Origin of the sequence: Cupriavidus gilardii, from assembly GCF_013314895.1 — a bacterium.
Classification (GTDB): Bacteria; Pseudomonadota; Gammaproteobacteria; order Burkholderiales; family Burkholderiaceae; genus Cupriavidus; species Cupriavidus gilardii_C.
The window spans coordinates 57672-102568 of the sequence record NZ_JABTYE010000020.1; the positions used below are offsets into that span (position 1 = coordinate 57672).

Below are 44897 nucleotides of genomic sequence, written 5' to 3' on the forward strand. Positions count from 1 at the left end.
GGTGTGGTCGGTGCAGCAGCTGCAGGAGAAGCTGTACGGCTGGGACGACGAGGTCGGCAGCAACACGGTCGAGGTCTACATCCACGCGCTGCGCAAGAAATTTGGCCAGGGTTTGATCCGCAATATCCGTGGCGTCGGTTATGTCTGTCCGAAGCTCGAGGAAGGCGCGCAGCAGGGCGACAAGGGCGGCGGCAAGGACGCCGGCAAGGACGGCGGCGAAGAGCACGAAGCCGCCGGAGGAGCGCGCTGATGCGATCGATCCAGCGAACCCTGCTGTGGTGGCTGGCGCTCGGCCTGCTGGCCGGCATCGCCGCCGCCACCGCGCTGATCTACGGGCAGGCCCGGCAGGAGGCCAACGCGCTGTTCGACTACCAGATGCGCCAGGTCGCGCTCGCGCTGCCGAGCCAGTTCAGCGGTCCGGCGATGCCATCGCTGTCGCCGCCGCTGCCGCCCGGCACCGACAATCTGTTCCGCTCCGACGAGGATGTGGTCATCCATATCTGGGACGGCACCGGCCGCAGCCTCTATCTGTCGCATTCGCGGCCGTTGCTGCCGCCGCGCGCCGAGCTCGGCTTCTCCAATGTGCGCACCGACGATGGCGAGTTCCGCATCTACAGCGTGCAGCTCGGGCCGGCGGTGGTGCAGATCGCGCAGCCGATGAGCGCGCGCCGCGAAGTGGCCGCGCGAATGGCGCTGCGCACCGTGGCGCCGCTGCTGTTGCTGCTGCCGCTGCTCGGCTGGATGGTCTGGCTGGCGGTCGGCCGCGGGCTGCGGCCGGTGCGCGAGATCGCGCGGCAGGTCGGCAAGCGCGATGCCAACGCGCTGTCGCCGCTGGCGGTCGCCGAGATGCCGGCCGAGATCGCGCCGCTGACCGAGGCGCTCAACCTGTTGCTGGCGCGGCTGTCCGACGCGATCGACACGCAGCGCGCGTTTATCGCCGATGCCGCGCACGCGCTGCGCACGCCGCTGACCGCGCTGCAGCTGCAGGCGCAACTGGTCGAACGCGCCGACAGCGAGCCGGCGCGCCGCGAGGCGGTCGGCAATCTGCGGGACGGACTCGAGCGGCTGACGCATCTGGTGACGCAATTGCTTACGCTGGCGCGCCATGAGCCTGGCGCGGTCGTCGCGGGCCAGCAGCCGGTCGCGTTGCGCGAGCTGGCCGCGACGGTGGTCGGCGAGATGACGCAGGCCGCGCTGGATCGGAATATCGACCTGGGGCTCGACGCCAGCGGCGGCGACAACGGCGACGATGGTGGCAATGATGGCAATGGTGGCAATGGTGGCGATGGTCGCAAGGCTGGCGATGCTGGCGATGCAGACGCGGCCGGGCTGACCGTGCAGGGCGATCCCGACGCGCTGCGCATCCTGCTGACCAATCTGATCGACAACGCGCTGCGCTATGTGCCCGCAGGCGGCAAGGTCGACGTGCGCGTGCAGCGTGCGGACGCGGGCCGCGTTGCGCTGATCGTCGCCGACAACGGTCCCGGCATCCCGCCCGAGCAGCGCGCCCGCGTGCTGGATCGCTTCTACCGCTTGCCCGATGCGCCGAGCGGCGGCAGCGGCCTGGGCCTGGCCATCGTCGACGAGATCGCCCAGGTGCATCGCGCCACGGTGTCGCTGGAAGATAACGCGCCGGGGCTGCGCGTGCGGGTCGTGATTCCGGAAGCCGGCAACGCGCAGGGCGCGCGCCGCAATTAGGCCACTGCCTCGACGCGCTGCCGCGCTCCTGTCGAAAAGCGTACCCGTTTCTGCGTACGCGTGTGACCGACTTTTTCCCGGCCCCTTCCGACCGCTTCGCTCGTTTCACACTGCTTCAGGAGGTACTCATGCAGATCGATCTCACCGGCAAGACCGCGCTGGTCACTGCCTCGACCGCCGGCATCGGGCTGGCCATCGCCATTGGCCTCGCGCGCAGCGGCGCCACGGTCATCGTCAACGGCCGCGAGCAGGACACCGTCGAGGGCGCCATCGCGGACGTGGTGCGCGAAGTGCCGGGCGCCTCGGTGCGCGGCGTCGCGGCCGATGTCGGCAGCGCCGAGGGTTGCGACGCCATCGTGGCCGCGGAGCCGGCGGTGGACATTCTGGTCAACAACGCCGGCATCTACGGTCCGCGCGACTTCTACGAACTGAGCGACGAGGACTGGACCCGCATCTTCGATGTCAACGTGATGTCGGGCGTGCGGCTGGCGCGGGCGTATACCGCCGCAATGGCGGCAAGCGGCTGGGGCCGCGTGGTCTTCATCTCGTCGGAGTCGGCGCTGAACACGCCGGAGGACATGATCCACTACGGCTTTTCGAAGACCGCGCAGCTGGCGGTATCGCGCGGACTTGCCAAACGGCTCAGCGGTACCGGTGTCACAGTCAATGCCGTCTTGCCGGGGCCGACGCTGTCGGACGGCCTGCGCGAGATGCTGCGCGAGGACGCGGACAAGGCGGGGCTGTCGATCGAAGAGGCGGCCGCCGAGTTCGTCAAGGCGCATCGGCCCAGTTCGATCATCCAGCGCGCGGCCACGGTGGAGGAGGTCGCGCACATGGTGGTCTACGTCTGTTCGCCGCAGGCATCGGCGACTACCGGCGCCGCGTTGCGGGTCGATGGCGGCGTGGTGGACACCATCGCTTGATGCCGGGGCGCGAGCGCGCTGCATCCGCGCGGCGATGACGAGACGTCGAGGCATCGAAGAGCCTTGATTCGACTGATATTGTGTACGCAGAAACGGGTACGCTCGGCACGCCACGCGGCCTCGGACCGAGTTCGCACGACGCAGAAACGGGTACGGTGCGCGCCGCGCATGGCAGGCGGCCGCTGCGGATTGCCCGCCCGATTCGTGCCATGCCCGGACTGTCTTTGGCCCGCCAGGGGCACTTTGTGCGGGCCATGAGGCTGTCGATGCGGCTGCCCATGCGGCCCGCAGAAACGGGTACGCTTGCCGAAAGCCGTGCGCAGAAACGGGTACGCTTTGGCGCCCATGGATGCGCCGGCAGCGATGAAACGAAAACACCGGCGCGCATGGCGATGCCATGCCGCGCCGGTGTCGTTGTTTCAGATCTGTATCAGACTCGTATCAAACTTCGGCCGGCTCCGATGCGGCGGTGCGCGCAGCCACCACCGGCGCGAGCGGGCGCGCCATCCGCGGCGCCTGCGGCAGCGGACCGCAGAAGCCGAAGTCCACTTCCGGCACGCGGCCGCTGATCAGTTCGGCGATTGCCCGTCCCGAGCCGCAGCCGTGGGTCCAGCCCAGCGTGCCGTGGCCCGTGTTCAGGTACAGCCCCTGCACCGCGCTCGCGCCGATATACGGCACGTTGCCCGGCGTCGCGGGACGCAGGCCGGTCCAGTAGCGCGCCAGTTCCGGACGGCTGACACCGGGGAAGATCTCCAGCGTGCGCCGTACGATGGCCTCGCAGCGTACCGGGTTCAACTCCATCGAATAGCCGTTGAGCTCGGCGGTACCGGCGATGCGCAGCCTGTCGCCCAGCCGCGAGAACACCAGCTTGTACTCGTCGTCGGTCAGGCTGACTGTCGGCGCGCGCTCGGGATCGAGCACCGGCAGCGTCGCCGAATAACCCTTGGCCGGATAGATGTCGAGCTTGATGCCGAGCGGGCGCGCGAGCATCGGGCTGAAGCTGCCGAGCGCGAGCACATAGGCATCGGCCTGCTCGACGGTGTAGGCGCCGGTCTCGTCGGCGATCTCGACGCCGCGCATGCGGCCGCCTTCGGCCAGCAGCCGCTGCACGCGCACGCCATAGCGGAAACGCACGCCGCGCGCCTCGCACAGCGCGGCCAGGCCGGTGGTGAACCGGTGTACGTCGCCGGACTCGTCCTCGCTGGTGTAGGTGGCGCCCGCCAGCCGCGGTTTGATCGCGGCCAACGCCGGTTCAAGCTGCACCACCTCGTCGGGACCGATCACGCGGCGTTCGCAGCCGAGCTCGCGCATGATGCGCGCCGGCTCGATGGCCGCGTCGAATTCCTTCTGGCTGGTGTAGAAGTGCAGGATGCCGCGGCTCAGGTGATCGTATTCGATGCCGGTCTCGGCGCGCAGCGCCTGCAGGCTGGCGCGGCTGTAGGTGCCGAGGTTGAGCAGCTGGATCATGTTGCGGGTGGAACGCCGGGCCGGACATTCGCGCAGGAATTTCAGGCCCCACGCCCATTGCGCCGGGTCGGCACGCAGGCGGAACAGCAGCGGCGCGTCCTCGCGTCCCAGCCAGCTCAGGAGTTTGAGCGGTGCGGAGGGATTGGCCCAGGGTTCCGCATGGCTGACCGAGATCTGGCCACCATTGCCGAAGCTGGTTTCGCGTGCCGCGCCGGCATTGCGCTCGAGCACCACGACCTCGTGGCCGGCCTTGGACAGATACCACGCCGAGGCCACGCCGATCACGCCGGCCCCCATTACGATGACTTTCATTTCAGGCTCCAGGATGCAAAAAGGGGCAGCCGGCCGGCATCGTCGATGCCAACGCGGCTGCCCCCACTGTCCTTTTGCCTGAGAGATTCACCGTGTCCACCCGGACCCGGCTTGCCCCTTCGGCGGCCGTCATCGTCGATAGCGGATGGCAGCGCTCTCCAGTTCGTTGTCCTCTCCAGTCTTCGGTACCTGAGCGTTTCGGGGGTACGCCTTCGGCAGCGCTGCCGCCGCGCTGTCGCGCCGCAGGCTCGCGTTCTCCTGGATGGGCGGACAGTAACACGGCGCGGCGCCGGCCGCAACGCGAGTTACCTGCGACCGGATGGCGCCCCGCCTTGCCTGCGTGCCTGCTTGTTGGCGTACATCGCCTGATCGGCCTGCGCCAGCAGGTCGGCGATGCCGGCATGCCGGGCCGGATCGAAAGCGACCGCGCCGGCGCTGAAATCGAGCTGGTAGCCGCGCTGGCTCTGCGCGTTGTACGCGTCCACGCGTTGCCGAAAGCGGGCCAGCATCTCGTCGCACTGGTCGGTAGAGGCATCGACCAGCAGCACGACGAACTCGTCGCCGCCCAGCCGTCCGATCAGATCGGAGTCGCGAAAGGCCTGGCGCAACTGGTCGGCAAAGGCCGACAGCGCCAGATCGCCCTCGGCATGGCCGAAGCGGTCGTTGATGGCCTTGAAGCCGTCCATATCGAAGAACAGCAGCGTGACCGGCATCGCCTGGCGCTGGCAGACCGCCAGCGCATGCTGCGCCAGCGCCGAGAAGCCGCGCCGGTTCGACAGCATGGTCAGGTCGTCGATCGAGGCCAGCTGGGCCGACTCCAGTTCCTGCTCGGCCAGGCGTCCCAGATCGTGCAGCAGGGCCTGGTCGTCGTTATCGAACTCGCGTGGCTCGGTGTCGATCAGGCACAGCGTGCCGACCTTGGCGCCGCCGCGCACGGCGAGCGGGCAGCCCGCGTAGAAGCGCACGCCCGGTGCGCCGGTGACCAGCGGATTGTCGTGAAAGCGCTGGTCCTGCAGTGCGTCGGGCACGATCAGCAGATCGTCGCGCAGGATCGCGTGGCCGCAGAACGACTGCTCGCGCGGCGTCTCGCGCACGGCCAGGCCGAACGAGGACTTGAACCACTGGCGCTTGGCGTCGACCAGGCTGACCAGCGCGATCGGCACGTCGAACAGCCGCCTGGCCAGCCGCGTCAGCCGATCGAAGCGTTCTTCGGCGGCGGTATCCAGGATGTTCAGCGAGTACAGCGCGTCGAGGCGCCGCGGGTCATCGGCGGGAATGGGAGCAGGAATCATCTCGTCAATGCGATCGTCGTTACCCCGATCGTCGTCGGCCCGTCTGACGCGGGTTTGTCGCCGGCCGCTGCGGCGTCGCGCGGCCGGTCGATAAGGTCGTTCAATGGCAGGCCGGCGCTACACCTCGCGCGTCATCCCCTTCAGATCGATCCACTGTTCGAACTGCTCGGCGGTGACATGGCCCGAGGCGATCGCCGCCTCGCGCAGCGACAGATTGCGCGCAACGGCGAGCTTGGCGATCTCGGCCGCCTTGTCGTAGCCGATATGCGGGTTCAGCGCGGTGACCGGCATCAGCGACCGTTCGAGCAGCTCGGCGATGCGCGCGCGGTCCGCTTCGGCGCCGGCCACCATATGCTCGGCGAAGCTGGCCGCCGCGTCGGCCAGCAGTGTAACCGACTGCAGCAGGCTGTAAACGATGACCGGCTTGTAGGCGTTCAACTCCAGCGTGCCGAGGCCGTTGGCCAGCGTGATGGTGGTGTGGTTGCCGATCACGCGGCAACAGACCATCGCCAGCGCCTCGGCCTGGGTCGGATTGACCTTGCCCGGCATGATCGACGAGCCGGGCTCGTTGGCCGGCAGCTGCAGCTCGGCGAAGCCGGCGCGCGGGCCCGAGCCAAGCAGCATGAAATCGCGCGCGATCTTCAGGAAGGACGACGCCGTGGTGTTCAGCGCGCCCGACAGATCGGCCAGCGCGTCGTGCGCGGCCTGCAGCGCGTAACGGTTGGCAGCCGGTTCGAACGGCAGGCCGGTGTAGTCCGCCAGTGCGCGTGCGAACGCGGCGGCAAATCCCGGCGGCGCATTGAGTCCGGTGCCGACCGCGGTACCGCCCTGCGGCACCGGCATCGCGCGCAGCACGGCCTGGTGCAGCCGCGCCTGGGCGTCGGCGACCTGCGCCTGGTAGCCCGAGAACTCCTGGCCCAGCGTCAGCGGCACAGCGTCCTGCAGATGGGTGCGGCCGACCTTGACGATATCGGCGAAAGCCTCGACCTTGCTGCCCAGCGTCTTCTGCAGCGTCTCCAGCGCCGGCAGCAGCTGGCGCTGCACTGCGCGCGCCGCGGCGATGTGCATCGCGGTCGGGAAGCTGTCGTTGGACGACTGGCTCGCGTTGACGTGGTCGTTGGGATGAACGGGACGTTTGCTGCCGACCTCGCCGCCGAGCAGCTGGATCGCCCGGTTGGCGATCACCTCGTTCAGATTCATGTTGGTCTGCGTGCCGGAGCCGGTCTGCCAGACGGACAGCGGAAACTCGTCGGGCCACTGGCCGGCGATGATCTCCTCGGCGGCCTGTTCGATCGCCTGCGCCAGCCCCGCGTCCAGCACGTTCAGCTCACGGTTCGCGCGCGCCGCGCACAGCTTCAGGATCGCAAAGGCCTCGATCAGCGCCGGCGGCATCTTTTCGTTGCCGATGCGGAAGTTCTGGCGCGAGCGCTCGGTCTGCGCACCCCACAGGTGCTCGGCGGGGACGGGTACCTGGCCCAGGCTGTCCTGTTCGATGCGGGTCGCGGGGGGCTGCTGGTCTGACATGACTGGCTCCTGTGGACGAACGGGTCGGATCGATTTTTCAGGCTTTCTAGGATACGCCGCCGGGGCGGCCGACGCAGAGTGCGGCGCCGGAGGCGAAGGTGGCGCTAGAAGCGGGCTTCCCGGGACCGGCTCGCCAGCTCCGGCGGCCCGATCTCGAAGCGTCCGCGGCCAGCGTCCTTGGCGCGGTACAGCAGCGCATCGGCCTCCTTGGCCAGCTGCTGCCACGTGATCGGGCCGCCCTGGTACAGCGCGATGCCGATGCTGACATTGACGTCGACAAAGGCGCCTTCGATGAAGAAGCGGCGGCCGACCGAATGCAGGATCGCGCCGGCGACGCGCACCGCGACATCGGGCCGGTCGATGTCCTCCATCACGATGGCGAACTCGTCTCCGCCCAGGCGCGCCACCGCGTCGCGCTCGCGCACGCAGCGCTGCACCCGCTTGGCAAAGCTCTGCAGCAGCTGGTCGCCGGCCGCGTGGCCGTAGACGTCGTTGACCGCCTTGAAGCGGTCCATGTCGAGGTACAGCAGTGCCATCAGGCGATCCTGCGAGCGGCTGCGAGCCATCGCCTCGGCGAGCCGCGTCTCGAAGGCGCTGCGGTTCAGCAGCTGCGTCAGGTGATCGAGGCGCGAGATCTGCGCCAGCCGCAGCGTCTCGAGCTTGCGCGCGGTGATGTCCTGCACATGGACATGGACGCCCTCGACGCGGCTGCCGTCGGCGCTCCATTCGGGACGGAAATTGGTCTCGGTGCAGTGATAGTCCGGATCGTGAAACTCGGTCTCGAAGGTGACCGCGGTCCCGGCCAGTGCCTGCTGCAGGTAGGGCTGGATGCGGGCGTAGCGCGCCTCGCCCAGCAGTTCGCGCAGCGTCATGCCGCGCAGCTGGTCCAGCGGGATGCCGAAGGTGCGCTCGTAGGCGAGGTTGTTGAAGACGTAGCGCTCGTCGGTGTCGATGAAGGCGAGCAGCGAGGGCAGGGTGTCGGTGACCGCGCGCAGGCGCGCCTCGCTGCGGTGCAGCTGCTCGCGCCGCTCGCGCACGTCGCGCATCAGCCGGGCGAAGGCGCGCGCCAGCACGCCGATCTCGTCGTGGCGATGGGTCGACAGCCGCTCATAGGCCGACAGGTCCCGCGCGCTGTCGCGCACCACGCGCCGCAATTGCGCCAGCGGCGCGAACATCCAGTGGACCGCGAACCAGTTCAGCATCGCCACCATCGCGACCGCGACCGCGGACCACAGCAGGAAGCGCTGCTGCATCGCGTGCAGGGGCTGGAAGGCCTCCTTGGCCGGCAGCACCGCGACCAGTTCCCAGCCGGTCGTCGCCATCAAATAGCGTGCGATCACCGGCTCGCGCGGCGTCAGGAATTCGAAGGTGGCCGGATGCGCCTGCACGCCGCAGGTCTCGCCCTGCGCGCGCGCCGGCCGTCCCACCTGCTGCTGCAGCCGGTGCTGGACGTAGACCGGCTGTGGCCCGGCAGAGACCAGGCAATAGAAACCGGTGCTGCCGATCGGGCTGTGCGGCACCTCCACCAGGAAGTTCGAGCGCGCCATGTCGATCCATCCGCCCACCAGTCCGAGGAAGGTCTTGTCGTCCGAGACGATCGGCACGGCCAGCAGCACGCCGACCGAACCGTCGGCCCGCGCCCGGATCGGCGGGCTGATCACCGGCGCCAGCGTGCGCGCGGCCTCGCGAAAGTAAGTGCGATCCGCGACCGACACCACGGTGCCGTCGCGGGCCAGCAGCATGCCTTTGGCGTCGACCACGACGGCGCTGTTGAAGGTGCCGGGAATCGGCAGCGCACGGCTGAGCATGGCCTGCAGCTCGGCTCGCGGCGCATCCATCTTCGTGCTGAATTGCGGGGCCAGGTGTTCGAGCAGGACCAGGCGGTCGGTGACCGCCGAGTCGAGCTGCTCCGCCGTCAGCTTGACCACCGAATCCTGCTGGGCCTGCAGTGCGTCACGCAGGTCGGCATGGGCCGATTGCAGCGAGCCGACCACAATGGCGGCACCGAGCACGGTTGACAGACCGGCCGTGACCAGCGCGATGCGGGTCGTCAACGACAGCGCGAAACGCGGACGACGCGACTGTGGCGCAGCAGCCTGCGCGCGGCGATCGTCGTTCGGTGTGTCGTGCGGTCCTTTCTGCGGTGCGTTGGGCGAGGCGTCGAGCAAGGGGGGACGGTGCATGCGTGCCCGCAAGGGCGTTCCCCGGGGTCGGCGGGTTCCGTAGGCGTCACCGTATCACATCGAGCGGCATGGTGCGAGTAGCGGCCCTCGGGGGCTGGCGGCTGTCGCAAAGTGCACTGCGCGCGGTATAGTCCAAGCCGTGATCCGAGCCTGGACGCCAGCGGCATCGGTGCCGGTCACGACCCTGGCGCCACGCTGCGGCGCTCCAATCCAGGCCGCCCCGGCCCGCTTTGCTATTGCGATGAAATTGCCTTCGCTTCCTCCCGCCGTCCTGGCTCTGCTGGTCGTGGCCGCCGGCGCCTGCGTCACCGCGGTGGCCGCCGTGCAGACCGCCGCGTGGAGCGAGCGGGCCGCCACGCAGCGGCTCGATGCGATGCTGGCGGCGAGCGTGATGGCGGTGCGTCAGCGGCTCGATACCGGCGAGCGTCTGCTGCGCGGGGCCAGCGGCCTGCTGGCGGCGCATCCCGAAACCACGCGCGACCAATGGCGGGCCTATATGCTCGGCACGCAAGTCGACGATCTGCCGCCAGGCATCCATTCGGTCGGCTTTGCCAGATTGACCGAGGCGTCCGGCCTGGACGCGCTGATCGATTCGGTCCGCGCCGACGGCCTTCCCGCCTTCGATGTGTTTCCGCGCGGCGAGCGCGAGGTCTACGCGCCGGGCGTCTATGTCGAGCCCTTCGCCGGCCGCACCCTCGGCGCGCTCGGCTTCGACCATCTGTCCGAGCCGGCACGCCGCGCCGCGGCCGAAGCGGCGCGCGACGCGATGCAGGCCCGCATGACATCGCGCGTGACGCTGCTGCGCGAGGCGCATCGCAGCGTCGCGCCGCAGGGCACGGTGCTGTACCTGCCGGTCTACCGCAACGGCATGCCGCTCAACGCGGTGGAAGAGCGCCGGCAGGCCCTGCTCGGCTATGTCTATGCCGCCTTCCGGCTCGGCGATCTGCTGGCCGACGCCGCCGCCATTCATGGCGGCAAGCTGTCCCTGTCGCTGTATCAGGGGCGCCCCGCCGGCGCAGCCAACACGTTGCTGCTGGCCCGCGCGGGCGGCGAGGCGGCACCGCGCACGCATACCCATCCGCTGCGCCAGCTCGACCGGGAGATGTCGTTCGGCGGCCAGGTCTGGACCGTACGCGCCACTACGCTGCCGGCCTTCGAGGACGGGGGTCCGGGACAGCCGGTACCGCTGGTGACCGCCGGCGGGGCGCTCGGCACCGGGCTGCTCGGCTGGCTGGTGTGGCACCTGGCCGTGCGGCGCCGCACGGCCGAACGCGCCAGGCAGTCGGCCGACGTGGTGGCGCAGCGGCATGCCCGCCTGCTCGATCACGCGCCGATCTGCGTGATTGCTTTCGACCGGCACGGCACGATCACCTCGATCAACCGGCCCGGCGAGCAGATGCTGTGGTATCAGGCGCACGAGCTGGTCGGACGCATCCCGTACAGCGCGCTGCACGAGCCCGGCGAACTGGCCGCGCGTGCTCGCGCGTTGTCCGCCGAGCTTGGCCAGCCGGTGGCGCCCGGCTTCGACGCGCTGATCGCCAAGCCGCGTCTGGGTCTGGTCGACGAACACACCTGGCACTACGTCCGCAAGGGCGGCTCCATGCTGCCGGTGCAATTGACGCTGTTGCCGCTGCCGGGGACGGGGCCGGAGGGCGGCCTCGGCAAGCACCCGGGCCAACCCGAGCAGGATGGTACCGGCGGCTATCTGGCGATCGCGCACGATCTGACCGAGCGGCGGCGCGCCGATGCCTATATCGATCACCTCGCGCACCACGACACGCTGACCGGCCTGCCCAACCGCGACTACCTGAGCGGGCGCGCCGACGCGTTGCTGCAGGCGATCGGCGCCCGTGACGGACGGGTCGCGCTGCTGCTGATCGATCTGGACCAGTTCAAGCGCATCAACGATTCGCTGGGACACCACGTCGGCGACGACGTGCTGCGCACGATGGCCGACCGGCTGCGCGCCGCCGTGCGCCGTGCCGATCTGGCGGCGCGGATGGATGGCGATGAGTTCGCCGTGGTGTTGACCGATATTGCCGACGAAAGCGAGGCGGAACTGGCGGCGGCCAAGATCGTGGCGCGGCTTTCCGAGGAGTTGCGCTTGGGCGGGGTGCGGCTGCGCGTCACGCCGTCGATCGGCATGGCGCTGTTCCCGACCGACGGCAATACCGTCGCCGATCTGCTGCAAGGCGCCGACGCGGCGCTGCATGCGGCCAAGCAGGGCGGCCGCGCGCAGGTGCGCCGCTTCTCGCGTGACATGAAGGAGGCGTCGCTGGCCCGCTTCACCATCGAAGGCATGCTCAGGCGCGCCCTGGTGGAGCAGGAATTCACGCTGCGCTATCAGCCGCTGGTCGACACCGCCAGCCAGCGCATCGTCGGCGTCGAGACGCTGATCTCGTGGCATACCCCCGAGCGCGGCGCGATGCAGCCGGCCCAGTTCATCCCGATCGCCGAGCAGTGCGGGCTGATCGTGCCGATCAGTGAATGGGTGTTGGCAACCGCGTGCCGCGAGATTCAGACGCTGCGGATGCGCACCGGCATCGATCTGGAGGTTGCGGTCAATATTTCGCCGCCGCATCTGCAGCAGGCCGACTTCCCCGCGCTGGTCGACCGCTGCCTGCGCGAAAGCGGCCTGCCGGCACGCAATCTGGCGATCGAAGTCACCGAGGGCATCCTGATCGAAGGCACGCCGCAAACCATCGAGGCGTTCCGCGGCATTCGGGCGCTCGGCGTGGGCCTGTCGATCGATGACTTCGGCACCGGATATTCGGGGTTGAGCTATCTGACACGGCTGCCGATCAACAAGCTGAAGATCGACCGCTCCTTCGTCGCCAATCTGGCCGACGCCAACGGCAATGGCGAGGACCGTGCCGTGGTGGCGGCGATCATCGCGCTGGGTCATCAGCTGCGTCTGCAGGTGGTGGCCGAAGGCGTGGAAACCGCCGACCAGTTCCGCTTCCTGCGGGAGCAGGGCTGCGATGCCGTGCAAGGCTTCCTGTTCGGCGCCGGCGTGCCGCTGGCGGAGCTGATTGCGCGCTGCGAGCGGGGGGTGAACGTGCAAACGGTCTAGGGCCGGGTCGATCCGGTCCGCAGAAACGGGTACGTTTCCTCGTTGGGGCGCTCGTTGCGGTGTCCGCTCGCCGCGACGGGACAAAAAAAGAAGCCGCCAGTTGCCTGGCGGCTCGTCGGGAATGCGTCGGAGGGGTCAATTAACTCTGGCGCAGACCAGAGTTTAATTTCACTTAAGGCGTTTTGTCACTGCTTGTAATATTTACCCTTTCCGTTGTGGGGTCAAGCTGATGCCATCGTGCAACAGTTGCGCCCTTACATCGCCTTACATCGCCCTACATCGGCCACCTTGGCTTCCCGGTCGCGCCCGCAGACGATGCGCATGTCCGAAAACGGCTTGCCATTGGCGGCCTGCGGGCGTCAAATCCGCGCATCCGCCTCCCAGCCGGTCACCACCGCGCCCATTCCACTCATGACTGCCGCCGATTTCATCCGCCTGCTCTCGCTGTCCGCCATCTGGGGCGCCAGCTTCCTGTTCATCCGTGTCGGCGCCCCGGTGCTCGGCCCGCTCACCGCAGCCTTCGTCCGCGTTGTGATCGGTGCGCTGGCGTTGGCCGCCATCCTGGCCGTGCTCCGTGTTCGCTGGGACATGCGCGGCAAATGGACCCGCGTGATGGTGCTGGGCGCCATCAATTCCGGCATCCCTTTCGTCATGTACTCGATCGCCGCGCTGTGGCTGCCGGCCGGCTATTCGGCGGTGTTCAACGCGATGACGCCGCTAATGGGCGTGCTGATCGGCGCGCTGTTCTTTGCCGAGCGCATGACGCTGGCCAAGGCCGCGGGCGTACTGATCGGTGTGGCGGGCGTGGCGGTATTGACGCGAACCGGCCCGGTCGCGTTCAGCGTTGAAGTGCTCCTCGGGGCCCTCGCTTGCCTTGCCGCAACCGCCTGCTACGGCCTGGCAGGCTTTCTGACGCGCCGCTGGATCGGCCAGCAGGGCGGGCTCGATGCGCGGCTGGTGGCGTCGGGAAGCATGGTCGGTGCGACGCTGTTCCTGCTGCCGTTTTGCATCGGGGCGCTGGTCCAGGAGAACACGCTGCCGGCGGCAAGCGCCGGCGTTTGGGCGGCAATGGCGGCGCTGGGCATCGTCTGTACTGCGCTGGCCTACATCCTCTATTTCCGGCTGATCGCCGATATCGGGCCGGTGCGCGCGCTCAGCGTGACGTTTCTGATTCCGCCGTTCGGGATCGTGTGGGGCGCCGTGTTTCTCGGCGAGTCGCTGTCCTGGGCGCACGCGGTGGGTGGGGCGCTGATCGGAGTGGCGTTGTGGCTGGTGTTGAGGCCGGCGACGGTGCCGGCGGTGCCGGCCGCGGGACGGCCGTGATTTGACGGCGGTGGTGATCGAATGAGGCGGCGTCTGGCCGCCTAAGCTGCGGCCGCGCCGGCCCCGCCGTCGTGCGGGCTTGCAAGGCCGGCGGCGACGTTGTAGCGCTCGCGCACCAGCATGATGACCTTCCGCGCATGCGGCAGATCGCGCACGGCGTCGTCATCACAACGACCGGGGAAGTCGACCTCCGCGCTCCAGTTGCAGCCGGTATGGTCAGGCCGGTGCACGCAAACCGCGCGCAGCTGGCAATCATGGCAACCCGGCTGCGCGCGCAACTGCCGCGCCAGGATGCGTTTCAGTTCGGTCAAGGGTTTGAACAGGCGTTCCATCGCGAAGCTCCATCGGGCGGGCCGGCATGGCGAAGCGGCGGACAGCCAGTGGAGGGCGCTCGATGCGCCGGCGCGGCCAGCGCGCCGGGCGACGGATGTTCCGGCTGCCGCGCCCTGGCCGGGCGCCCGGAAAGACACGCCGTGCCGCAGCACGGCGCCAGGAATAAAAAGATGGCTTTGCTTGCCGACGGAGTTTTGCGATCAAGAAAGCGGGGTCTGGTTGCTTCCCTGATCCTCCGGCGACTGGCTACTGCCAAACGCTCCGCGGTACGGAGCGGTCCCCACAAAAGACGGTTGTCGGACACCGCCAGGCGGCGTCGCGGAATTCGTGCGGCAGCATGGGTGTCGCGCTGCCGGCTGGTCTGGGACTCGATCCTGATACTCGGGTGTCGGCGTCGTCAGACAGTGATGCGATAGTAAATGAGAATTGATCTCATTACAAGGATTGATCGGCAGAGATACTTTTTGTTACATCTGGGGCCGACGTGACGGCAGACTCACCAGCGCCGCATATAGCATGTTGACGTGGCACACCGGGCTCGATACCCTTTACCGAACAACTAATCCTCGAGACCGGCGTGGTTCGTCCATCCGGTGCCTGGGAGAAAAAGCCGGCTAAAGCCGGTTTTTTCATTTCCAGGGGACTTCCATGCAGCGAGGGGAAAAGGCGCCGAGTGCACTACGTACTCGGGTCTATGTGGACGGCTACAACTTTTATTACGGCTGCCTCAAGGGCACTTGCTACAAGTGGCTCGACCTCTACCGACTGTTCTCGCAACAAGTCATTCCTTCGATCCTTGTGCATCGTGCGGGCGTACCGTGCCGGTGCGAACTGCTGCCGGAAGCAATTCAATACTTCACGGCCCGAATCATTGAAACTGCGGCCAAGGCAGCCGATTCAGTCTCTTCGCAGGCACGCTATCACTCGGCATTGCGCAAGCTACATGAGGGGCGCATTCGAATCGTGGAAGGCTATTACTCGCTTACCAAAGTGAGGATGCCCCGCATCGATGAAGCCTGTCCAGGACGGTGGCCGCGCGACTGCGATCGGGTCGCCCTCTGGAAGCTCGAGGAAAAGCAGAGCGATGTCAGTCTTGCCCTCCATGCCTATCATGACGCTGTGTCGAATCAGATCGACCAAGCGGTCATTGTGTCGAACGATACGGACTTGATGCCGGCGCTACGGATGATCCGTGCCCACACCGAAGTGATCGTTGGCCTGGTGATCCCTACGCTCGACGGGCAGCGTTTGCCGAATGCCGATTTGGCAGCCCATTGTCACTGGGTGCGCCGGCATCTCACCGTCGAAGAACTGGCCGCTTCGCAATTGCCCCGTGTTGTCCATGGCGGAAAAAAGCCGACGATCAAGCCGGATTCATGGCATGCCCATCCGGAGCTATTCCGTGAAGCATTGCAATTGGCTACTGCGGTCCGGGGCAGCCGGTCGGCGGCGTTCCAGTGGTTCGACGCACCCTCACCGCACTTTGGCGGGCAGACCCCTATCAGCGTGATGACGACAGAGGCTGGCCTTCGGCGAGTGATCGGCTACATGCGGCGCTGGACGGCGGATCGCGCGCGCTGCTGAGACAGCCCGGGTAACCCGGGCCCAAACGCGCCCGCCTCAGCGCCTCAGTACTTCCACAAAATCTTCTGCAGCTCCCGCGTGTCGTTGGTCCTGGTCAACGCCAGCGCGGTCAGGATGCGCGCCTTCTGCGGCAACTGGTCGTCGACCACCACCCAGTCGTACTTGTCGTCCGGTTGCTCGCCGTTGCGGATGACGACGCCGCTGCCCGTGCGCGAGGCGCGGACGATCTGCACGCCCTTGGCGCGGGCGGCCTTCAGTGGCTCGACCATGTATTCCCCGACGCTGCCATTGCCGGTGCCGGCATAGACGATCGCCTTGGCGCCGTTCCTGACGGCTGCGTCGACGCTGCCCGGATTCGCATTGCCGTAGGCATAGACGATCGCCACTTCAGGCAGGCGATCGATGCGGTCGATGTCCCATTCGGTCGCGGTGGTATGCGGACGGGCCGGCAGGCGGTAATACAGCGTGCGGCCCTCGACCACGTAGCCCAGCGGGCCGAACGGCGAACGGAAGGTCTCGGTCTTGAAGGTGTTGCTCTTGGTGACGTCGCGGCCCGTGTGGATCTCGTCGTTCAGCACCACCAGCGTGCCCTTGCCCCTGGACTCGGGGCTGGAGGCGACCAGCACCGCGTCGTACAGGTTCAGCGCGCCGTCCGCGCCGAGCGCGGTACCCGGGCGCATCGAGCCGACCACCACCACCGGCTTGTCGCTCTTGAGCGTCAGGTTCAGGAAGTAGGCGGTTTCTTCGATGGTGTCGGTGCCGTGCGTGATCACGACGCCGTCCACGTCAGGCTGCTTCAGCAACTCCGACACGCGCTTGCCCAACTTGAGCAGACGCTCGTTGTTGAAACTCTCCGAACCGATCTGGAAGATCTGCTCGCCCTTGACGTTGGCGACCTTCGAAATTTCCGGCACCGACGCGATGATCTTGTCGACCGGCACCACCGCGGACTGGTAGGCGGCGGTATTGATGGCCGAGGCGCCCGCGCCGGCGATGGTGCCGCCGGTGCCGACGATCACGATATTGGCCTTGCGGGCCTGGCTCGGCGCGGTTGCCGCGGGAGTCGTGGTGGCTGCCGGGGCGGCGGGCGTCGCGGGTGCGGCGGGCGCGACGACGGTCTGTGCGTGGGCCGCGCCGATGAGCAGGCCGGCGCAAAGCAGCAGCGCGGCGATCGGGCGGACGGGGTGAAGGGTGGTACGGGCCATGATGCTCCTCTGAATGGATGGCTTCGCGTCGCCTCGTGAGCGCGCGGCCGTGTGCAACTGTCCTTGTTCGTATTGGATCCCCGCGCTTGCCGCGGCCGGCCGTTCACCGGTTGACGTCAAGCGCAGAGCGTGGACTATACACACGTGATCGAAAGCCTTCCAGAGGCGGCCTGAGTCGGCCCTGACGGGCACGGCGGCAGCTTGCGCGATGGCCTTCATGCAAGAGAAGACAGTCGGCTCGAGCGATGCGGCTCAAGCCGCCAACCGGAACGTCCCCACCGCCCGATGCAGCGCCTCGGCCTGGTCTTCCAGCGAAGCGGCCGCCGCGGCAGCCTGCTCGACCAGCGCGGCGTTCTGCTGCGCCATCTGGTCCATCTGCGTGACGGCCTGGTTCACCTGCTCGATGCCGCCGGTCTGTTCCTCGGTGGCGGCGCGCATCTCACCGATCAGGTCGGTGACGCGCTTGACCGCCTGGACGATCTCGCCCATCGCCTTGCCGGCGTTCTCGACCAGCGCCGAGCCGTCTTCGACGCGCTGCGCCGAATTGCCGATCAGCGCCTTGATTTCCTTGGCGGCGGTAGCGCTGCGCTGGGCGAGGCTGCGCACCTCGCCGGCCACCACCGCAAAGCCGCGGCCCTGGTCGCCGGCGCGGGCGGCTTCGACGGCGGCGTTCAGCGCGAGGATGTTGGTCTGGAAGGCGATGCCTTCGATCACGCCGATGATGTCGACCACCTTGCCCGACGCATCCTTGATCTCGCCCATGGTGGACACGACCTGATGGACGATCTCGCCGCCGCGCACCGCGATCTCGGAGGCGCCTTCCGCCAACCGGCTGGCCTGGCGGGCGTTGTCGGCGGTCTGGCGCACGGTGCTGGTCAGCTGCTCCATGCTGGCGGCGGTCTCCTCCAGCGAGGCGGCCTGTTCCTCGCTGCGGCGCGACAGATCGGCGTTGCCCGCGGCGATCTGCTTGGCTGCGCCGGCGATGGAATCTGCCGAGCCGCGGATGGTGCCGATCGCGCCGGTCAGGCGCTGCTGCATCTGCGCCATCGCAAACAGCACGCTGCGCTTGTCGCCGGGTGCGAGCTGGACGTCGCTGGCCAGATCGCCTTCCGCAATCCGGCTGGCGATATGCGAGGTGAGCGCCGGCTCACCGCCCAGCTGTTTGTGCAGGCCGTTGGCGATACGGACGACCACCAGACTCATCAGCGTGCCGATCACCAGCAGCAGCCCAAGCGATTGCCACAGCGAGGCGCGGAACGCGGCGTCGATGTCGTCCAGATAGACGCCGGAGATGAAGTTCCAGTCCCACGGCTTGAAGTTGGCGACATAGCTGAGCTTCGGTTGCGGCGCCTCGGCGCCGGGCTTGGGCCACAGGTAGTGGACGAAGCCGGTACCCGGACCCTTGCCGATCTCGGCGATGTCGCGGAACAGGTAGGTGCCGGCCGGGTCCTTGAAGTCGGCCATGCTCTTGCCGTTCATCTCCGACTTGATCGGGTGCATCACGACCACGGTGTCCGAGCGCATCAGCGTGAAATAGCCGTCGCTGCCAAAGCGCATCGCCCGCACCTTGTCGATGGCGAATTCCTTGGCCTGTTCCACCGTCAGCTTGCCGGCCTTCGCTTCGGCCTCGTAGGCCTTGACCACCGACAGCGCGGTCTCGGTGACATGGACCAGATCGGTGCGCCGCTCGTCCAGCCGCATGTTGCGCATCTGCCAGGCATCCCACAGCAGCAGCGCCAACAGGCACACCCAGCTGAGCACCAATGGCAGCAGCAATTTCTTTCTCAAGCTAAGACGTTCCAGCATCGTGATTCCCCGTGGTCCACCGTAAAAATTGTGTTTGTCCGCGGCATAACGGCGGACCGGCGGACAAACTTGATCGGGATCGGCCTAGGGCTTTCCATGAGTGCAAATGCGGGCACAATCGTGCCTGTACGCGTTAAGTTACATGCACTTACTTACAAGTTACGCCGACGTGAAATGCGCTGTAATACTTATTAATCACGTCCGCATTGCAGTACCAAATGAGAACAATTATTCTTTCGGTCTCCTGAAACTCCCGTTACGACGGGCCAACGGACGGCCGAGGCGGCAACCGCAACCACGCCGCGCCGCCGTCCCGCACGCCGCATTGCCCCGGCGACAAGCAACACGCAGTGGCGCCGGAACGCAGTCATGACCGAATCCCGCTTGGAACACCGCTCGGAACACCGCTCGGAATCCCGCCTGGAGCCTCCCTTGGCGCCTCGTTCAGGGGCGGCGCAGCAGCGCCGCGCCTTCTGGCTCAAGCATCTGCACCAATGGCACTGGATCAGCTCCGCGCTGTGTCTGATCGGCATGCTGCTGTTCGCCGTGACCGGCTTCACGCTGAACCATGCCGGCCAGATCGAGGCCGAGCCCAAGGTGGTGACGCGCCAGGCCGAAGCGCCGGCGCCGGTGCTGGCGGCGTTGAAGGCCCGCAAAGCGACACTTGCCGGCGATAACGGCGGCACAGGTCAGGACAAGACTCCAGTCCCCGCGGAGCTGGCCGACTGGCTGCAGCGCGAATTCGATATCGACGCGCATGGCCGCGAGGCCGAATGGTCGGCCGACGAGCTGTACGTGCCGCTGCCGCGGCCGGGCGGCGACGCCTGGGTCAGCGTCGCGCTGGACAGCGGCGAGACGCAGTACGAGCTGACCACGCGCGGCTGGATCTCCTATCTGAACGACCTGCACAAGGGCCGCAACACCGGCGCTGCATGGAGCCTGTTCCTGGACGTGTTCGCGTTCGCCTGCCTGGTGTTCTGCGTGACCGGCCTGTTCTTGCTGAAGCTGCACGCCGGCGGGCGCGTCGCCACCTGGCCCTTGGTCGGGCTGGGGCTGGTCGCGCCGTTGCTGCTGGCCATCCTGTTTATTCATTGACGAGGTTCTTCCATGCGTCGTTTGTTTAGCGTCTCCATGACCGGTCTGAGCGGCCTGGGCAGCCTGACCGGCCTGGCCGCGGTGTCGTTTGCCGCCCCGGCCGTGGCGGCGGAGATCAATGTCAAGGTCGAGATTCCGCGCCTGAGCGTCGCCGAGTATCACCGGCCCTATGTGGCGATGTGGCTGGAGCGCGCCGATCAGAGCCCGGTCGCGACGCTGGCCGTCTGGTACGACGTCAAGCTGAAGAACGCCGAAGGCACCAAGTGGCTGAAGGACATGCGCCAGTGGTGGCGCAAGGCCGGCCGCGATCTGCAGATGCCGGCCGATGGCATTTCGGGCGCGACGCGCGCGCCGGGCGAACACACCGTGACCTTCACCGAAGGTAAGGCGCCGCTGGCGAAACTGCCGGCGGGCGAATACCAGCTGGTGGTCGAGGCCGCGCGCGAGGTCGGCGGCCGCGAGCTGCTGCGCGTGCCGTTCACCTGGCCGCCCGAAGCTGCCAAATCCGGTGCCAAATCCGCCGCCATATCGGCGCAGGCCAAGGGCCAGCACGAACTGGGCGCCGTCACCGTCAGCCTGAAGCCTTGAACCGAGCGGGCCGCGACGTCGCCGTCCGCCGCCTTGATCCCGTCCCTTTCCAATCCCGTGCCCTGGAGCCTTCGATGAACCGTTCCGCGATCTCCGCGATGTCCCTCACCGCCAGGCTGTCCGCGCTGGCCCTGGTTGCGCTGCTGCCGCTGTCCGCGCATGCCCACCGTCAATGGCTGCTGCCGTCGGCCACCGTGCTGTCGGGCAGCGATCCGTGGGTGACCGTCGACGCGGCGGTGTCCAACGATCTGTTCTACTTCGAGCATTTCCCGCTGCGCCTGGACAACCTGAGCGTCAGCGCACCGGATGGCAGCCCGGCCAGGGCCGAGAACCAGAGCACCGGCCGCTATCGCAGCACCTTCGACGTGCATCTGACCGCGCCGGGCACCTACAAGCTGGCAGTGGTCAACAACGGCCTGTTCGCCAGCTACAAGGAAAACGGCCAGACCAAGCGCTGGCGCGGCTCGGCCGACGAGTTCGCGCAGAAGGTGCCGGCCAACGCGCAGGATCTGCAGGTGACGCAGGCCGAGAGCCGGCTCGAAACCTTCGTGACCGCCGGCAAGCCGACCACCCAGGCGTTGAAGACCACCGGCCGCGGGCTGGAACTCGCGCCCGTCACCCATCCGAACGATCTGTTCGCCGGTGAGCCGGCCAGCTTCCGGCTGCTGCTCGACGGCAAGCCGGCCGCCAACGTCGAGGTCGAGGTCGTGCCCGGCGGCAACCGTTATCGCGACCAGCTCGGCGAGATGAAGGTCAAGACCGATGCCGACGGCAAGTTCACCGTCAAGTGGCCGTCGCCGGGCATGTACTGGATCGAGGCGGAGGTGCGCGACGACAAGGTCTCGATCAAGCCTGCCAAGGCGCGCCGCGCGGCCTATATGGCGACCTTCGAGGTGCTGCCGCAGTAAGTGCGGCGAAGCTGTCCGATGTTGTCGATGTCTGCCCCTTCGGCGCTGCCTTCCACATCATCCGCGCCGGCACCCGTCGCGCGGCGTGTGCTGGTGCCGCTGACGCTCGATGCGCCGCCGTCGCCGCCGGACGGCGCGGCGGTGTTGCATCGATGCGGGGGGCAGACGATGGGGACCACCTGGTCGGTGCGCTGCCTGCTTGGGCGCGATGACGATGCGGCGTCGATCGAAGCCGGTATCGATGCGTTGCTCGCGCAGATCGTCGCGCAGATGAGCAACTGGATCGACCACTCCGATATCGGCCGCTTCAACGGCGCAGCGGCGGGCAGCTGGCTGACGTTGCCGCCCGCCTGCTTCTCGGTCCTGCAGGCGGCGCTGGCGGTCGCGCGCGACAGCGGCGGCGCCTACGATCCGAGCGCGGGACCGCTGGTGACGCTGTGGGGCTTCGGCCCCGGCGGTCCGCGCGCGGTGCCGCCGAGCGCCGACGAGGTCGAAGCGGCGCGGTCCCGCTGCGGCTGGGCCCGCATCGAACTCGACGAGGAAGGGCGCCGTGCGCGTCAGCCCGGTGGCGTGTCGGTCGACCTGTGCGCGATCGCGAAGGGCTATGCGGTCGACGCGGTTTCGGCATGGCTGTCGGCGCGCGGCGTGCCGCACCATCTGGTCGAGATCGGCGGCGAATTGCGCGGCGAGGGCGTCAAGCCCGACGGCCTGCCGTGGTGGGTCGAACTCGAAAGCCCGCCGCCCGCCGAACGTGCCGCCTGCACTGGCGATGCTGCGGTGCAGACGGTGGTGGCGCTGCACGGCCTGTCGGTCGCCACCTCTGGCGATTACCGGCGCTATTTCGACAGCGGCGGCCGCCGCTACGCCCACACGCTCGATCCCCGCACCGGCTATCCGGCCAGCCACGCGCTGGCCTCCGTTACCGTGCTGCACCGGCAATGCATGATGGCCGATGCGCTGTCGACCGCGCTGACCGTGCTCGGCCCCGAGGCCGGCATGGCCTTCGCCATGCAGCGCGGCATCGCGGCAAGGTTGCTGCTGCGTACGCCGCAAGGCTTCACCGAACGCGTTTCGCCGGCCTTTGCGGCGATGCTCGCATGAACGCGCCGCGACGATTCGGCCTGCCATCGCTGTCGACCGCGCTCAGCGGACTGGCCGGCGCCGCGGGGCTGGCGCTATCGCTCGCCGGCGCCGGCAAATGGCCCACTGCCGGCGGTGTCGCGCTCGCCTACGCCGGCTTCTGCGGCGCGATCCTCGCGCTGCACCGCCATCGTCGCCAGCGCAGCGCCGCCTTCGCGTCGACCGCCGACGATGCCACGCTGATCGCCTATGCCAGCCAGACCGGGTTTGCAGAACAGCTGGCGATGCAGACCGCCCACGCGCTGCAGCGCGCCGGCCTGCCGGTGCGGGTCGCCTCGTTTGCCGAGCTCGACCTGTCCGCGCTGACGCGCTGCCGTCAGGCGCTGTTCGTCGCCAGCACTACCGGCGAGGGCGATGCGCCCGACAGCGCCGCAGGCTTCACGCGCAAGCTCGCGGCGGCCGGCGGCGACGGCCTGCGCCGGCTGCGCTACGGCATCCTGGCGCTGGGCGACAGCAGCTACGCAAATTTCTGCGCCTACGGCCATGCCTTGGCCGCGGCGTTGCAACGCGCGCAGGCGCAGCCCTTGTTCGATCTGGTCGAGGTCGACAACGGAGACACCGGGGCGCTACGCCATTGGCAGAACCACTTGTCCGCGCTCGCGGGCGGCGCCGAGATTGCCGATTGGGAGGCGCCGCGCTACGGCCGCTGGCGGCTGGTCGAACGGCGGCTGATGAATCCCGGCAGCGTTGGCGCGCCGGCCTTCCATCTGGCGCTGGAGCCGGAGGCGCCGGCCGCGCTGGACTGGCAGGCCGGTGATATCGCGGAGGTCGGCCCGCGCCTGCCGCCCGAGCAGGTCACGCAGCTGCTGCGTGACCTGTCCCTCGACGGCGCCACGCCGGTGCGCTGCGATGGCGAAGCGATGTCGCTATCGGACGCGCTGGCGACCCGCATGCCGTTGCCCGCCCCGCACGGCGAGGCGCTGCGCGGCCTTTCACCTCAGGGGCTGGTCGACGCGCTGCCGCCGCTGCCGCATCGCGAGTATTCGATCGCTTCGCTGCCCGTCGATGGTCGACTGGAGCTGCTGGTGCGACAGACGCGCCACGACGACGGCAGGCTCGGCCTGGCTTCCGGCTGGCTGACCGAACATGCGCCGCTGGGCGCCACCATCGCGCTGCGCGTGCGCACCAACCGCGCGTTCCACGCGCCGGCCGACGACCGTCCGCTGCTGCTGATCGGCAACGGCACGGGCATGGCCGGCCTGCGCGCATTGCTGAAGGCGCGGGCCGCCGCGGGACAGGCGCGCAACTGGCTGCTGTTCGGCGAACGCAGCGCGGCACACGATGCCTTCTATCGGGAGGAGTTGCAGGCCTGGCAGGCCGGCGGCATGCTGCAGCGCCTGGACCAGACCTGGTCGCGCGACGGCGCGCCGCTGCGCTACGTGCAGGACGCCGTGCGCGCGGCCGCGCCGCAGATTCGCGAGTGGGTCGCGGCAGGCGCGGCGATCTACGTGTGCGGCAGCTTGCAGGGCATGGCCAGCGGCGTCAACGACGCCCTGGCCGAGGCGCTGGGGGCACAGACGCTTGCGGCGCTGGCCGAGAACGGACGCTATCGGCGCGACGTCTACTGAGCGGGACCCGTTGGCCGCCCGCTGGAAGTGCTGTCCTGCTCGACGCCCGGGAAGCGCATGTCCTCGTACCGCACGAAGCGCGTGCCGCGCGTCCACCGATAGCCCAGCCAGATCGCCAGGAAGATCGGAATGCCGATATAGGTAGCCACGACCGCCCACCAGTCGATATTGCCGCTGAGGAAGGCCTGATAGTTCTGTCCCAGCGCGATCACCAGGCACAGCACGAACGCGAAGATCGGGCCGTACGGAAAGAACGGCGAGCGGTACGGCAGCCGCGACAGATCGAGGCCGCGCCGGGTCCAGCCCTTGCGGAAGCGGTAGTGGCTGATCGCGATGCCGAGCCAGGCGATGAAGCCCGTCATGCCGGACAGGCTCAGCAGCCACAGATAGACCGACTTGCTCTCGAACAGCGAGGTCAGGAAACACAGCGCGCCGACCGCGGTGGTGGCCAGCAGCGCGGGCATCGGCACGCCGTTGCGGGTCAGCCGCGCAAACACGCGCGGCGCGCGGCCCTCGGTGGCGAGGTTGTAGAGCATCCGCGTCGAAGCATACATGCCGGAATTGCCGGCCGACAGCACCGCGGTCAGGATCACCGCGTTCATCAGGCCGGCGGCGAAGGCCAGCCCCGCATTGCGGAACACCAGCGTGAACGGGCTGACGCCGATGGTCTGCACATCGCTTTTGAGCAGGCTCGGATCGGTATAGGGGATCAGCACGCCGATCACCGCGATGGCCAGCACGTAGAACAGCAGGATGCGCCAGAACACCTGCCGCACCGCGCGCGGAATATTGCGGGCCGGATCGGCCGATTCGCCGGCCGCGACGCCGATGAGCTCGGTGCCCTGGAACGAGAAGCCGGCGATCATCGCCACGCCGATCATCGCGGGCAGCCCGCCGACGAACGGGGCGTCGCCCAGCGTCAGATTGGCCAGGCTCGCCGGCACGTCGCCGCGCAGGATGCCGAAGATCATCAGCGTGCCGATCGCGATGAACGCAATCACGGTCACCACCTTGACCAGCGAGCACCAGTATTCGGCCTCGCCAAAGCCCCGCACCGAGATCGCGTTCAGGCCGAACATCACCGCCAGAAACAGCCCGCTCCACAGCATCCCGGGCGTATCGGGGAACCAGTACTGCATCACGAGCTGCGCCGCGGCCAGTTCCACCGCGATCGTCACCGCCCAGTTGTACCAGTAGTTCCAGCCGAGCGCGAAGCCGAAGCCCTCGTCGACATACATCGAGCCGTAGGTCGAGAAGGAACCCGCCACCGGCATATAGGCCGCCAGTTCGCCCAGGCTGGTCATCAGGAAGTAGACCATCGCGCCGATCAGCAGATACGCGGCGAGCGCACCGCCCGGGCCGGCCTGAGCGATGGTGGCGCCCGAGGCGACGAACAGTCCCGTGCCGATCGAGCCGCCGATGGCAATCATGCTCAGATGGCGGGCCCGCAGCTTGCGCTGCAAGGTCGGGGGCGCGGCGTCGGCAGCCGCACCGGCAGCGGTGTCGACGGCGGCGCCGCGCGGTGGATGGGAAGCGGTCATGGTGAACACAGGAAGGCCAGCAATGGGGCGGCATCCTATAAGAAAACCCGGCCGCGGGATAGCCGGCCTGCCAACTCGGTAGAATCGTGGCTTCCCTGCCCGCGCGGCCGAGCGGCGCGCCAGCGTGCCGCGGTCCCGACACCATGAAGCTGAATCTCGATTTCAACGACAGCATCCTGCTGCATATCGTGCTGAGCGTGCTCATCGTTCTGTTGGGCGTGCTGCTGGTCAAGCTAAGCAACCGCTTCTTCGTCTCGCGCCAGCTGGCCGATCGCGACAATCTGCGCAGCTATCGCACCTGGACCGTGGCCTCGCGCAATCTGATCGGCGCGGTGGTCTTCCTGCTGCTGCTCGGCATCTGGGTCTCCGAACTGAAGAGCGTCGCGATCTCGCTGGCCGCCTTTGCCGCCGCGCTGATGATCTCCGGCAAGGAGCTGGTGATGTGTTTTCTCGGCGCGTTCATGCGGATGGTGGCGCGCCCGTTCCAGCTCGGCGATCTGGTCGAGATCGGCCAGTATGCCGGCGAGGTGATCGACATGGACGCGCTGACCACCACGCTGGTCGAGGTCGCGCCCACGCGCCAGTTCACCGGCTACACGGTGCAGGTGCCCAACAGCCTGCTGTTGACCGTTGCGGTACGCAACCATTCGCAGGCGGGCAAATACACGCTGGATACCGTGCGCATTCCGCTGGCGGCGCAGTGCGACCCGGACCGCATCGAGGCGCAGCTGCTCGATGTCGCGCAGCAGGCCTGTGCGCCGTTTCTCGAAGCGGCCGGGCAAAGCCTGCGGCGCTATGGCGATACGCGTTTTCTCGATCTGTCGCAGTTCGCGCCGCGCGTGATGTTCGAACCGGTCGGCACCGACCGGCTCGATGCGATCGTGCGTTTCCCCGCGCCGGTGGGCGGACGCCTCGCGGTCGCGCAGCAGATCATCCGGCATTTCTATCGGCAGCGGATGAACGAGAGCAAGGAGGCCGGCAGCGATGCGGCCGCCGAGGCCGCCGCCGAGGCCGAAAAGCGCGAGGCCGCCGAGGATCGGGCGCGGATGGCCCGCACCGGACGTCCCGGCACGGCTGGCGGCACGGGGACGCCCGACGCCAGCGGGCCGCCCGCCTCGTCGCCGGCGTTCTGATCGACAGCGCTCGAGCGTCATTGAACGTCACTGGGTCTCCGCTTTCGCGGGGACGACCGCCTGGTGGAAAAGCCGGAGCAGTGCCCGGATAGCCGCGCATGCACCGGCCCGCCGCCGCGGCCGGTGACCGCACAGCGCTGCGGCTCCCTGGCGCAGTGCGCCATGACCGCCGCGGCGCTTGCCCTTACACTAGGGCGGTCCGTTGGCGGCGCGCGACGTGTTCAAGCCGTCCCTGCACCCCGCCCACCCATCCGCTCCAACCCGTATGAATCCAACGAATCCCACCCCGGACGTCGCCTCTTCCGCGCACCCCGCACCAGCCGCGCGCCCGCGTGCCCCGTCGCTGCGCCATGCGGCCAGCGTGCTGGTGTTGCGCGACGGCCCGGCCGGCATGGAAGTGCTGCTGGTGCGCCGGCCCGAACGCCACGACGATCGCAGCAGCGGCGCCTATGTGTTCCCCGGCGGCACGCTCGATCCGCAGGACAATCAGCTGCACGGCCTGTGCGAAGGGCTGGACGATGCCGCCGCCAGCGCGCGGTTGCTCCTGCCGGCAGGCGGACTTGATTACTACCTGTGCGCGGTGCGCGAATGCTGCGAGGAGGCGGGCCTGCTGTTCGCCTATCAGCGCGACGGCGAGATGGTTGCCCTCGAACGCTTCGACGACGCCCAGCTGGCCTGGCTGCGCGAGGCGGTGCGCTACGGCGGCCCGGGTATCGCCGAGGTCTGCCGCCGCTTCGATCTGCGCCTGGCGGTGGACAAGATGGCCTATATCAGCCACTGGCTGACGCCGCCGGGCCTGCCCAAGCGTTTCGATACGCGCTTCTTCGTCGCGGTGCTGCCGCCCGGCCAGAGCGCAATGCACGACGGCATCGAGGCGGTCGACCATCGCTGGGTGCGCCCGTCGGAGGCGATCGCACCGGACAGCGGCATGACGCTGGTCAACGTGACGCGGCGCATGCTGGCGTCGATCGCGCATTTCGCGACGGCGCAGGCCTGCTTCGACTATGCGCAGGGACTGCGCGAGATCGCGCTGATCATGCCGCGGCTGGCCAATGGCCCCAAGGGCGTGCGGCCGGTGCAGCCGGACGAGCCGCCTTATGCCGAGATCGCGCGCATCGACCCGGACGGCGCCGGCCACGGACGCTATGCGCTCGAACCCGGCGTGCCGGTGCGGCTGTCCGAACGCGTCTGGCGCGTGACCGCCGACAACGGCAACGCGATGACCGGTCCCGGCACCAATACGTATCTGGTCGGCGGCGGCAGCCGCAACGAATGGGCGGTGATCGATCCCGGCCCCGACGACGAGGCGCATCAGCGCGCGGTGCTGGCCGCGGCGCCAGGGCCGATCCGCTGGATCCTCGCCACGCACACCCATATCGATCATTCGCCGGGCGCGGTGCGGCTGCGCGAAGCGACCGGGGCCCAGGTAATGGGGCGTCTGGCAAATCGCCCCGAGCGGCAGGACCCGACCTTTGCACCGGACCGCGTGCTGGAACACGGCGAGCGCATCGTGCTCGGCGACACGGAGGTACCCGGGGACGCCATCACGCTGCGTGTGATACATACCCCCGGCCATGCGTCCAACCATCTGTGCTTCCTGCTCGAAGAAGAGAAGCTGCTGTTCACCGGCGACCACGTGATGCAGGGCTCGACCGTCGTGATCGGTCCGCCCGATGGCGACATGCGCGCGTACCTCGCGTCGCTGGCGGCGCTGCTCGACGAAGACCTGGAATGGCTGGCGCCCGGCCATGGCTTTCTGATGCCGCGTCCGCGCGAGGCGATCCGGCTGCTGATGCGCCATCGCCAGCATCGCGAGGCCAAGGTCGTCAATGCGCTGCGCGAGCTGGGGCCGGCGCCGATCGAGACGCTGCTGCCGCGGGTCTACGACGACGTGCCGCCGCGGATGCTGCCGGTCGCGCAGCGTTCGCTGCTCGCGCATCTGCTGAAGCTGCAGGCCGACGGACAGGCGCAGGAAGCGCAGGGCGACTGGCGCATGTTGGCGTAGGCAGCCCCCCTCCGGCCCCGGCCGATGCGCCGGCGCGCGCAACGTCGCAGTGGATTTCCCGATAGCCCCATCAAGCGGAACAAGGAGACACCATGAAAGCTGCCGTGCTGCATCAGCCCAGGACCCCACTGGTCATCGAAGACCTCGCCATCGACAAGCCCGGCCCGCGCGAGGTGCTGGTGCGCACCGCGGCGGTCGGGGTCTGCCATTCGGACCTGCATTTTCTCGACGGTGCTTACCCGTTTCCGATGCCGGTGGTGCTGGGGCATGAAGCGGCCGGCGTGGTCGAGCAGGTCGGCGCGGAGGTGCGCACGGTCAAGCCCGGCGATCATGTGATCACCTGCCTGTCGGCCTATTGCGGCCACTGCGAGCACTGCCTCAGCGGCCATCTGTCGCTGTGCGTCGCGCCCGATACGCGCCGGCGCGAAGACGAGCCGCCGCGGCTGCGCGCCACCGGCGCGGCGGCGATGAACCAGTTCCTGAACCTGTCGGCCTTCGCCGAGCAGATGCTGATCCACGAACATGCGCTGGTGGCGATCCGGCGCGACATGCCGCTGGACCGCGCCGCGCTGATCGGCTGCGCGGTGACCACCGGCTTCGGCGCGGTCACGCATACGGCCGGCGTGCGGCCCGGCGAGACCGTGGCGGTGATCGGCTGCGGCGGCATCGGGCTGGCCACCATCAACGGCGCCGCGCTTGCGGGCGCGGGCCGCATCATCGCGATCGATCGGTTGCCCGGCAAGCTCGAGCTCGCGCGGCGCTTCGGGGCCACCGATGTGGTCGACGCGAGCGCGGCCGATGCCGTCGACGCCGTGCGTACGCTGACCGGCGGCGGCGTGCATCACGCGTTCGAAGCGATCGGTCTGAAGGCGACCGCCGAGCAGGCGTGGGCGATGCTGCGCCGGGGTGGGGCGGCCACCGTGATCGGCATGCTGCCGCCGGGCGTCAAGATCGAGCTCAAGGGCACCGACTTTCTCGCCGAGAAACGCATCCAGGGCTCGATGATGGGCTCGAACCGTTTCCCGATCGACATGCCGCGGCTGGTGGACTTCTATCTGTCCGGCCGGCTCGAGCTCGATGCGCTGATCGCGCAGCGGCTGCCGCTCGAGCGCATCAACGAGGCCTTCGACGAGCTGCGGCGCGGCGAGCTCGCGCGTTCGGTGATCCTGTTCGAGCACTGACCTGCCGCGCCGCCAGGCCCCGGGCCAGCGATGCCGCGCGCGCTGTGGGAAAATCCCGCTCGCGCGCCGCATGTCAGGCGCCAGCGAACGGGACGATGAAGACGATCGAATGGAAGGATTGGGAAATCTTCTGCCGCGTGGTCGAGGCAGGCACCTTCACGCATGGGGCCGAACTGGCCGAGGTGCCGAAGTCGTCCGCGAGCGCGGCGATCGCCCGGCTTGAAGCGCAGCTCGGCGGACGGCTGTTCGAGCGCAACACGCGCCGCGTGCGCGTGACCGAGCAGGGCCAGCGCCTGTACGAACGCGTCGCGCCGCATTTCGCCGCCTTGCGCGAGATCAGCGCGGAGGCGGCCTCGGCGAGCGAGCAGGTCAGCGGCACACTGCGGATCGCCACGCCGTACGAGGTCGGCTCGCAGCATCTGGCCCCGAGCCTGTCGCGCCTGCTGTCGCTGCATCCGAACCTGAAGGTCCAGATCGACGTGACCTGGGACCAGCCCGACCTGCTCAAGCACGGCTACGACCTCGCCTTCGTGATGACCAACACCACGCTGCACGACAGCTCGTTCGCCAGCAAGCGCGTGGTGCTGGTCGAGCGCGCCTTCTATGCCGCGCCGTCGCTGATCCAGGCGCGCGGGCTGCCGCGCTCGCCCGGCGACCTGAACGGCTGGCCCGTGATCGGCAATGCCGACGATCGCCGCTGGGAATTCGTGCAGGACGGCGTCGAAGTGGCCGTGCTGCCGGTCGAGCCGCGCATTCGCACGCATAACGCCGAGATCCGGCTGAAGGCCGCGACCGACGGGCTGGGCGTGACGCGGCTCTCGCCGAAGTTCGTCGAGGAGCATGTCCGCCAGGGCCAGCTGGTGCGTGTGCTCCCGGCCTATGCGTCGTCGCCGCTGAAGGTCTACGTGCTGATGCCCGCGCGCAAGCTGATGCCCGCCGCGGTGCGGGCGTTGCTGGACGTGATGGAAAACACGCTGGGTGCGCCGGCGCCGGCGCGTGGGGCACGGCGCGCGGGAAAGGCCGAGGCCAGAGCCGATACCCAGGCCGACATCAAGGCTTGAAGGCCGGGCGGCCCCGATCAGAACGGCTGATCGCCGGTCCGCAGTTCGATGCCCAGCGTCTCGCCGATCGCCAGGATCTCGTCATCGTCCTCGGCGCGCGCGATCCAGCCCGCGTAGACGCCCGAGCCGATCTCCCAGTGCCATAGCGTGATGCCCGCCGCGCGCAGTTGCTCGTGGGCCTGCTCCATCAGTTCGGGGACGGTGGTGCTGCCGAGGAAGTCCTCGTCCTCCGGATCGTCGACACCCCAGTCCAGCACCAGCGCAACGCGCGCCGCCAGCTGGTTCAGACAGTCGATAAAGGTCGCGGTGTCATTCTGTTCGACCTGGAAGCCCGCTTCCCAGTCGATCACGTCCTGCACCAGCGACAGCAGTTCGACGCCTTCCACCGTGTCGTCGGCTTCCTCCAGCGCCTCGTCGAGCAGCGCCAGCTGCTTGTCGACCATCGCGCCGTCGTCGAAGTTGATCATGCCGAGCAGCCGTTCGACTGCCTGGCGCGACTCGTCGTCGATGACTCCATTCATGCTCAGCCCTCCCGCGTCCGTGTGCAATGCCAGTGTGCCGATCTGGTGTGCCGATTCGATCAGGCCGCCTGGTGCGCCAGCCGTCCGATTTCCTGCAGCCCGCGCGGCGTCACCCGCAGCGCGCGCGACGATGGCGTGCGCTCGATCCAGCGCCGCTGCAGCATCGCATCGAGCAGGGCCGCGCCCAGTGCGCCGCCCAGATGGGGCTTGCGCTCGCTCCAGTCGGGACAGGTACAGGCGAACTGCCTGCGCTTGCGGCGCGCGCCGTCCAGATCGACGCCGAGCTGCACCATGCCGTGCGCGCCGTGCTCGGACAGTTCCACCGCGCTGTCCCGCACCAGGATCCAGCCCGAACGCGCCATGCGCGCGAACAGATCGACCGCCAGTTCGCCGGCCAGGTGGTCGTAGCAGGTGCGCGCGTGGCGCAGCGTCGCCGGCGCGGTGCGCGACGGCGGCACCGCGCGCAGCCGGGGCGGCCGGCTCGCCTGCGAGGCCGCGGCCAGGGCCTCGATGGCCACGCCGATCTCGGGGGTGGCCAGCCGGTAGTAGCGATTGCGGCCGTGCGTCTCCACCGCCAGCAGGCCGCCCTCTGCCAGCCGCGCCAGATGGCCGCTGGTCGACGAGGCCGACAGCCCCGCGATCAGCCCGAGTTCGCCGGCCGGTCTCGCGCTGCCGTCCATCAATGCCCACAGCATCGCCGCGCGGCCCGGGTCGGCCAGCAGGCCGGCCAACTGACTGATGCTGGGTGCGTATTCCATAGTTCATTCCACGGTGAAACAACGATCGCAGTATAGGCCGATACTTGCCGATATCAACCTTGCCCTGCCGGCCGTGAAGCCGCCGTGAGCCGCTGTGAAACCCATGACCCTGGACCCGACGACGCCGCCTCCCGACCCGCTGACGGCCGCGACGCATCCCGATCCCTATCCCTACTATCGCGAACTCGCCCGCATGCAGCCGTTTCACCGCGACGCCATGCTGATGCTGTGGGTCGCTGCGGGCCCGGCCGAGGTGGCGGCCGTGCTGTCGCATCCGGCATGCCGGGTGCGGCCGCCGGGACAACCGGTGCCGCCCCCGCTTGCGCGGTCGCCCGCCGGCAACCTGTTCGCGCGGCTGATTCGCATGAATGACGGACCGAGCCATGCGCCATTGAAGGCGGTGCTGCAACGACAGCTGGCGAGCCTGGAGCTGGGCGAGGTGCGCACCGCTGCATCGGCATGGGCGCGCCTGCTTCCCGTGACGCACGATCACGCCGCGACCGCGAACCGCTGGAGCAGCGCGCTGCCGGTGATTGCGATCGCGGGTTTGCTCGGCTTCGCGGCCATCGATGACGAAGCCACCGTGGGCCGGATCGCCACGCTGATCGCCAGCTTTGCCGCGGCAATGTCGCCGCTGGCAGGTCCGGCCGAGATCGCGGCCGGCATCGATGCGGCGGCATCGCTGCAGACGCTGCCTCTGCGTGCCGATACGCCGTGGACGCGGACGCTGCGCGAGCACGCACGCGCAGCCGGTGTCGACGACACCGTGATCGCCGCGAACCTGCTGGGCCTGATGGTGCAGAGTTGCGAGGCGACCGCCGGGCTGATCGGCAATACGCTGTTATGGCTTGCGCGCGATGCCGACGTGGCCGACGATCTGCCGGCAACCGTGGCAGCGGTGCTGCGGGCCGATCCGCCCATTCACAACACGCGCCGCTTCCTGGCCGAGGACGCGCGCGTCTGCGGCGTGCCGCTGCGGCGGGGCGACGGCATCCTGGTGCTGCTCGCCGCTGCGGCCGTGGCGGATCTGCAATCGCTGCAATCGCCAACGTCCTCGGACACTGCGGCCGAACGCCAATGGACGTTCGGCCACGGTGCGCATCGATGTCCCGGCGACGCGCTGGCCGCGACGCTGGCCGAAGCGACCGTCGCCGCGCTGCTGGCGCACGGCATCGCGCCGGCCGCGCTGGCAAAGGCGTATCGTTACCGCCCATCGCTGAACGCCCGTATCCCGCATTTCCTCTGACCCTCTGACCCTCTGACCCTCTGATCCTGATTTGCACGAAAGCCCGCCAAAGGACGCCCAATGATTGCCGTGATCTTTGAAGTCGAATTCGCCCCCGGGCAGAAGGACGCCTATCTCGATATCGCCGCGCAGTTGCGCCCCACGCTCGAAGCCATCGATGGCTTCATCTCGGTCGAGCGCTTCCAGAGCCTGAGCACGCCGGGCAAGGTGCTGTCGCTGTCGTTCTTCCGCGACGAGGCGGCGGTGCAGGCCTGGCGCAATACCGTCGAGCACCGGCATGCCCAGGCCGCCGGTCGTGGCGGCGTGTTTGCCGACTACCGGCTGCGTGTGGCGCAGGTGCTGCGCGACTATGGCATGCATCGTCGCGAGCAGGCGCCGGGCGACAGCCGTGCCGTGCACGATGCCGCGTCCGACAGTCGGTGAGGGCGCGGCATGGATTCGCATACGCTGGTCGCACAAGCGCTGTTTATTGGCCTGACCTTCCTGCTGGCGGGCTTCGTCAAGGGCGTAGTCGGACTCGGCCTGCCGACGGTTGCCGTCGGCCTGCTCGGACTGGTGATGCCGCCGATGCAGGCTGCCGCGCTGCTGGTCGCGCCGTCGATGGTGACCAATATGGTCCAGCTGGCCGCGGGTCCGCGCTTCGGTGCGCTGGTGATGCGGCTCTGGCCGATGCTGCTCGGCATCGTCGTGGGGACGCTGGTGGCCGGCGCGCTCGCGCCGCCGTCGGCGATGCAGCAGGCCACCGCGGCGCTGGGGATCGCGCTGATCGCCTATGCCGTGGTCGGCCTGTCGTCGTGGCAGCTGTACGTGCCGGCGGCCCATGAGCGGTGGCTGGCGCCGCTGATCGGCCTGGCTACCGGTGCGATCACCGCGGTGACCGGCGTGCTGGTGATTCCCGCCGTGCCCTATCTGCAGGGGCTGGGTCTGGCGCGCGAGGAACTGGTGCAGGCGCTGGGCCTGTCGTTTACCGTATCGACCGTGGCGCTGGCAATCAATCTGCTGATGCACGGGGTGCTCGGACAGGCGCCGGTGCTGGGCGCCTCGCTGGCGACGCTGGTGCCCGCGCTGGCCGGCATGTGGCTGGGTCAGAAGCTGCGCAACCGGATCAGCGCGGCGCTGTTCCGGCGCCTGTTCTTTATCGGGCTGCTGTTGCTCGGGGCGGATCTCGCCTGGCGCGGCTGGCATTGAGCGCACGCCGTGCTGCCGGGCATGGCATATCGCATCGGCATGCCGCGTCCCGGCTTGCCGCATAATGGCCTCGGTCCCGACCCGCGGACCGTAAAGCGTAAAGCGCAAGGCTGACCGATGCCGACCCCTCGCCGCCGCCGCACCGTCAATCCCTGGGCCAAGCTTGGCAAGACCGCTGCCCGCCAGATGCAGCAGATGCAGCGCACGGTCGCGCGCACCGTCACCAGATCGGTGGCGCGCACCGTTGCCAATACGGTGGCGCATTCCGTCACGCAGGCCGCGCATCAAGGCAAGGAAGCCCGGCGCGTGCTGTCCGGTGTCACATCGCCGGTGCCGGCGCCGACCACCCGCGGCGGCGGTCGATGGCAGGAGGGAGTCTGGGGTTTCGGTCCGCTGGCACAACGCCGCTATCGGCTGTTCATCCCGCCGGGCGTCGGCGCAGCGCGGCCCGCGCCTTTGCTGATACTGCTGCATGGCTGCGGGCAGGATGCCGCCAGTTTCGCCGCCTGCACGCGCGTGGCCGCTCTGGCGCGTGCGCGCCGCTGCATCGTGCTGCTGCCCGAGCAGTCCTCTCGCGCCAATGCGCATCGATGCTGGAACTGGTTCCGCGGCGAGGCGCAGGCCGCGGCGGAGGCCAGTCTGCTGATGGGGATGATCGACCATGTCTGCCGCGTGCATCCGGTGCAGGGCGACCGACTGCATCTGCTCGGACTGTCCGCCGGCGGCGCAATGGCCCTGATGCTGGCGCTGCGCTATCCCGACCGCTTCGTCGCCGTCGGTTCGCACTCGGGCGCGGCGCCGCATCTGGCGCGCAATGCCACGCAGGCCGGCCGGGTGATGCGCGGCTCGCTGAGCGGACACACCGACGCGCAACTGCAGGCGCTGCGACTGCAATTGCGCGGCGGGACACCGCCACCGCTGCTGTTGATCCATGGCGATGCCGATCATGTGGTCGCGTACGACAACGCGATCGCCAGCGCGACGCTGTGGCTGTCGCTATCGACGCCCGGCGCCTTGCCGGCCGCCGCGGCCCACCCATCGGTGCGCCTGCTGCGGCGGGGAGAACGCCGTTCGGTCGCGGTGCATGACTGGCGCCGCGACGGCAGGCTCTATATCCGGCTGGTACGGGTCGAAGGGCTGGGCCATGCGTGGAGCGGCGGCGCGGCCAGCCAGGCGTATGCGGATCCGTCCGGGCCCGATGCGCTGCGTATCGCGTGGGCGTTCTTTGCCGCGGTCGCGCCGGCGCCCGTACGAAGGCGCGCCGTCGCCTGAGTGCGGCGCGCTCAGTCCTGCCGCTGCGCGCCCGGCGCGACGATTTCCAGATTGGATTGCGGGCAGGCGACGCAAGGCAGCAGATAGCCGTCTTCCTTCTCATCGGCGCTCAGGCCCGGCCATTCGATGCGATAGCGGATGGTGCCGGACGCCAGCCGGCACAGGCAGGCGCGGCAGGTGCCGTTGCGGCAGGAGCTCGGCAATCGAATGCCGGCGCGCAAGGCGGCTTCCAGAATCGATTGCGTCGGCTCGGCCGTGAACTCGAGCCCGGATGGTGCGATACGCACACGCAGCGGCAACGCGCTGTTCGGATCGCTGTTCGGATCGCTCATCGGTTCGCTGACCGGCTCGCTGGAGGTCTCGCTCATCGCCGTGCCTCGCTGTCCGGCTCCGCCGGCGAAGGAAATTGCGCGCGCCCATGGGTGGCATCGCGCAGCGCCACGCGCGCGGCCTCGACTTCGCTGGCGGGCAGCCTCACCACCAGCTTTACCGTGGGGCCATAGGTGCTGTCGGCCAGCGCATGGCCGGTCTGTTCGAGCCAGCGCCGCACGCGTGCCTCGTCCGCATAGTCGACCTCGAGGGCCAGGTTCGCATAGGCAATGCGCTCGATGCGCTCGGCAGTCTTCAGCGCGGCGGCGATCGCATCGGTATAGGCGCGCACCAACCCGCCGGCACCGAGCTTGATGCCGCCGTAGTAGCGCACCACCGCGGCCAGCACGCCATCGAGTTCGTGATGGCGCAGCACTTCGAGAATCGGCCGCCCCGCGGTGCCCGAGGGCTCGCCATCGTCCGACATGCCGGACTGCCCGCCGGCCAGCAGCGCCCAGCAGACATGCGTCGCCGTGGGATGCTCGGCGCGCAGCGACTGCACGACGCGCATCGCCTCGTCGCGATCGGCGACCGGCATGGCAACGGCGAGAAAGCGGCTCTTGCGGATATCGAGCTCGGCGTGGACGGGGGTGGAGAGGGTGTAGGTAGGCAAGGCGGCAACAGCGGGGAAATGGCTACGGCGCGGCCAGTGTATCTCAGCGCCGCTGCATGCTGGATCACGAGACCGTCTTGGCGCTTCCGGTTACGCTCGATAGGGCAAGTCGCTTTCGATCTATCAGCGCCTGGGCCTCGTTCATGACTTGTCGGTGGGGCACTGCCGGCCGTTGTCGGCGAGGGATTCACGGACCTTTTCCTGAAACTCCATATCCGAGCGCATTTCGTTGTCCCGCCGGACACGATGTTTGGAGTTTTGGATCTGGTTGGCCATGGCGCATCTCCTGTCGAAGAGCTCGCCATCGTGCATCTCATCGGGAAGGCATGCAACATCGAACGACGTGAGGGCTTGCTGGTACGCTGTGGGCCTTGCCCCAACGCACCGCGTCCCGACAGTCATGAATCCCTCCCATTCCAATCACCGTCGCATTGCCCCCGCCGCCGAACGCAACCGCGAGCCGATTCTGGAGGTACTGCGGCGCGTCCTGCCGCCTGCCGGCATCATTCTCGAGATTGCCAGCGGCACCGGCCAGCATGCCAGGCACTTCGCCGCCGCCAATCCAGAATGGATCTGGCAGCCCAGCGATCCGGACCCTGCCGCGCGGCGGTCGATCGCGGCGTGGAAGGTGGAGGCGGGTTTGCCGAATCTGCGTGATCCGCTGGCGCTGGACGTGCTGCAGGCCGACTGGGGCATCGATCAGGCCGATGCCATCGTCTGCATCAACATGATCCATATCGCGCCCTGGCAGGCCGCCGAAGCGCTGTTCGCGGGCGCGGCGCGCGTGCTGCCGGCCGGCGGCGTGCTCTATCTGTATGGTCCCTACCGCCGCGACGGCCAGCACACGTCGCCGAGCAATGCGATCTTCGACGAGCAACTGCGCGCGAGCGATGCGTCCTGGGGCGTGCGGGATATGGAGGTCGTCATCGCGCTGGGCGACAGCGTCGGCCTGCGCTTCGACGAAGCGGTGCCAATGCCGGCCAACAATTTCAGCGTGGTGTTTCGAAGGAACTAGCCGGTAGCGGACAGGGCCGGTCGCGCGGCCCAACGGTTCAGCCCCGTATCAGCATCACCATTGCCGTCGCGATCAGGCAGACCGAGAACCACGCGCGCAGATGGCGCTCCGGCATCCGATGCGCGAGGGCGACGCCCCACGAGATCGTCAGCATGCCGCCGAGCGACAGCGGGATGCCGCTGACCCAGTCGACGTGGCGGGCCTGCGCGTAGGTCGCCAGCGCGACCACCGCGCCGGGCGTGACCAGCGCCAGCGCCAGCCCTTGCGCTGCGGCCTGGCGGAAACCGAACAGGCCGACGAGCGCCGGCGCGGCGATCACGCCCCCGCCGACGCCGAAGAACCCGGACAGCGCGCCGCCGACCACGCCGACCGCCGGAATCCAGCGCGGCGACAGCCGGTTCTGCTGCGCCGTGACGGCGCGTCCAGGCAACAGCCGCCACATGAAATAGACGGCCATGCCGATCATGAACAGCGCGAAGATCCGCCGCAGCAGCACCGGATCCATTGCCGTCGCCAGCCGCGCACCCACATAGGTGGCCAGCACCGCCGACAGGCCGAGTACCAGCGCGGTGCGCAGCGCGATATCGGCGCGGCGGCGATATTGCCAGAAGCCGATCAGCACGTTGGGCGCGATCATGACCAGCGCGGTGCCTTGCGCCAGTTGCTGGTCCATGCCATAGAGCAGGCCCAGAGCCGGAATCGCAATCAGCCCGCCGCCAATGCCGAAGAGTCCGCCGACTGCGCCGAGCGCACCGCCGAGAACGAAGGTCAACAGCGCGGGGAGCAGCGGAATATCGGGCATCGGTCAGGGCTTGGAGGATGGCGCGCCGCCACCACGGCAGCCCGCGCAAAAGTATCGATCATAAAACATGGCGGCAGCGCGCACACGGCTGACGTCAGGGCATTCCCTCGGAATCGCGCGCTGCAAGCTAATCGTCAAGATCTTGAAAGCCGATTGAAATCCGACTTCGCTCCAATGCCGCCGGAGATCGTGCCGGGGCCGCTGATACCGCGCCAACAGCGCCAACAGCGGCGGCCGCACGGTCGCCTCCCGCCGGCATCGCCGGCGCGCTTCGTGTCTGCGTTGCCTGAATCGAGCCTGTCATCGTGCATGTCCGTCGTCATCGCCTTGCCCACCTCCGCCTGCTGGCCGCATCGATCGCCGCATCGATGCTGCTTGGCGCGCCGGCGTGTTTCGCCGCTGCGGCGCCGCCGCCCGCTGCCGTTGCACGGCAGCCGGATGGCGAATGCCGTGCGCCCACCGCGGGCGCAACGCTGACGCTGCCCGAGGCGCGCTCGCTCGCGCTGCGCTGCAATCCGGATCTGATTGCGGCACGCCGCGCCGTGCAGGCCAGCGAGGCCGATATCCAGATCGCCGGGCAGCGTCCGAACCCCGTGCTCAGTCTCGGTGTGGAGAACATCAACCCGCATGCCGGCGTTGGCGCCGGCAGTTGGCGCAACAAGGCCGTCGATTCGACGGCCCGCATCGACCAGGTGATCGAAACCGCCAACAAGGCGGGCCTGCGCGTGAAGACCGCGCAGGCGGCCAACGTGGCGGCGGGCCGGCAAGTGCAGGCGGCCACTGTGCAGCAGATCGCCGCGCTGGAGCAGGCCTTTATCGATGCGGCGGTCAGCCAGCAGCGCGTCGACGTGCTGACGCAGACGCTGGCGCTGTACGAGCGCACCGAGCAGGCCAACAAGATCCGCTACAAGGCCGGCGACCTGTCGCGCGCGGACGTGACGCGGCTCGAACTCGATGCACTGCGCGCCCGCGCGGACTGGCGCGATGCGCGCGCCGATCATCAGCGCGACCTGGCCGAACTGGCGCAGCGCATCGGCATCCCGGGCACGCTGCAGGACGTCGTGCTGTCGCCGCAATGGCCGGGCCTTGCCGAACCGGTGCCGGCGCCGGACGAGCAGGGGTTGCAGGCACGGCCCGATGTGGCCGCGGCGCAGGCGCGCCTGGAAGCCGCCGCGGCCGCGCGCGAACTGGCGCGTGCCGGACGCGTGCCCGACGTGACCGTCGGCGCGCAGGCCGAGCGCTATCCGGCCTCGGCCACCAATCAGCAGGGCAGCGGCAACAGCTTCGGCGTGTTCGTCAGCATCCCGCTGTATGTCCGCCACAGCTATGGCGGCGAGGCGCAGCGCGCCGAGGTGGATTACTACGCGGCGCTGGACGAGCGCAACCGCGTGCTGCTGGCCGCGGGCAACGAGGTCGGCCGGCTGCGCACGGCGCTCGATGCCGCGCGCGAGTCGCTGCGCCAGATGGACGAGGCGGTGCTGCCCGCGGCCGAGCGCGTTGCCGCCGATGCCGAGTTCGCCTTCGGCAAGGGCGCGATCGGTGTGCTCGAACTGCTCGATGCCCGCCGCGCACTGAGGCAGACCCGCCTCGATGCCGCGCAGGCGCGGGGCGCCTATGCCAAGGCCCTGTCCGCGTATCTCGCTGCCACGCGCACCGACGATGCCTCGGCGAGCGGTGCGGCGGCGGGCGCTGCCGATCTGCCGCTGCAGGACGTCGCGCCCTACCTTTCCGTCCACTAGCCGGCCGCGTCCGGCTTTCCTGATCTCCCGATCCCCGACGCCATGTCCTTCCGTTCCCTGTTGACGATCGTCCTGCTCGGCGCGCTGCTGAGCCTGACTGCATGCGGCCGCAAGGCCGAACCGGAGTCCGCGTTGCCGCGCGTCGAAGGCACGGGCATCGTGTTCCCCGAATCGGTCAGGTCCTTGCCCGGCATCAGCGCCGAGCCCGTGCGGCGCGGCGCCGAGCGCGTGCTGACGCTGCCCGGGCGGCTGGTCTGGAACGAGAACCGTACCGTGCGCGTGACGAGTCCGTTCGCCGGTCGTGTCGCCGAGATCCTGGTGCAGCCCGGCACCACCGTGGCCGCAGGCCAGCCGCTCGCGCTGCTGTCCTCGCCGGACTTCGGTGCGGCACAGGCCGACGCGCGCAAGGCGGCCGCCGATGCGGCGCTGGCGGCCAAGGGCCTGGCCCGGCAACGCGAGCTGTATGGTGCCGGCATCGTCGCGCAGAAGGATCTGGAACAGGCGCAGGCCGAGGCCGCGCGCGCCAGTGCCGAACTGCAGCGCGCGCAGGCGGCGCTGCGGCAGGTCGGCGGCGAACTCGGCAAGCCGGGGGCCGTCGGCGTTGGTGCGCCGGATCGCTTCGCGCTGCGCGCGCCGATCGCCGGCCTCGTGGTCGAACGCAATCTGAATCCCGGCATGCAGCTGCGCCCGGACCAGCCGCCGGCCGCGCCGCTGTTTCTGCTGACCGATCCCGCCGATCTGTGGGCGCAGCTCGACGCGGCCGAGGCCGATCTGGCGCTGTTCCGCCCGGGCGGCAGCGTGACGCTGACCTCGGCCGCCTATCCGGGGGAGTCCTTCCCCGCCAGGGTCGTCAAGATCGCCGACTATGTCGATCCGGCCGCCCGCAGCATCAAGGTGCGTCTGTCGGTGCCGAACCCGGAGCGCAAGCTGAAGGCCGAGATGTTCGTCACCGCGCGGATCGAGGCCGCGGGCTTCGACGGCATCGCAGTGCCCGCCAAGGCGGTGTTTCTGGCCGACAACCATCACTATGTGTTCGTGCGCGTCGACGCGCATCGCTTCGAGCGGCACGAGGTCAAGGTCGGCGCCAGCCTGCCGGGCGTCACCGAAGTGGTGGCCGGGCTGGAACCCGGCATGCAGGTGGTGACCGACGGCAATCTCTATCTGCAGGACATCCTGCGCGATGCGAGCGCGACCCAGGCCGCGCTGCGCCAACAAGCTCAATGAGGCCGGCCGCGTCATGATCTCGCGCATCGTCCATTTCGCGCTGCACCAGAAGCTGTTCGTCTGGATGGGGCTGGCGCTGTTCGTCGCCGGCGGCCTGGCGGCCTTCAAGAACCTGCCGATCGAGGCCTTCCCCGACGTCTCGGACGTGCAGGTCAACGTGATCACGCTGTATCCGGGGCGCGCGGCCGAGGAGGTCGAGCGCCAGGTCACGATTCCGATCGAGACGGCGCTGGCCGGCACGCCGAACTCGGTACGGGTGTTCTCGCACACGCAGTTCGGCCTGTCCTATCTGATGGTGACCTTCAACGACAAGGCGACCGATGTCACCGCGCGCCAGCAGGTGATCGAGCGCCTGCGCGGCGTCGACCTGCCCGATGGCGTGCAGCCGGACCTCGCGCCGCTGTCGACCGCGATCGGCGAGATCTACCGCTTTCGGCTGACCGGCAAGGGCCATACGCCGCAGGAGCTGCGCACGCTGCAGGACTGGGTGGTCGAGAAGAACCTGCGGCAGGTGCCCGGCGTGGCGGACCTCGTGACGATCGGCGGCACCATCAAGCAGTACGAGGTCAACCCGAATCTGGCGCGCATGCGAGACGCCAATATCTCGCTGGCGCAGCTGTTCGCGGCGCTGCAGCGCGGCAACTCGAACGCCGGCGGCGGCGCGGTCGCGCAGGGGCGGCAGCAGTTTCTGCTGCGCTCGCTGGGGAGCTTTCGCAGCTCGGCCGATATCGCCAACGTGGTGGTGTCCGAGGTCAATGGCACGCCGATCCTGGTCAAGGACATCGCCGATGTGCGCGTCGGCGCCGCCCCGCGCCAGGGTTTGATGGCGCAGGACGACGAGGAGGACATCGTCTCGGGCATCGTGGTGATGCGCAAGGGCGAGAACCCGTCGGAGGTGCTGACCGCGCTGAAGGCGAAGATCGCGCAGCTGAACGAGCAGATCCTGCCGCGCGGTGTCGAGATCGTGCCGTACTACGACCGCGCCGACCTGATCGACAAGACGCTGCACACGGTGTTCGGCAATCTGGTCGAGGGCGCGCTGCTGGTGATGGCGGTGCTGTACCTGTTCCTGGCGAACGTCCGTGCCGCGGCCATCGTCGCGCTGGTGATTCCGCTGGCGCTGCTGTCGACCTTCATCGGCCTGACCTGGGTCGGCATTCCGGCCAACCTGCTGTCGCTCGGGGCGATGGATTTCGGCATCATTGTCGACGGCGCCGTGATCGTGGTCGAGAACATCTTCAAGCGGCTGGGCGAACTGAAAGAGCAGAAGATCCGCGACAGCCGCGCGCGGCTGCAAGCGATTGCGCGCGCCGTCACCGAAGTCGGCCGCCCCACGGTGTTCTCGATGGTGATCATCATTGCCGCGCACCTGCCGATCTTCACGCTGCAGCGGCACGAGGGAAAGATCTTCGCGCCGATGGCCTATACGGTGACCGGCGCGCTGGTCGGCTCGCTGATCGTGTCGCTGACGCTGGTGCCGCTGCTGTGCTACCTGCTGCTGAAGAAGGACATCGCCCACCACGACAACACGGTGGTGCGGCTGTGCAAGCGCGCCTACGCGCCGATGCTGGCGTGGGCGCTGGACCACAAGCGCGCGGTTGTGGCCAGCGCGGTCGCGCTGCTGGTCGTCACCGCCGGGGTCGGCAAGCTGCTCGGCAGCGAGTTCCTGCCCGAACTCGACGAGGGCGCGATGTGGGTCAGCTTCGACCTGCCGGCCTCGGTGTCTACCGACGAGGCGCGCGAGCAGGCGGCCCGGCTGCGCCGCACGATCCGGCTGACGCCGGAGGTCAAGTCGACGATCTCCAAGGTCGGCCGGCCGGACGATGGCACCGATCCGAAGCTGATCAATACGGTCGAGATCCTGGTCGACCTGAAGCCGGAAGCGCAGTGGCGGCGGGGCTTCGACAAGCGCCGCATCATCGGCGAGATCAACACCAATCTGCGCAAGCTGCCGGGCATCGAACCGAACTTCTCGCAGCCGGTGCGCGACAACATCCTCGAGAGCATCTCGCAGATCAAGGGCCAGATCGTCATCAAGGTGCAGAGCGACAGCCTCGAGCAGAACAAGCGCGTCGCCGACCAGATCCTCGCCAACGTGCAGACCGTGCCCGGCGTGATGCGCGCCTTCATCGACCGCGACGGCGAGCTGCCGCAGTATGTGCTCGACTTCGACCGGGCCCAGGCGGCGCGCTACGGCATCAACGTGGCCGACGTGCAGGACCTGATGGAGACCGCGCTGGCCGGCAAGGCCGCCACCGAGCTGTGGGAGGGCGAGAAGCACTTCAGCGTGGTGGTGCGGCTCGCGCCGAACGAGCGCGAGCTGCCGAACCTGCCGAACATCCTGATGCAGACCGCCGAGGGGGCGCAGGTGCCGCTGTCGCAGCTGGTGCATTTCCATGCGGCCTCCGGCGCGATGAACATCAGCCGCGAGAACGGGCAGCGCACCACCTCGATCGGCGTCTTCATCCACGATCGCGACATGGGCAGCGTGGTCAAGGACATGCAGGCGCTGGTGGCGAAGAACGTGCACGCCGACGACGTCAAGATCGGCTGGTCCGGCGAGTTCGAGAACCAGCAGCGCGCGATGGCGCGGCTGTCGATCGTGGTGCCGCTGTCGGTGCTGCTGATCTTCCTGCTGCTGTTCCAGGCCTTCAAATCGTTCAAGAGCGCGACGCTGATCCTGTCGAACATCCCGTTCGCGCTGGTGGGCGGCGTGTTCGCGCTGTTCCTGACCGGCATTCCGCTGTCGGTGTCGGCGGCGATCGGCTTTATCGCGCTGTTCGGCCAGGCGGTGCTCAATGGCGTGGTGATGGTGACCTACTTCAACCAGCTGCGCGACCAGGGCCTGCCGCTGCGCCAGGCGGTGCTGGCCGGGTCGATGGACCGCTTGCGGACCGTGCTGATGACCGCGCTGCTGGCGATGCTCGGCCTGTTCCCGATGGCGGTCTCGCGGGCGATCGGCTCGGAGACGCAGCGGCCTTTGGCGATCGTGATCATCGGCGGGCTGATCACCGCGACGGTGCTGACGCTGATCGTGCTGCCGACGCTGTACGAATGGATGGTCAGCCGCAGCTGGCCGGACGAGGCGGCGGAGGAGGATGAGGTTGCTGGCGGTGCCGAGGATGTACGACGGGATGATGCGGCGGTGGTTTGAGGGGCGTTGCGAAACCACCTCTCTCTCCCCAACCCTCTCCCCAACCCTCTCCC

37 protein-coding genes and 1 riboswitch (1 of these 38 only partly in view) are annotated in these 44897 nt (G+C 68.7%); of the genes, 23 read left to right on the forward strand and 14 right to left on the reverse strand.

The features are described 5' to 3' along the window. The 3 genes from HTY53_RS18815 to HTY53_RS18825 all read left to right on the forward strand — a co-directional run. Positions 1 to 250, forward strand: partial view of a response regulator gene (locus HTY53_RS18815; RefSeq protein ID WP_174108059.1) — the final stretch only. 533 nt of this gene lie to the left of the window's left edge; the window shows 250 of its 783 coding nt (coding positions 534-783); its start codon lies off the left edge, out of view; its stop codon occupies positions 248 to 250. Beyond that, the gene (locus tag HTY53_RS18820; RefSeq protein ID WP_174108023.1) at positions 250 to 1698 is read left to right on the forward strand and encodes an ATP-binding protein; all 1449 of its coding nucleotides are present in this window, start codon (positions 250 to 252) and stop codon (positions 1696 to 1698) included. Before HTY53_RS18815 ends, HTY53_RS18820 begins: the two co-directional genes overlap by 1 nt. Before the next feature lie 128 nt (positions 1699 to 1826). Continuing rightward, positions 1827 to 2621, forward strand: a complete 795-nt coding sequence (locus tag HTY53_RS18825; protein ID WP_174108024.1) for an SDR family NAD(P)-dependent oxidoreductase — start codon at positions 1827 to 1829, stop codon at positions 2619 to 2621. A gap of 441 nt (positions 2622 to 3062) precedes the next feature. Here the strand turns inward: HTY53_RS18825 and HTY53_RS18830 are convergent, their stop codons facing one another. The 4 genes from HTY53_RS18830 to HTY53_RS18845 all read right to left on the reverse strand — a co-directional run bounded on the left by HTY53_RS18830 (position 3063) and on the right by HTY53_RS18845 (position 9399). After that, on the reverse strand, positions 3063 to 4400 hold the full coding sequence (locus HTY53_RS18830) for a D-amino acid dehydrogenase (RefSeq protein WP_174108025.1): 1338 nt from the start codon (positions 4398 to 4400) through the stop codon (positions 3063 to 3065). Positions 4401 to 4456: 56 nt separating this feature from the next. Next, positions 4457 to 4572, reverse strand: a riboswitch (glycine riboswitch). 133 nt (positions 4573 to 4705) lie between these two features. Beyond that, positions 4706 to 5692, reverse strand: coding sequence for a GGDEF domain-containing protein (locus HTY53_RS18835; RefSeq protein WP_174108026.1), 987 nt, complete (start codon positions 5690 to 5692; stop codon positions 4706 to 4708). 117 nt (positions 5693 to 5809) lie between these two features. Next, positions 5810 to 7216 carry a class II fumarate hydratase gene (gene fumC, locus HTY53_RS18840; protein WP_174108027.1) on the reverse strand — a complete coding sequence of 469 codons (1407 nt, stop codon included), beginning with the start codon at positions 7214 to 7216 and terminating at the stop codon, positions 5810 to 5812. A 104-nt stretch (positions 7217 to 7320) separates the two neighbouring features. After that, complete coding sequence (locus tag HTY53_RS18845; protein WP_254600018.1) at positions 7321 to 9399, reverse strand: sensor domain-containing diguanylate cyclase; 2079 nt, start codon at positions 9397 to 9399, stop codon at positions 7321 to 7323. Between the two features lie 241 nt (positions 9400 to 9640). Between HTY53_RS18845 and HTY53_RS18850 the strand changes: the two genes are divergently transcribed. Both HTY53_RS18850 and HTY53_RS18855 read left to right on the forward strand, forming a co-directional pair. Continuing rightward, positions 9641 to 12472, forward strand: coding sequence for a bifunctional diguanylate cyclase/phosphodiesterase (locus HTY53_RS18850; RefSeq protein ID WP_174108028.1), 2832 nt, complete (start codon positions 9641 to 9643; stop codon positions 12470 to 12472). Positions 12473 to 12883: 411 nt separating this feature from the next. Further along, a complete protein-coding gene (locus tag HTY53_RS18855; protein ID WP_174108061.1) occupies positions 12884 to 13795 on the forward strand; it encodes a DMT family transporter in 912 nt (303 codons plus the stop codon). 41 nt (positions 13796 to 13836) lie between these two features. On the opposite strand, the gene HTY53_RS18860 is transcribed toward HTY53_RS18855, so the two are convergent. Further along, entirely contained in the window at positions 13837 to 14127 is a 291-nt protein-coding gene (locus tag HTY53_RS18860; RefSeq protein ID WP_174108029.1) for a hypothetical protein, read from the reverse strand. 697 nt (positions 14128 to 14824) lie between these two features. On the opposite strand from HTY53_RS18860, the gene HTY53_RS18865 reads away from it, so the two are divergent. Next, complete coding sequence (locus HTY53_RS18865) at positions 14825 to 15712, forward strand: antitoxin Xre/MbcA/ParS toxin-binding domain-containing protein (RefSeq protein WP_368041035.1); 888 nt, start codon at positions 14825 to 14827, stop codon at positions 15710 to 15712. A 44-nt stretch (positions 15713 to 15756) separates the two neighbouring features. On the opposite strand, the gene HTY53_RS18870 is transcribed toward HTY53_RS18865, so the two are convergent. Next, positions 15757 to 16917, reverse strand: a complete 1161-nt coding sequence (locus tag HTY53_RS18870; RefSeq protein WP_174108031.1) for an asparaginase — start codon at positions 16915 to 16917, stop codon at positions 15757 to 15759. A 252-nt stretch (positions 16918 to 17169) separates the two neighbouring features. Then, complete coding sequence (locus HTY53_RS18875) at positions 17170 to 18723, reverse strand: methyl-accepting chemotaxis protein (protein ID WP_174108032.1); 1554 nt, start codon at positions 18721 to 18723, stop codon at positions 17170 to 17172. 432 nt (positions 18724 to 19155) lie between these two features. On the opposite strand from HTY53_RS18875, the gene HTY53_RS18880 reads away from it, so the two are divergent. The 5 genes from HTY53_RS18880 (at position 19156) to HTY53_RS18900 (ending at position 24022) form a co-directional block, all read left to right on the forward strand. Then, the gene (locus HTY53_RS18880) at positions 19156 to 19818 is read left to right on the forward strand and encodes a PepSY-associated TM helix domain-containing protein (protein WP_174108033.1); all 663 of its coding nucleotides are present in this window, start codon (positions 19156 to 19158) and stop codon (positions 19816 to 19818) included. Between the two features lie 12 nt (positions 19819 to 19830). Next, positions 19831 to 20406, forward strand: a complete 576-nt coding sequence (locus tag HTY53_RS18885) for a DUF2271 domain-containing protein (protein ID WP_174108034.1) — start codon at positions 19831 to 19833, stop codon at positions 20404 to 20406. A 74-nt stretch (positions 20407 to 20480) separates the two neighbouring features. Further along, a complete protein-coding gene (locus HTY53_RS18890; RefSeq protein ID WP_174108035.1) occupies positions 20481 to 21314 on the forward strand; it encodes a DUF4198 domain-containing protein in 834 nt (277 codons plus the stop codon). Positions 21315 to 21341: 27 nt separating this feature from the next. Further along, positions 21342 to 22415, forward strand: a complete 1074-nt coding sequence (locus HTY53_RS18895) for an FAD:protein FMN transferase (protein WP_174108036.1) — start codon at positions 21342 to 21344, stop codon at positions 22413 to 22415. Then, the gene (locus tag HTY53_RS18900; RefSeq protein ID WP_174108037.1) at positions 22412 to 24022 is read left to right on the forward strand and encodes a sulfite reductase subunit alpha; all 1611 of its coding nucleotides are present in this window, start codon (positions 22412 to 22414) and stop codon (positions 24020 to 24022) included. The genes HTY53_RS18895 and HTY53_RS18900 overlap by 4 nt, the downstream gene beginning before the upstream one ends. Here the strand turns inward: HTY53_RS18900 and HTY53_RS18905 are convergent. After that, a complete protein-coding gene (locus HTY53_RS18905; protein WP_174108038.1) occupies positions 24016 to 25563 on the reverse strand; it encodes an amino acid permease in 1548 nt (515 codons plus the stop codon). The genes HTY53_RS18900 and HTY53_RS18905 overlap by 7 nt on opposite strands. Before the next feature lie 143 nt (positions 25564 to 25706). On the opposite strand from HTY53_RS18905, the gene HTY53_RS18910 reads away from it, so the two are divergent. The 4 genes from HTY53_RS18910 to HTY53_RS18925 all read left to right on the forward strand — a co-directional run bounded on the left by HTY53_RS18910 (position 25707) and on the right by HTY53_RS18925 (position 30943). Beyond that, positions 25707 to 26696: a mechanosensitive ion channel family protein gene (locus tag HTY53_RS18910; RefSeq protein WP_254600020.1), complete on the forward strand. Its 990-nt coding sequence runs from the start codon at positions 25707 to 25709 to the stop codon at positions 26694 to 26696. A 265-nt stretch (positions 26697 to 26961) separates the two neighbouring features. Beyond that, positions 26962 to 28701 carry an MBL fold metallo-hydrolase gene (locus HTY53_RS18915; protein ID WP_217435673.1) on the forward strand — a complete coding sequence of 580 codons (1740 nt, stop codon included), beginning with the start codon at positions 26962 to 26964 and terminating at the stop codon, positions 28699 to 28701. A gap of 92 nt (positions 28702 to 28793) precedes the next feature. Beyond that, positions 28794 to 29882 carry a Zn-dependent alcohol dehydrogenase gene (locus HTY53_RS18920; RefSeq protein WP_174108039.1) on the forward strand — a complete coding sequence of 363 codons (1089 nt, stop codon included), beginning with the start codon at positions 28794 to 28796 and terminating at the stop codon, positions 29880 to 29882. Positions 29883 to 29977: 95 nt separating this feature from the next. Further along, positions 29978 to 30943 (forward strand): LysR family transcriptional regulator, encoded by a 966-nt coding sequence (locus HTY53_RS18925; RefSeq protein WP_174108040.1) that lies wholly within the window; start codon positions 29978 to 29980, stop codon positions 30941 to 30943. A gap of 17 nt (positions 30944 to 30960) precedes the next feature. On the opposite strand, the gene HTY53_RS18930 is transcribed toward HTY53_RS18925, so the two are convergent. Continuing rightward, positions 30961 to 31464, reverse strand: a complete 504-nt coding sequence (locus HTY53_RS18930) for a DUF6630 family protein (RefSeq protein ID WP_174108041.1) — start codon at positions 31462 to 31464, stop codon at positions 30961 to 30963. A gap of 59 nt (positions 31465 to 31523) precedes the next feature. Continuing rightward, positions 31524 to 32222: an ArsR/SmtB family transcription factor gene (locus tag HTY53_RS18935; RefSeq protein WP_174108042.1), complete on the reverse strand. Its 699-nt coding sequence runs from the start codon at positions 32220 to 32222 to the stop codon at positions 31524 to 31526. 103 nt (positions 32223 to 32325) lie between these two features. Between HTY53_RS18935 and HTY53_RS18940 the strand changes: the two genes are divergently transcribed. From HTY53_RS18940 to HTY53_RS18955, 4 genes are all read left to right on the forward strand, one after another. Further along, complete coding sequence (locus HTY53_RS18940; RefSeq protein WP_174108043.1) at positions 32326 to 33468, forward strand: cytochrome P450; 1143 nt, start codon at positions 32326 to 32328, stop codon at positions 33466 to 33468. 60 nt (positions 33469 to 33528) lie between these two features. Then, positions 33529 to 33891, forward strand: coding sequence for an antibiotic biosynthesis monooxygenase family protein (locus tag HTY53_RS18945; RefSeq protein ID WP_174108044.1), 363 nt, complete (start codon positions 33529 to 33531; stop codon positions 33889 to 33891). A gap of 9 nt (positions 33892 to 33900) precedes the next feature. After that, the gene (locus tag HTY53_RS18950) at positions 33901 to 34656 is read left to right on the forward strand and encodes a sulfite exporter TauE/SafE family protein (protein WP_174108045.1); all 756 of its coding nucleotides are present in this window, start codon (positions 33901 to 33903) and stop codon (positions 34654 to 34656) included. A 117-nt stretch (positions 34657 to 34773) separates the two neighbouring features. Next, complete coding sequence (locus HTY53_RS18955; protein WP_174108046.1) at positions 34774 to 35928, forward strand: extracellular catalytic domain type 1 short-chain-length polyhydroxyalkanoate depolymerase; 1155 nt, start codon at positions 34774 to 34776, stop codon at positions 35926 to 35928. 11 nt (positions 35929 to 35939) lie between these two features. On the opposite strand, the gene HTY53_RS18960 is transcribed toward HTY53_RS18955, so the two are convergent. The 3 genes from HTY53_RS18960 to HTY53_RS24955 form a co-directional block, all read right to left on the reverse strand. Beyond that, on the reverse strand, positions 35940 to 36296 hold the full coding sequence (locus HTY53_RS18960) for a 2Fe-2S iron-sulfur cluster-binding protein (RefSeq protein ID WP_174108047.1): 357 nt from the start codon (positions 36294 to 36296) through the stop codon (positions 35940 to 35942). Then, positions 36293 to 36910, reverse strand: coding sequence for an IMPACT family protein (locus HTY53_RS18965; RefSeq protein ID WP_174108048.1), 618 nt, complete (start codon positions 36908 to 36910; stop codon positions 36293 to 36295). Before HTY53_RS18965 ends, HTY53_RS18960 begins: the two co-directional genes overlap by 4 nt. Positions 36911 to 37051: 141 nt before the next feature. Continuing rightward, positions 37052 to 37186 (reverse strand): hypothetical protein, encoded by a 135-nt coding sequence (locus tag HTY53_RS24955; protein ID WP_274383326.1) that lies wholly within the window; start codon positions 37184 to 37186, stop codon positions 37052 to 37054. A gap of 124 nt (positions 37187 to 37310) precedes the next feature. Here HTY53_RS24955 and HTY53_RS18970 point away from each other — a divergent pair, with 124 nt between their 5' ends. Then, a complete protein-coding gene (locus HTY53_RS18970) occupies positions 37311 to 37925 on the forward strand; it encodes a DUF938 domain-containing protein (RefSeq protein ID WP_174108049.1) in 615 nt (204 codons plus the stop codon). A gap of 37 nt (positions 37926 to 37962) precedes the next feature. On the opposite strand, the gene HTY53_RS18975 is transcribed toward HTY53_RS18970, so the two are convergent. Further along, on the reverse strand, positions 37963 to 38727 hold the full coding sequence (locus HTY53_RS18975) for a sulfite exporter TauE/SafE family protein (protein ID WP_174108050.1): 765 nt from the start codon (positions 38725 to 38727) through the stop codon (positions 37963 to 37965). Between the two features lie 368 nt (positions 38728 to 39095). Here HTY53_RS18975 and HTY53_RS18980 point away from each other — a divergent pair, with 368 nt between their 5' ends. From HTY53_RS18980 to HTY53_RS18990, 3 genes are read left to right on the forward strand one after another with little or no spacing between them, the layout of a single operon-like run. Further along, on the forward strand, positions 39096 to 40466 hold the full coding sequence (locus tag HTY53_RS18980; RefSeq protein WP_174108064.1) for a TolC family protein: 1371 nt from the start codon (positions 39096 to 39098) through the stop codon (positions 40464 to 40466). Positions 40467 to 40508: 42 nt separating this feature from the next. Next, positions 40509 to 41690 carry an efflux RND transporter periplasmic adaptor subunit gene (locus tag HTY53_RS18985; RefSeq protein ID WP_174108051.1) on the forward strand — a complete coding sequence of 394 codons (1182 nt, stop codon included), beginning with the start codon at positions 40509 to 40511 and terminating at the stop codon, positions 41688 to 41690. A 13-nt stretch (positions 41691 to 41703) separates the two neighbouring features. Next, complete coding sequence (locus HTY53_RS18990; protein WP_174108065.1) at positions 41704 to 44844, forward strand: efflux RND transporter permease subunit; 3141 nt, start codon at positions 41704 to 41706, stop codon at positions 44842 to 44844. Positions 44845 to 44897: the final 53 nt, after the last annotated feature.

Bases quoted from the DNA above. Each gene is read 5' to 3' on its own strand.
- HTY53_RS18820 (WP_174108023.1), top strand. From the start codon at position 250: ATGCGATCGATCCAGCGAACCCTGCTGTGGTGGCTGGCGCTCGGCCTG.
- HTY53_RS18825 (WP_174108024.1), top strand. From the start codon at position 1,827: ATGCAGATCGATCTCACCGGCAAGACCGCGCTGGTCACTGCCTCGACC.
- HTY53_RS18830 (WP_174108025.1), bottom strand. From the start codon at position 4,400: ATGAAAGTCATCGTAATGGGGGCCGGCGTGATCGGCGTGGCCTCGGCG.
- HTY53_RS18835 (WP_174108026.1), bottom strand. From the start codon at position 5,692: ATGATTCCTGCTCCCATTCCCGCCGATGACCCGCGGCGCCTCGACGCG.
- fumC (WP_174108027.1), bottom strand. From the start codon at position 7,216: ATGTCAGACCAGCAGCCCCCCGCGACCCGCATCGAACAGGACAGCCTG.
- HTY53_RS18845 (WP_254600018.1), bottom strand. From the start codon at position 9,399: ATGCACCGTCCCCCCTTGCTCGACGCCTCGCCCAACGCACCGCAGAAA.
- HTY53_RS18850 (WP_174108028.1), top strand. From the start codon at position 9,641: ATGAAATTGCCTTCGCTTCCTCCCGCCGTCCTGGCTCTGCTGGTCGTG.
- HTY53_RS18855 (WP_174108061.1), top strand. From the start codon at position 12,884: ATGACTGCCGCCGATTTCATCCGCCTGCTCTCGCTGTCCGCCATCTGG.
- HTY53_RS18860 (WP_174108029.1), bottom strand. From the start codon at position 14,127: ATGGAACGCCTGTTCAAACCCTTGACCGAACTGAAACGCATCCTGGCG.
- HTY53_RS18870 (WP_174108031.1), bottom strand. From the start codon at position 16,917: ATGGCCCGTACCACCCTTCACCCCGTCCGCCCGATCGCCGCGCTGCTG.
- HTY53_RS18875 (WP_174108032.1), bottom strand. From the start codon at position 18,723: ATGCTGGAACGTCTTAGCTTGAGAAAGAAATTGCTGCTGCCATTGGTG.
- HTY53_RS18885 (WP_174108034.1), top strand. From the start codon at position 19,831: ATGCGTCGTTTGTTTAGCGTCTCCATGACCGGTCTGAGCGGCCTGGGC.
- HTY53_RS18890 (WP_174108035.1), top strand. From the start codon at position 20,481: ATGAACCGTTCCGCGATCTCCGCGATGTCCCTCACCGCCAGGCTGTCC.
- HTY53_RS18895 (WP_174108036.1), top strand. From the start codon at position 21,342: ATGTCTGCCCCTTCGGCGCTGCCTTCCACATCATCCGCGCCGGCACCC.
- HTY53_RS18900 (WP_174108037.1), top strand. From the start codon at position 22,412: ATGAACGCGCCGCGACGATTCGGCCTGCCATCGCTGTCGACCGCGCTC.
- HTY53_RS18905 (WP_174108038.1), bottom strand. From the start codon at position 25,563: ATGACCGCTTCCCATCCACCGCGCGGCGCCGCCGTCGACACCGCTGCC.
- HTY53_RS18910 (WP_254600020.1), top strand. From the start codon at position 25,707: ATGAAGCTGAATCTCGATTTCAACGACAGCATCCTGCTGCATATCGTG.
- HTY53_RS18915 (WP_217435673.1), top strand. From the start codon at position 26,962: ATGAATCCAACGAATCCCACCCCGGACGTCGCCTCTTCCGCGCACCCC.
- HTY53_RS18920 (WP_174108039.1), top strand. From the start codon at position 28,794: ATGAAAGCTGCCGTGCTGCATCAGCCCAGGACCCCACTGGTCATCGAA.
- HTY53_RS18925 (WP_174108040.1), top strand. From the start codon at position 29,978: ATGAAGACGATCGAATGGAAGGATTGGGAAATCTTCTGCCGCGTGGTC.
- HTY53_RS18930 (WP_174108041.1), bottom strand. From the start codon at position 31,464: ATGAATGGAGTCATCGACGACGAGTCGCGCCAGGCAGTCGAACGGCTG.
- HTY53_RS18935 (WP_174108042.1), bottom strand. From the start codon at position 32,222: ATGGAATACGCACCCAGCATCAGTCAGTTGGCCGGCCTGCTGGCCGAC.
- HTY53_RS18940 (WP_174108043.1), top strand. From the start codon at position 32,326: ATGACCCTGGACCCGACGACGCCGCCTCCCGACCCGCTGACGGCCGCG.
- HTY53_RS18945 (WP_174108044.1), top strand. From the start codon at position 33,529: ATGATTGCCGTGATCTTTGAAGTCGAATTCGCCCCCGGGCAGAAGGAC.
- HTY53_RS18950 (WP_174108045.1), top strand. From the start codon at position 33,901: ATGGATTCGCATACGCTGGTCGCACAAGCGCTGTTTATTGGCCTGACC.
- HTY53_RS18955 (WP_174108046.1), top strand. From the start codon at position 34,774: ATGCCGACCCCTCGCCGCCGCCGCACCGTCAATCCCTGGGCCAAGCTT.
- HTY53_RS18960 (WP_174108047.1), bottom strand. From the start codon at position 36,296: ATGAGCGAGACCTCCAGCGAGCCGGTCAGCGAACCGATGAGCGATCCG.
- HTY53_RS24955 (WP_274383326.1), bottom strand. From the start codon at position 37,186: ATGGCCAACCAGATCCAAAACTCCAAACATCGTGTCCGGCGGGACAAC.
- HTY53_RS18970 (WP_174108049.1), top strand. From the start codon at position 37,311: ATGAATCCCTCCCATTCCAATCACCGTCGCATTGCCCCCGCCGCCGAA.
- HTY53_RS18975 (WP_174108050.1), bottom strand. From the start codon at position 38,727: ATGCCCGATATTCCGCTGCTCCCCGCGCTGTTGACCTTCGTTCTCGGC.
- HTY53_RS18980 (WP_174108064.1), top strand. From the start codon at position 39,096: ATGCTGCTTGGCGCGCCGGCGTGTTTCGCCGCTGCGGCGCCGCCGCCC.
- HTY53_RS18985 (WP_174108051.1), top strand. From the start codon at position 40,509: ATGTCCTTCCGTTCCCTGTTGACGATCGTCCTGCTCGGCGCGCTGCTG.
- HTY53_RS18990 (WP_174108065.1), top strand. From the start codon at position 41,704: ATGATCTCGCGCATCGTCCATTTCGCGCTGCACCAGAAGCTGTTCGTC.